The sequence below is a fragment of the uncultured Campylobacter sp. genome (assembly GCF_938045595.1).
Classification (GTDB): domain Bacteria; phylum Campylobacterota; class Campylobacteria; order Campylobacterales; family Campylobacteraceae; genus Campylobacter_B.
Map to the genome: position 1 here is coordinate 1 of NZ_CALIBB010000256.1, position 41,616 is coordinate 41,616.

Here is a 41,616-nt window from a genome sequence, read left to right on the forward strand (position 1 = left end):
ATAAAAATTTGATCCGTCTCGGTTTCTTTAAGGTTTGAGGGACTAACGTCATTTTTGCCAATACTTACGTCATCACTAACGTCAATACTTACGTCAAAATTTTCATTTGCTAAATCTGAAATACTAATTTCAAAAGCATTAGCTATTTTTTGTAAATTCTCTCTAGTGGGATTTTTACTTGCTTTTTTGCTTTCGTATAGTTGAATAGTAGATCTCCCAACTCCAGATATTTTGGCTAGTTCGTCTTGCGACCATTCCCTTTCTTTTCTTAAAAAACTAATCTTTTGAGCTAAATCCACAGGAACCCCTTGACAAACCTAATAAATTAGGTTATAATTCAAAATATACTTAGAAAAGATAATACCTATAAAAAGGTTAAGATTTTCTAAAAGTTCTTTGAAATTTTATTGTTAAGCGGATAAATCTATTTTAAAGGATACTGCATGCAAGAAGCACCGGATGTAAGTGAGATACTAGAGATCGTAAAGGTCATAGTTAAGCTCATAGATGAATACACCAAAGATGGCGGAATAAGCGACCAAGCGAGAATAATTAAGCTTTTGAAGGCTTATTATTGTCTTGATGTTTAGGAGAGTCTAACAACTCTCCGACTTTTTTATAAAGATTAACGACGGGTTCTATTGCGTTGTCAACATAACCTGCGATTTCCATTTTCTTAACGTTTAATATAATCTTGGTAAGTTCAAGTTGAATTTCTTCTTTAGTCATTTGTAAGTCCTTTGAATTAAATTTTGCTTGGTCGCGAAATAATAATATCAAAGGGCTTACAAATATCCGCTTAACAATAAGATTTTATAGTAAAAAGGAGCAAATATGCCAGGATATAGAGTAAAACCGGTCTCAAAGGCCGTGAAGCAAAAGCTAAAGTATGATCTAAAAGACTACTGTGCGATGCGAGGACTAAGCTTAAGCAGCTTTTACAAGGGCTATATAAGCCAAAAAGCTAAAAAGATACTAGAAAAAGACGGCATAAAGGTAGCCTAATGTGGGTAAATTCCAAACGTGCGGCTGAAATTTTAAGTATAAATTTAAGAAAACTACAAAGAAGAGTAGTTAAAGCCCAAGCTAGTGGGAAAAAATTTTGCACTATTAAACCTAATATATTAGGTTTCACCTACACAGATGGCATCGGTCGCGGTGGTAAAACCCTTCAAATTTGGATTGACGATAGCCTGATAAACAACGAAAGCAGCGAAATTTCGCGACAAAGCGAGAGCGTTTGCGACAATAAGCACGGCGGAGCAAATTTAAACGGCGCGGCTGCGGCAGATCCGTCCGCAGGTAGCAATGCGTTAAGCTCAAGCACCGAGCCGAGCTCGGGCGGCGCGACGCGAGATTTAAGCGGCGCAGAGCCGAACTCAAGCGATCCGAGCAGCGCGACAAGCCTCCCTGCTATCGCCGTTTGCTCGGATAAAAAACGCAAAGCCGCTTTTGAGAAATACGACGTAATCAAGGCATGGGAAGATGCAAAAGGCAAGATAAGTGAGGCCGCTTTTCTGGAGTATATCAACGCTAAAAAGATATGCTGCGTAAAGGTAACCGCAAATAAGCTCTACGACTGGCAACGTAAATTTAAAAAAGGAGGCCTTGATGCGCTAGTGGACGAGCGGGATAATAATAAAACCCTAAAGCTTGACGCGCTAGGTCTTGCGCCGCTTTGCGTGGAACTGATACTCGCATGCAGCGGTATGGGCAAGGTAGATATAACAAACATCTACAAGGCGCTAAATTACCACGCGGTAAAAAATTCTCTCATAAACTTCGAGGATTTTCAGGGCAAAAGAGACGAGATCGTAAGCTATGAGGTAGTAAACAGATACGTCAATAACTACCTAAACAAAAACAAGCTTGTAAAAAACATCATCCTTTACGGCGAAGATGGAGCGGTTGGCCGCGGCTTGCCGGCTCTTGGCATCAGCAACTACGCCGTAAGCACGATAAACGAAGTCGTAGAGATAGACGGCAGCCCGCTTGATCTAATCTGCAACGCTAGCGAGCTTTGTGAGCTGATTGGCTGGCAAAACGTCAGCACTATCTTTAAAGACAAAGACGAATTTCAAAACTATGTAAAAGAGTGGCAAAAGCGCTACACCATCATCGCTCTAATCGATACGTATAGCGGCGTAGCGACGTTTCATATCAGCGATAGCGAGAATTCCCTCTCTATCGCTAGAGCCGTCGCCAAATATATCGTGCGCTACGGCAAGCCAAAGGTAATCAAGGGCGATAACGGCAAAGCTTTCAAGAGCGAGTATATGCGCGAAGTCTTAGGCGCGCTTGAGATCGAGTATAAAGCCGTGCGTGCTTATAGCGGCTGGCTCAAGCCATACGTAGAGCGAAATTTTAGAGCCTTGCAGCATAGCTTTAGCGTAAATTTGGCGGGCTTCATCGGGCACAATATCTCGCAGCGCCAAGCTATAGAGTTTTTTCGCTCTAAAAAAGAGCGCCGTCTAAAAAGAGGCTACAAGACGAATTTAACAAGGCTCAAAAATCTAAGCGAGGTGCAAGAGCTAATGGATATGTATGCGGAAAAATTTCTAAACACCCGCTACCTTGAGCGCCTTGATACTACCTGCGCAGCTGCGTATAGCGCAAAGATAAACGACGCCGCATATATGGACGCTCTAAGCATCAGCGCGCGTCTTGGCGGACGAGAGCTTAAGCACGTGCATAAAAAGGGCATCAGCCTAGATGGTGTGAGGTTTTACAGCGTGGAGATGTACGGGCTTGAGCGCGTATGGGTCAGCAAAAACGTCAATAATATAAATGAGTGCTTTTTATGGAGCGAGGATAATAAATTTATCGGTGTCGCCTCTACGCTCGATTTGGATGAGGGAGTAAGCGCCGAGGAGGCCAAAAGCGCGCAAAAGCTATTTAATAAGCGCCTAAAAGAGACCAAAAAGCAGATGGACGCTGCATCGATCGCACACAGGGCGGATTTTGAGCAGATAGTGCGCATGGTAGAAGCTAAGCCCGCCGCGATGCCGAAGCCGCAAGCGGCAAATAACGAAAGCAGGCTAATAGATGCTGCGCTAAAGGGGGCTAAAAGCTTGAACTCTAACGCAGCTTTGAGCGATGAAATTTTGAGCGCGCAAGCTGCGCAGCGCAAAACAGAGCGCAAGATAAAGAGCTTCGAGGAAGTAGTCTGCGGATAAGGCGCTTTTAAAGGGCATAAAATGTCTTTTAAAAGCCCCTTTATGGGCAAAGGAGAAAATATGCAAGAGATTATATCTAAGCTAAACGAATTCTTAGAGGGCGGAAGCGTGAGTATGAGTGCGCTTGCACGGGCTTTGGGCATTAGCCCGGGAGCGATCAGTCAATTTCGAGCGGGCAAATACAAGGGCGATAATGCGGCGATTGCAGCCAAGATAGGCGCCTATATCGATGCGAGCGCAAAAAAAGCAAAAGAGTTTGCCGCCTCGCCCGCGCGAGATGAAATTTTTAACTCACGGGACTACAAGATGGCGAATTTCGTCATCTCCGAAGCCGTAGGCGAGCGCGAGATAGCTTTGCTTTACGGCACCGCAGGTAGCGGCAAGAGCACGATACTACGCGACTTTGCCGCAAAAAATCCTAACGCGGTGCTAATTGAAGCTACCTGCCACACCAACGCTAACGCTCTACTTGGCGAGCTATGCGAGGCGCTAAGGCTGGAAGCCGCGGGCAGCGCGAATGCCAAATTAAAAGCGATATCAAGCTTCCTAAAAACTGCCGATAAGGTGCTGCTAATCGACGAAGCCGAGCATCTGCCTCTAAGAGCGCTTGAGGATCTACGCAGAATTTACGATTTTTCGAGTACGCCGCTAATTCTAGCAGGCACGGAGATTTTGCTAAAGAATTTAGTGGGGCGCAACAAGGAGCTTAGGCAGCTATATAGCCGCATTTGCGGCAAATGGGCTATGCAGGGGCTCAGCAAAGAGGAGAGCGATGCTTTTTACGGCACAGGGATCTTCGCTCACGCCAAAGGCAACTTCCGCGCGTCCGAAAAGTTACACAAAAAGTCGGTCCGCCTAGCGGCTCTTAACGGCTGCGCCGTGGGCGAGGAGATCATAGCCCAAGCCTGCGGCATGGTAATTTTATAAGGAGGAATAAGAGATGAAAGCTTATGAGAGTATGAAACTAGGCGATCTAAAGGCCTGCAAAGACGAAATAATAATTGCGCGCTCATTCATTCTATTCAAGACCCCGCGGGGCTGGATCGCAAAGATGAGAAAGCGCGAGAGCATAGTGGTACCGATCCCGCACTTCCGCCGCGGATTTGGAACGATCTGGAGCTAAGGCTTTGATTTTAAATGGCGCCCTGCGCGGGCGTCTTATAAAGTCAAAATTTAAGGAGCGGATATGAAATTTCCAAAAGAGCTGCAAGCCAAACGCACCAAGTGCATCGTCTATACTCGCGTGATGGGCTACTTACGCCCGGTAGAGAGCTTCAATATCGGCAAAGTGGGCGAGCACAAAGAACGTGTGCTGTTTGAAGAGAAAAAAGATGTCGCTAGCACTAAGCAAGTGTGAAGGCGCAAGAGCTCGCCGAAATTTTAAAATTTTGCTTGCAAAATTTCTGAAACTTCAGGTGGGTGCAGGGAGCGTAGCTCCCGCTCGCAGGGCGGGCTTAGCTCGCCCGAGAAGTTAAAACAAAAGGAAAGGTGAAATGCAAAGAATTCAGGGCTACCGCACGGACAAGGTATGCGCCGAGCGGGTGAGGATGCTAAAGGGCGATGCGGACGTAGCTTACCGCGAGCTTGCGGCGATGCTAGGCATCAGCGTCGAGCGCGTCGCGATGATAGAGCGCACGGCGCTTGCGAAGCTTAGGCACCCGAAAAACCGCAAGAAGTGGATGGAGATATTTGAAACCATCGCCGAGCTTGAGCGCTGCGAAGCTCAAAGGCTCGGTAGCGGCTGGAGCCTGAAAGGAACGAAGAATTGAAGCTAAAGGATTTGATAAACCTAAGCGCGCAGGATTATAGCGCCGCAGCTCTGCGCGAATTACACGCAAAGATGAGCGCCGCCGTGCCTGATATGGTAAGCGTAGGTCTTCGCTCGGTGCGTCGCGACGAAATAAGAGGCGGGTTGCTCGTAAAGGGCTGGGCATTTTATGTGAGCTTTTGCTACGGGGATAAAAAGCCTTGTGCCGAAATCGCGAGCTTCGGTAGGCTTCACATCTGCGCCGATGAGACGACGGCAGAAAGCCCGTATATCGGGAAAATTTTAAAGTATTTACAAGGAGCGTAACGTTTATCAAGCTCTTTTAGCAAGAGCTTACATAAGCGCTAAAGCTTAAATTTTAAAGAAAGGAGAAAAGATGGACAAACGAACGGCAAGGCTTTGTTTTGTAAGCTCGCCGTATGCAAGCATCCCGTGCAAACATGAGCGAGATCGCGACTACTATGCTCGCAAGCTTGCCGAGCAGGCCTGCGCCATCGTGCGCGCCAACGGCTACGAGCCTATATCGCCCGTACTTGCATGGATGGGGGTGTATAGCGAGCTGGAGCGCGAGCGAATAATGAAAAACTGCGAGGAGCTCCTCTCGGTATGCAGCTACTACTACTTTTTTGCCTGCGAAGGCAGCGAAAATAGCAAAGGTATGGCATACGAGCGAGAGCTTGCAAGGCAGCTCGGCGTGAGGGAGCTGAAATTTAGTCTTTTCGATGAGTGAGAGGCATGCGGTGCGGATCGTAAGAAAAGGGAAATCAAGTCTTCCGATCTGCTTACGATACGGCTACGTCATAAAATATGGACTAGCTAAAAAACTTAAAATTTTAGAAAGGAAAAGATATGGAAGCAACAAAAAAGCTCATATGCCGCATGATAAATGAAGCAGAACTCAGCCACGGCTACGCTAGCGCTAGAGTAGAGCCGCCATACGATGATGATCCTGTGCTTGCAGTAGCACAGGCGGCAGCAGATGCCACCATAGAGACGGCCGGTAAAATCCTAAATAGTCTCAAAGCAGAGGAAGAAGAGACGATTAGTGAACTTGAAAAATTCGTGAAAGGCGAGATAGCGGAAATCGAGGCGGACGAGCGATATCATTACGAGCCTGCGGATGTCTTTTCGAATGCTCCGCTAGCACTCATTCAAATGCGAATGGACGGTTCAATACATGCCTATAAAAGCATGCTTGAAAAAATCAAAAATTTAAAAGAAGGAGAAAAAGATGCAGATAAATAATTTTGCAGATGTCGATAACGCGCTAAAGCGAGTGTGTGAGCTTGAGGTGGCTTTGACCGATATAAACGGAGAGATAACGCTAAAGTGCAACGAGATCAAGGACGCACAAAAAGCCCGGGTCGAGAAGCTCGATAGCGAAAAGAAATATATCGAAGCCCAAATCACGGCTTTCTGCGAGAGCAATAAGGCGGAGTTCGCCGAAAAGCGCAGTAAGGATTTCACCTTCGGTAAGATAGGCTATAAGCTCAGTAAAAGCGTAAGCTTGCCGCGCATCAAAGAAAAGGTCGAAAAGCTTATCAAAGCGCTAAAGAGCTATAAGCTTGATGATTGCATATCCTACGAGGAGACTATAAACAAAGAAGCGATCTGCGAGCTTGATGACGCAAGCCTCGTTAAACTCGGCTTAAAGCGCACGGTGAAAGACAACTTCCGCATCGAGACCAAGATAGAGAATTTGCAAAGCGCAAATGTCTAAAAATCCGCGCTTTTAAACTTTAACAAAAAGCCCTATCTAAGGGCTTTTGATTAAGGTTTTATGAAGCGAAATTTTGGTAAAATACTAAAATTTAAAAAGGAGTAAAAACTATGCAAAAAGCATGTTTTTCTATAAATACTTTAAGCGATTTATGCTCTTTACAAAAAAAACTCATAAGTGGCGAAAGCGTTATCGTAGATAAAATAGGGCAAATATCATATACTATCAAACTAAAAGGTGGTAGATTCGACAATTTTGACATAGGCCTTATAGATGCCGATATAGCCGAAATAGTTTTATCGTATCAAAATAATTTTTATAAAATAGTTTCCACTTTGGAAAAAAATTATAATGTTGAAAATATAGACAAGACTAAACTTTTAAAGTTTAAATTGGAACGTGGTAGCCTACAAATAGAGCTAAAAGACTTAATTGCAACTTTATTGGAGAGTATAAAAAATATGAGTGATCCATACAAAGTGATTGTAATCGTATTTATAACGCTAGCGATTTTAGGCGGATACTCCTACAGTGAGTATTTAACGCATATCGAAAATTTGGCTGAAATAAGCGCTGAAAGCGAAAATAGGCGTATCATAGCAGACCTAAAGTCTGATAAAAAATTACAAAATGCCGTTAATGAGCCGAAAAAGACCGTAGCTACCGTGCTTCGTGACGACGAAAGTGCCGTATTCAACGACGAAGAAGAGCCTATAACTCACGAAAAAGTAAAAAAATTCGAGTTTAAAGAGTTAACCGACACGACGACAACGGATGATCAAATCGGAGAATTTACTATTTTAGGATACGAAAAGACAAATAGCGGAGATAGAAAATTTAAAATAGACGTAAACGGCATAAAATGGGTTAGCGCGAACCTTATAAACGCAGATCAACGCATAAAGCTGGCCACTGCTATAGAAAGAGGCAATAATGTGAAGCTGAAGATACGCACTGTTAAAGAATACGGCAAAATAAAGGAAGTTGCTATTCTGGATGTTATGGGCGGAGAATAGTAAGATGAGCGATAATCTAATCAAAACTACCTGCAAGCGGCTGGGGCTTACCTATAAGCAGCTGGGAGAGCTGATAGGGTATTCCGAGAGCGCCGTCAAAAATGCGGCCGTCGGAAACGTAAGCGAACCTATGAGTTTTGCCATTTCTCAATACTTCAAAATTCAAGACTTGGAAGCAAAGCTCAAGACTTGTGAAGATTTTAAGAAAAATTTAAAAGACTTTTTAAACTCTTAAAAGTCTTTTAAAGTATTATTCTACGCATTAAAACTACTTTACAAAACCTAAATACTTGACATTAAGTCCTTTTTAGTATATAATTACGCCATAAAAGTCATTTAGTGGCTTATGGTCTAAGGTTTGTCGAAAGACTTCAATCGTTTAAAATTTTGCCAAAGGAGTAAAAGATGAAAAATTTAGTAGTCATTAACGACCAAAGCGTAGAGTTTGAAGTGATGGATAATGGGATATTCACCACTTCATTAAGTGTTGCAGCAGTTTTTGAGAAACGCCATGCCGATATTATAGCGAAAATATCCGAATTTCCAACTGATGATTTTAACGAACGGAATTTTTCGCTCGTTAAATATCAAGACCAAAAAGGCGAATTTCGTCCAATGTATAAAATGACCCGCGACGGATTTTCGCTTCTCGTTATGGGTTTTACGGGCGAGCGAGCTTATAAGTGGAAAATAGAGTTTATTGCCGCTTTTAATAAGATGGAGGCGATGATTAAGCGCGGCAACTCTCACTTAGACGCTATTATCGACAATATGGGCGTCCTAAACGAAAAGATAGATAAGCTTCAAGCCAAAAACTCCGCCCTTGCAGGCGAGCTGATCGAAGCTAGCCGCAAATACACCGCCGCACTTGAGCGCGAAAACGCCCTATTGCGTCGCGATGCCGAAGGAGCCGGGCAGCTGCTTAAGAAATCCACCAAGCTAAGCGAAGCGGAGAGAGATGAAGTAGCAAGGCTGTATGAAAGCGGGCTATCGCAGGCGCAGATATGCCGCAGGCTCGGTCGCAGTGATACGGCGGTACGAAACGCGATAAGATCTCGCAGTTTAGGCAGCGCGAGCGAACTTTTCGGAGGTGCGCTATGAGGGAGGTAAGTATTGCCTATATTGATGCGGCGGATAGGGCAAGGGATATGCTTTTATGCCTAGGCATCCTAATGCAGGGGCTAGGCTTAGTGTGCGAGAATTACGAGAGCCCGAGCGGGCTAAAAGAAGCGCTCTATCTTTTAAGCAGATCCTGCGACGACGCAAGCGATGATATGGCTCGAGCGAAAGCTGAGGGGCTATCGCCCGCTAAGGCATAAAATAACTTCATCGGGGCGAGAGATCGCCCCTGTTAAAAATTCCACCCGTTTTTGCTACAATCGCAGCGTCTTTAAACCGCAGGAGCGAAATCATGACCAAATCTCAAGAGATTTACCGAAAGCAGCTTCTAACCCGCATTCACACCGCCCCCTTATACAAGCAAATAAAGGCGGCGGATGCGTGGGAGGATTGGCTCGGCTTTCGTTTCGGCGTTTACAGCTGTAAGGAGCTAAGCATAAGCGAGCTTGAGCGCGCGCTTGATATTTTATGCGGCCGCGCAGAGGACGGGACGGACTTCAAGCCCGACGTACTGGGGAGAAATTTGATCTACAATGCAAGCGGTAAGCTCTGCAAGACGAAGCGAAGCGACAAAGACGCGAAGCCCGTCGTCAAAAAAATAAGCCCGTCGCAGTTTGCTCGCATAAGCGCGCTTGCCGCCCACCTTGGTATGGACGAGCGGGGACTTTTGGGCTTTACGATGCGACAATGTAGAATTTTGCTTGGCAGGAAGGAGCAGCTCGCCAAACTCAGCGCGGCAAATGCAAGCAAGCTAATCACCGGACTAAGCAAGATCGCGCAATTCCGCGCCAGCAAAGGGCAAGTATGATCTGCCCGAAGTGTGCCTACGAAAAAACCTGCGTCATAGCCACGATCAAAAGCACTACGGTGCAGCGTTGGCGCAAATGCCCCAAATGCGGCACCAGCTTCTGCACGATAGAAATTTTAAAAACCGATGAAGAGCTAAACAGATATGCAAAAGAGGCTCTGAAAGAAAAATTAGACCACCCCGAATAATCCCATAAAATCACAAAAACTCTACTTTACCGCCTTTTCTATTTCACGGATTAGATAGCTTTCTATATCTTTTTGCAACGAGGGCAGAAGCGCTCCGCTTTTATCTATCGGCAGAAACGGGCGGGCGGGGATATAGATGCCGCGCCCCCAGCCGTTATGCGAGCCGAATTGATGCGTTAGCCCGTAAGGAAATCCATCGCGCGAGCTATTATTGCTTATCGTTACGCTGGTTTCGCTCGGATCAACGCTCCAAAGCTCCGCCAAATGTCCGGTTACCCGCAATATTTTCTTGCTGCCGCCGGCGCCGAATTTCGCCAAAAATACGCGGTTACGCGCCCTTGCACCTTTAGGCGAGCCGCTTTTTCTCATATACGCTATGGCGGTATTTGCGCTAAGAGGCGCCCACGCCTGCCCAAATGGGCTGCGCTCTCGCTCGAAGCTTAGCTCTATCTGCAGCTTTACCTTTTCGCCGATACTTGATAGCTTGCTTTTCATCTGCGCTCCGCTTAGGCTATTCTGCAGCGCTGTAAGCTTTGCCTCTATCTCCTCCATGCCTGTGATTTTTATTGACATTTTTCCGCCTTGGTGGTATAATCGCCTTAATAAAGCCGCTTATGCAAGTAACGTTGGTAACTTGGCTAATTTATTAGCGGATGGCGGGTTCGACTCCCGCAAGCGGCTTTATTTTATTTCCTCTAAATCGTATGTCCTCAAATCTTTCCTATCTATCTTACCTAGAGTAACGATTAAATTAGATATTCCAAATTTCTTTATCGTGTAATCTAGTGTTATGACCGCTTTGTTAATCTTGCTCTTATCTTGCTCATCATCCCAAAAAATCAAAATATCTTTTTTGCTCTTTTTATCAAAAAAATATCTTTTAGTCTTATCTAAAATTTTAACCAACTCTTTAATTTCATCTATGCGAAGTGCCTGATCGTATTTGCTCTTGCGTTCGGGCGAAAAGTGCAAAATTTTCTCTTTATTTAAGACTATACCTATATCTGCTAGCTCGGTTTGCATCGTTTCGTTATAAAATTTCACTATATTCGGTTTTAGGGTTCCTACTTGAAAGGTATTTATAGGGCTCTTTATATTTTTCTTTATCAATAGTTCGCTTACGGCTTCAAGTAACGAGGCCTGCCAAACGTAAAGATCACGCTTATGCGAAAAGTCATTTAAATCATCTTTTACCGCCTTTTTAAGGCTCTTTGAATTCGCGCGGCTTTTGCTAAATTTCGCGAGCTTTTCCGTTAAAATTTCATCTAAATTATCCGTCTTACCGACGTTATATGCCCAGTCGGGGTGGATTTTAGTAGGCGGGATATCCTCCGCTATGCTCCAGCCCTCTCGCCGCAGATCGTCGTCATCTACCGCCTGCACCTTGCAGCGACAGTTCCAGCCGTTCGGCGGATAGCCCTTATCCCAAAACGGATGGTTTTTCGGCAGTATCAGCCCGTGCAGCGCGCGATGGCTTGCCCTGGTGCGATCATCCAGCACCGCGACATAACGAAAATACGGCAGATCCGAGCTCATTTGGCTCTGATAGCGCGCAGCGGCATAGGCTACTCGCATATTGGTGTTATAGATATTTCGCAGCCTGCGATCGCCCACGTAAATTTGCTTTTGCTCGCCCGTTTTGGGGTCAGTTACCGCTACGCCCCCTAGCCAGCCTTTGCGCGCCAGGGTATCTTTAATGCCGCGCTTCCATTCATCAAATCCTTGCCCCTTTTGTGCGGCAAGGGCTAGGCTATCTTGAATGTCTTTCAGTAGATCGAGCCGCGTGATTTTTGCGACCGTAAAGACGCGATGATGAGCCTCGTGCATAATCTCGTCATAGTCGAAATGAAGCTGCGGTCGTTTATCTTTGATATATTTTACGACCTGCTGCGGCGGGGCAAAAAAGCTAATATTCATGATCGTCCGCGCCTAAAATTTCAGCGTTTGCTATGACCCGAAATAGCTCCTCCTCCAGAGCATCAAGCTTAAAACCTAGCGGATTTTTTGCAAGTATCTCATAAGCCTGCTCGTAGGTTTGAGCTTTATCCACCACGCTGTTTACGTAGGCGCGAATTTGTCCACCCGAGCTGCTAAAATCGTGCTGCGCGGTTTGCCGCTCTATCTCTGTAAGATATTTAGCCTGTTTTGCCGCATTCGTGGAATTCTTTTCTGCGTCCGTCTGTGCGGCCGGTTTATCATCCGCATTTTTCGGCGTAGCTTTTGCGCTTGGCGGCAGGTCAAATTCCTTTGCCATATCTTCAGGGCTCATCTCGTATCCTAGTTCATGCAAAATTTGAAGCATCTGCGCGCGCTGGAGCAGATCCACATCCTTTTCGATTTGGATGTTTATATTTGCTTTTTTGCCGAGGCGCGCATATATCCGCTCTACCAGACGGGTTACGAATTTTACGTCCGCAGCGACTATCTCGGCGCGGTTTTGCTCGTGGGTTTTGCTCATTGCGTAGCTGCCGCTTTGCGCGGTATTTGCATTCGAGCTCAATATCGAGCCGTTGATTACCTTGGCGATCTCGGCATCACAATAGCGCACAAACTCCATAAAATCGGCTTGGCTTCCTCTACCCTCCAGTACCTTGACGATATCGCTAGGTCCTAGCACCGCATAACTGCCGCTTTTGATACTCTCAAGCGCTTCAGCCATTTGTGTGATGACGTTTTCGTCTCCACTTGAGCTATTGCCGATAAGAGGCGGCACGCCCAAAAACTCCACAAATTTGAGGTAGTGGCTCAGCACGAAATGCTTGGCAAACACGAGCCATAAAATTTTCAGCAGCGCCGGATCTTCCTGCCTCACTACGATGAAAAACGGCTCTTTGGCTTCAATATCGCGTGAGCCTATCCGTAGATATGGCTTGTTTTCCACAATATTGATATATATTCTATCTACTACGTCAAATTTTATGTTCGCGTCCTCGTCCGCATATACCTCCAGCACCGCAAGCCCGAAAAGCCTTGCTTGCAGACCCGCCTCGATAATCTGCTCGATATTTTCATTTTGATCCTCGCCTAGATCGTGGGTAAAAAATTTATTTTCTACCGAGCTTAGACGTTTTTCTATTTCAGCCCCTACGGCGCTATCCTTATCCATTATTAAAGAAAACGCAGGGAACAGATAGTTTTGCTGCTTAGTAAGCAGTGCAGCGCGGATCTTAGAGGGGCTTAGCTCTACATATCCTGCTACGTCGGTCTTGGAATAAGCCCCCTTGGGTCTTAGAAGCTTAATGAGCGATCTTAAATCTTGTTTTTTCATCCATCATCCTTAAATTTCATTTGCGTGCGCTTTAAACGCTTTTAACCTCTTAGGTGATAAATCGCACGTCCAAAAATATTTAAACGCTTTTAAACGGCTTTTAAAAGCGTTTAAACGGCATTGTTCTTATTAGCTTTGCAACATATTTTTTAAAATGTCGCGTTTGCGCTTTCGCTCTTTGATGATCCGGCTAGCCTTTGCATAATCAAACGCCGGCACCTTTGCGATGCGCCATGCCATCTCTAGCGCATCCAGCCCATCATCGTGCGCGCTTTTAGGGTAGGTATCAAGCTCGTCTATAAAAACGAGCGAGTTTTTATCACTTAAAATTACGCCATTATTTATGGGCGGAGTTAGGCTATCGATACGAAGCTGCTTGGGCACGCTGTTTTTAAGCTCTATGATAGGCAGATAAAGCCCCAGTTCGCGGGCTTTTTTATCGAGCATATCCTTAAAAAACTCCTGAAACTGAATAGTTTCGATCGCGATTTTCAGCGGACGGTTAAGTCGTAAAATTTCAAGCGCCGCTGCTATGATGCGATCCATCATAAGCTCGGGCTTTACTTTTGCCATCTTAACGCTTGCATAAAATTTGCCCTCATACGCCCCAAGCGTAGCTACGGCGAAATAATCGCCCTTGCTTTTTCCTAGGGCGGGGTCAATCCCCATATAATAGGCGTCGCAAAGAGGCATCTGCTCGAAAGTTTGATACCCGCTAAAGCTTGCCTCCTCTTTACTCAGCGGCTCGTTTTGATATTCGCTCATAAAGGCACTTTTGGAGCTTAGAAACTCCTGTTTTATGCGCTCTTTATCCAGCCTGCTGTCATCGAGCAGCAGCTCTTTCATATCCCACTTTTGCTCATCTACGTTTGCGGGAAAAGCGCGCACCAGCGGATAGGATAGAGTTTTGAAATCCGCTCTTGCTTCGATGCGAAAGAGCAGGCTATCGTAATGCAGCGTCGTGCCTACGACGACGATATTATAAGCGTTATCGCCGCGGGCAGGCAGTTTCATAATGGCCTTTTCAAACCACTCATAAAGTTTGTCGCGCTGGGCTTTTGTTTTTACGTTTTCGTCGTTTTCCAGATCGTCGCAAATGATAAGATCCGGACGAAATCCTCGCCAGTTTTCGCCGCGGATCTTTTTGCCTGCACCGTAAGCGGAAATTTTAAACGCCTGCTTACCGCTATAAAATACGATCTCCTCCTCCGTCCATTTATCGCCCTTGCTAATGCCAAAGTCTCTAATCAAAAGTTCGTTTTCCTCAAGCTCGTTTTTTATAAATTCGATCGTCTTTTTGGATAGATTTATCGTAGCGCTAATGATTACGCAGTTGCGCTTTCGCGCGGTTACCGCAGTATTAAAGAGTACCCAAAGCCTTGAAATCAGGGTAGTTTTGGCAGCTCCTCTGTAAGCCTTAAAAAGCAGATGCCTATTTTTCGTGCTTAGCTTCGCCTCATTTTTATAAAAATCCGCTCGAAATTTTGAGGTTTCAGGCAGACGTACGTGAGCGCCAAAATAGATCCGTACGCACTCTTTAAAGCTTGCGCGCGCAGCCTTTATCCTGCCGTTTCTTTGCGGATCGATGGCGCGTCTTAGGGATTTGAGCTTGATGCGCAGCGCTTCAATATCTTCATTTGCAATCATTGCTTGAGCACCCGGCGTAAAATTTCATCCGCATTCGCAGCTAAAAACTCTGTCACGGCATCGCATTTTTTCTTCGTGGCAAGATCAGCAATCTCATTTATCGCGCGGCTTGCGGCGTCTAGCATTTGAGCCTTTATATCCGTTTTAAGCGGGGCTTTAAGACTATAATAGGTTTGCGTATAATCTTTTAAAATTTCTAGTCTCTCTTGAGGCGGCAGCTCCTGCATCTGTGAAAACGCCCGCTCGAAGCTTTCTATCAGCGCAAGGATAAAACCTTGCTCGCTTTTGATGGTATTACTCTGCTCTCTGTTTTTTGCAAGTGCTAGCTCATCCCAGTCCTCGCCCGCGGCTTTTGCTCTAGCCTTGGCGGCATAGATACTTTGGCGACTTACGCCGCAAGCAGTAGCGATGTCGGTGATTGAGTAGCCTTTGATAAACATATCGCGTGCAGTTTTAACGTCCAAGGCTTACCTCCTTAAATTTGCGCGTCGTCTCACTTTGCTATGCGCGACGATTTTATTTTTATCTCGCATTTTAGCCCGAATTTTTTTCCGTTTCACTCTTGATAGCCCCTAAATAGAGTGATTTTAACGGCGTTTGTCCGTATAATACCGCCAAATTTCGAGACGGAGGCAGTATGAGACAAGGCATAAATAGCGTTTTAGAGCTAAATTTTAAGCAGAACGAAAAGGTAAAGGTTTCGCCGGTCGGCGAAGTGATAGGTCTTGACGGGCGAGCGTTTCGGATCGACGGCGCCGCACTGATAGCCTCCATAGAAAAAAACGCCCTTGATATCGCCCTTGATGAAAACCACAGCTTTGGCGCGGCTTTAGGGTGGTTTGATAAGGATAGTTTCGAGCTTAGAGATGGCGGGATTTACGCTAGCCTAAGCCTAAATAAAACGGGTGAGGAGCTTATCGGCTCGCGGGCGTATCGATACCTAAGCCCCGTTTTTGATATGGGAGAGAATAGACGGGTGATCGGGCTTGATAGCGTAGGGCTCGTAAATCGCCCAAATTTGCTAAATAATGCAATCAACTCAAAAGGAGAGGAAGAGATGGATAAAGAAATTTCGGAGCTTTCGGCAAAAATAGACGCCCTAGGCAAGCAAATAGAGGAGCTTAGCGCAAATTTTGCCGCTAGCAACAAAGCAGAGGCTGTAAACGCAAAGCAAGACGATGCCGCAGAAAGCGAAGCGAATGCAAAAGAAAACAACGCGATAGAGGAAAAGATCACGGCGCTAGACGGACAGGTGCAAAAGCTTAGCTCCCTTTTGGGCGCGTTTTTCGGCAAAAAGGAGCTTCAAAAAAATAGCGCGTCCTCCCTAAGCGACGAGCAGAAAAAGGTGGCCTCTCTTTTAGGGCTTAGCGAAGAGGAATATGCAAAGGGGATTAAATAATGGCAAATTTTGAAGAGACATCGATCGGCTTTAAGGCGGTCTTTCAAAAGACCTTCAACGATACCAAAAGCGAGGCGGATGTTCTTGCTATGCGCATAGACAGCAACGATCTAAGCGAGAAATATGTTTGGCTGGGTAACTTTCCGATGATGAAAGAGTGGGTCGGCGATAGAGATATCAAAAAGTTCAAGGATTATGGCTATGCGCTAGAAAATCAGCCTTTTGAAGCGAGCGTTACGGTGCCAAATACTCATCTTGAATATGACAAAGTCGGGCTCTATAAACCTGCGATCGAACAGATGGCGTTCAATGCAAAAAAATTCGGCGGCGCGCTAGTGGCGAAAATTCTAGCCAACGCAGCCGACTCCACAAAGGGCAAATGCTACGACGGCAAGGCGTTTTTTGCCGCCGACCATGCATCTGGTAGTGATACCTATGCAAATAGCGGCACCGGCGCGCTGGATACGGCGCATCTTTTAGCTGCGGAAGCCTATATGATCAGCATCAAAGGCGACACCGGGCAAGCCCTGGGCGTAAGTCCGACGCATCTAATCTGCGGTCCTAAAAACCTTGCCGCAGCAATTACTGCAGTAAATAAGGAGCATTTAACCGCAGGCGAAACAAACCCTACTTTTAAGCGCTATAGCTTGCTCGTTTTGCCGGAGATCGCGGGCACTGAGTGGTATTTGATGGATCTAGGCAAACCGGTTCGCCCTTTTGTGCTTCAAGTTGCGAAAGATGGCGTCTTTGAGAGCAGCGACGACCATAAATTTATGAAAGACGCTGCGCTATTCGGCTGCAAAAGCTTTATGAACGCAGGATACGCGTTATGGCAACTTGCCTATATGTCCACGGGAAAATAAGGAGATAAGATGCATTATTGTGCGGAGGATTTTTTAGAAGATGGACGAGGAATTTCTAAGCAGAGCGAGACAGAGTCTATTCAACAAGGCGGAAGTGAGCGAGGCTCTAGCGAAGCAAGCGATGGAGGAAGCCAGAGCGCTGAGCAAGAAAAAGGCGATTCCGAAACCCTCGCTAATGGATCTGGCGATGTTTCGACTCAAGCTACTACTGAAAATAGAGCCGACGCAGCTGGATCAGATACTGGCAAACGAGGCCCTAAGAGAAGCGGCAGCGATAAAAAATGATGACGGCAGCGGCGGGATAATCAAGAGCGGACAGCGCAAAAGCGAGCTTAATCAAATTTGATATTTCGTCGATTTTTAAGCCTGCAAGCGGGAGGGTAGAGCCCCGCTCTCAGGGCTCGCGAGAAATATTAGGTCCCAGCGGAAGTATCGCAAGGCTAGGCTAGGAGCGATAAGGGCGCGAATGAGGCGGGCTGGATTGTCCCGCCGCAGTGAAGCGCACGCAATCGCGACGACGCATAGCGAAGCGAGACGACGCGCAAATTTAAAATAAAGGAGAAAAATATGGCTAGCAGTAGCGATTACGTAACCCTCGGCGGCGGTAAACTCTATATTGACGTCTATAAAGAGGGCAAGCCTACGGGTAGATTTGAATATTTCGGACTAAGTTCCGACGTAAGCATAAAGACCGAGCTTGAGAAGCTAGAGCATACCAACACTGAGGGGGCAACGCAGGCGATAGATAAGACTATCGTAAAAAGCCAAAGTGCGAGTATGAGCTTTAAAAGCGATGAAATTTCGATAAAGAATTTAGCTAGAGCCTATTTTGGCGAAACGTCGCAAAGCGAAAAAACGGCTAACGTTAAAATTACCGACGCCAAAGCGGGCGAAATCGTCGATCTAGGAGCCGTAGGCGGCAATCTTAGCGCCACCGTAGGCGGAGGCGGCACCGCTCCAAAAAAGGATGAGGACTATAAGTATCACGCAAATAGCGGTATAGTCGAATTTCTAAAAGATATTTCCGGAGAGGTTACTTTGGCGCTGAGCGCCGGTATCCAAAAGGAGAAGATGAGCGCCTTTAAAAACAGCAAACTGGAGTGCGCGCTGATGTTTATCGGCGAGGCGGCGACGGGAAGCGCGATGAAAGCGACTTTTTATAAGTGCTCCTTAAGAGCGGACGGGGATTTTGCGCTCAAGGGCGATGATTGGCTCTCTATCAGCTTCAGCGTCGATATTCTCAAAGACGAAACCCGTGCGGCAGGGAACCAATTCTTTGAAATTTGCGCTCTTTAAGGATAGAATTATGCCTTTTTTGAACGCGAGAATTTTGGGTTACGCCTTGATCGCAGTCTGCATGCTAAGCGCAGCGTGGATTACGAAGCTGAAATTTGAAATTTCGTCTCTTAATAATGCCTATGCTTCAAAACAGGCGGAAGCTCAAAGCTGCGCGGCAAGCCTAAGCTTACAAAATGCAGCGATAAAGTCGCTGCAGATTAAAGCAAGCAGGCTGAATGAGGATAAAATCAAGAGCGTCTCAAAAATTTATATAAAGGACAAAGGCTGTGAGAGTGAGCTTAGAGCGTATAAAATGCTTTTTAATAGCGCTTTTTAGCGTCTTTATGCTTGCAGGCTGCGCTAAAGAGCCGCAGATAAAGCAGGTATTCATCCCTGTAAAATGTAACCTAAAAATGCCTCTGCGCCCCGCCGAAAGCTCGGATTTCGAGGCGCACAAGGCACTAATGGCATATTTTCTAAAGTGCGAACAGATCGCAAAAGATTGCACGCAGGGAGCGAATGAATGAGACCTGTTCTGCTCTATCTACTGCGCGCGGTGCTTTTGGTGATTTTCAATTTAGAGCTTTTTGCGCTACTTGAGCTTTTTATTCGCAATACGAATGCGCTATTTTTGGCATGGTCGTGCTGCATAGGCATTAGCGGGGCGCTTACGGCGTCTCCCGGGCGCTTGAGCCCACACGGCAAAGCATGAGAAATGGAGTATCTAGCTTATGTCTGTGCCGTCGGCGTCGCAGGCAGCATAGTAGCATGGTTTAGGCGGCCTTCCGTAACCGAAAAATCGCCGACGGTAGCGCTGCGCTCGTTTTTTACGAGGCTTTGCGACGGCTGTTTTAGCGCCTATATCATTTATGAGATCGCGTTTTTTTATACCAAGGATATGCGTCTTGCTCTCGCAATCTGCGGGATAGGAGCGTTTAAAGGAAGCGGGATTTTAGATTTAGCGACAAGCTTTTTTAAAGAGAAATTTACCCTAAGAGACGATGAGGAGCCAAAATGAAAGAGACGCTGGAGTATTTAAAATCCAAGCTAAATCTTACGGCGGTAGCGAATACGGCGCTTATAGATCAAAACGGCGATTATCTGATTTTTAGCGGCTTTGAGCGTATCAGCGCGAACGAAACTAGCCTGAAGTTTCAAATCGTTTTAGCGCGCAACACTTTAGATTGCGAAATTTACGGAATTTTAGATGAGATCATGGCACTTAGCGACAAGCTTTTAAAAGATGAAGCCGCAAGCCGCGCCGTCATTTTAAAAAGCGCCGAGACGCGTTTTATAAGCGAAAGCCTATACGCCTACATTTTTGATCTAAATTTCCCTATAAAACGAGTTAAATAGGAGTGAGAATGGATCTGTTTAAAAAAAAGACGTTGAAAAACGGCATTACGATTAGAGAATTATCCATCGGATTAATTTATAAAATTCAATCGGGCATCATCAAAAACGACGATATAGCCGAAATTTTAAAGCAGTGCTGCGATCTTAGCGCAGATAAGATTGAAAACCTAGGCTATAGCGCCGCAAATGAGCTTTATGAGGAAATTTTGCGCCTAACCTACGGCGATCTTACCGCAAGCGACGAGGGCGGTAAAAAAAAATAACCTTTTGGATCTGCTACCTGCTAAAGCACGGCTTGGCTAGAGCGTGGGAGCTTCCTTTTAGCTTTGCAAAAGAGGCGATAGAGGGCTTTTCGCAGATAGAGGCTCAAGGGCTAAAAGAAATTTCTGCAGCGGTTAGGATCGCGCGCTTCGCGGACGATCGGGCGTTTAAAAAATTTATAAGCGAGGGAAAAAGTGAAAAAAGCGGTATCGAAAGGCTTAAAGAATTTGCTAAAGCTTGATTTTTACGCGCACCGCGTAAAGCTTATCCCGCTTTTTTGCGACAGCTCGCGCACAAAGGGCTCGTCTTTAGGCGAAATCCTAACTTCGGCTCGCTTTTCGCGGCTAAATTTATCTATATTTTTAAATATAAAAGCTAACTCCGGGCGTCTTAAGCGCTTTTGTGCTTCGATTTTTGCGGTAATCTTTTGCGCCTTTTTGCGTGTGAAATACTCTTTTATATGCGCCGCTATCACAAGACACATTAAAAAGCCAAACAAGCCTTCGCCGTTTTTATCTGTAAAACCGAATAGATCCATTTGCTCGTCTCCTGAAAGCATATTATATCAAAATTTAAGGCAAAGCGCATGGCTGATTTGAAGATAAAAATAGGTGTCGAAGCGGACGCTAGCGGTGCCGAAAAGGTCAAAAAGGGGCTATCAGACGTAGAGGCTGCCGCGCAAAAGGCAAGCAAAAGCACGGGCGCGTTAAAAAGCGCGTTAGACGGGATCAAATCCGACGCGTTTGCGAATTTGACAATCTCGCTGCGAGGGCTCAGTTCGGTTATATCTAGCGCTACTCAGGGCGTTAGAGAGTTTATCGCCGCCGGGCTTGAAAATAACGTCACCGTAGAAAATTTAAACGCTAGATTAAGAAGCCTGATAAACGTCGCAGAAAAAAGCGGCAAGCTAGATCCTTTCGAGAAATGGAAGCTTAGCGGACAAAAGGCGAGCGCGGCTCTTGAGGAGCTTAAAAAGCTCGATAGCGAGCTTGATTTCAGCTCCAGCGATCTAGCCGCGATGTTTACGAGCTTTTATTCTACTGCTAGCTCAAATATGAGTCTAGAAAAGGCTCTCGCGCTATTTCGAAATATCTCATACGCCGCGCAAAGCTCAGGGGCTGATGTAAACTCCCTAAAAGCGACGCTAGATAGCGTGGGCGCAGGCATTATCCAAACAAATACCGACTTCGGGCGGTTTTTGAAATCCTTGGGACTTCAAACCGAAAGTCTAAAGGCTGCGATAGAAAACGGCTCGTTTTTCGACGTGATGAACGAAAAGCTTAAAATTTTCGGCGAACAAGCCTCCTTTAGCGCTCCGAAATTTGAAGCTTTGGTAAGCTCGTACAAGGCGGCTATGGCGGAGCTGCAAGGAGAGGCTACGAAGCCGCTATTTGAGGGGCTTAAAAATTCCTTTGCCGAAATAAACGAGTATCTTTCAAACGATACGACGCTTAGGCAGGCTTTAGCGAACTTCGGCGAGGGCATAAATGAGATCGCAAGCGGTATTTTCAACAAAGATACCTTCGAGGCTGCCGCTAATGCTGCGGCGCTGCTTGCAAACTCTATAGGCTCGCTCATTAAAGTAGCCTCCGCTTTAAGCGATATAGCTATGCCCGACTGGCTCGCTGGAGAAAAAGATGCGGGAGTTTTCTCTACCGCGACGCGAGGATTAGGAGAGCTTGCCGAGGCGCTTAACAATATATTTTATATCCCCGCAAATCTTAAATTTGACCTGCCTTCATATATGCTTAAAGCGACGCAAAATACCAATGATTTTCGCTCAAGCTTAGCAAATTTAGGCGTAGAACTAGAAAAGACGGGCAATGTATGGAACCTAGGCAAAAATGAAAATTTAAGCACGGAAGCTGTCGCAAAAGGGATAGCCGCCGCAGATGAAGCGCTTAGAGGGCTTAGAGCAAGCCTTGAGGGGCTAAAAGAGGTAAGGCTTGATAAGGTTGTAGAAGCGGACGCAAAAAATCAGATTGAACTGCAGATTAATCAAATAGAGAGACTTAAGCAGGGTCTTACCTCTATGGTGGATGCGCGCGAGGCTGCAAATAACGCGATTATAAACGATAATAAAAGGGTTTTAAACGAGTTTTTAAAGGATGCCGATGCGCGTATAAAAAGCCATGACCGCACTATCGCAACGCTGCTTGCAAAGGAGCAAAGTTACAACTCGCAGCTAGAAAAGATGGCGCAGCAGCGGGTGGGTATAGAGGAGAAATACGCCCACAGCCGTGAGAGCTTGGAATTTAGCGCTGCAGAAAAAATCCGCCTAGCCAATCAAGCCGGGATGAGCGAGGAAGCGAAATTTAACGACGATCGCCTAGCTCTATCCCGCTCGCTTAGCGCAGCAAAAGAGGCGCTCAACAATAAGGATTTAGAGAGCTTCAAGCGCTACGCCGATCAAGCCTCTAAGCTAAACGATAGCTTGGGCGCACAAAAGAGCTTAGGAAGCGGCAAAAACGCGCAAACTATCAATAGAGCCGCGGATTATAAGAATACGGTAAATGAAATTTTGGCGCTAAATCTAAGCGCCAATGAGATGCAAAAAAATGCCGATCTTGCCGCTCATGACGCCAAGATGGCAAATATTGCTGCTGAAAAGGCGGCGGTAGAGGCTAGCTTGCAGAGTGAAAAGGCACTCTACAACGAGCTGATTGCACTAAAACAGAGGGCTGCAGAGGGCAAGATAGATTTTAGCGCTGAGGGTTTTGAAGAGGTAAAAACCAAAATCGCCGAGCTTAAAGACGCAATGAACGGAGGGGCTAGCATAAAGATAACCGCAGACGATGCGGCAGCGCAGGAGGCGAAAAAAAGCCTGCAAGCTCCAAGCTCAAGCATCCATACGATCGATCCGGACGCCAAGGCGGCGCAAAAGACGATCGAGGCGCTTAAAAGGCCCACATCATCGGTTCATACGATCCACGTCAAAACCATAGGCGGAGGCAAGATAAAAGGCACGAATGCCGCAGCTTTCGCTAGCGGCGGAGCGGTGGAACTTTTTAGGCGATATAGCGGCAAGATCGCCGGACATGATACCGCAGGCAGGGATGATGTGCCTGCGCTACTAAGCAGGGGTGAGTTTATTCAAAACGTCAGAGCCGTGGACTACTACGGCGCTAAATTTTTTGCACGGCTAAACGCTAGAGCGATCCCAAAAGAGAAGTTAGCCCGCTTCGCTAGCGGCGGACTTGTATTAGCTCGCCAAAACAGCGAGTTTATGCAAAGAATAGATATGAGCGTAAGCTCCGCAGACGTTAGGAGGCTAGCCAATAGGCTCTCCGATAAATTTTATGAGATGATCGACAAAAAGCTTTTTAGAAACGGGCTTGACGCCGTTAGGTCATGGAATAAGCAATATCCGGGATTTTTTAGGATTAAGGGAAACGATTATTTTACAAACTTCCGCGCTCTTGCCGAGGATCTATTATCCAGAGCGAAGCAGGGTCTAAACATAGAGGGTTATGCCGCCGAGTTTATAAAGCCGAATGCCGCTGCTGCTAAAAACGTAAATTTAAACTTCAATCTAGGCGGGGCGAGCTACAAAGCTCAAACCGACGAAGATACCGCAGCAGCGCTTCAAAGGTATCTAAAAGGAGCCGGAGTATGAGATTAAAAGCCGTAGAAAACGTAAAACTCGACGAGCCTTTGTTTTTGCAAGACGAGTTTAGAAACTACTCGCTAACAGCGGCAAGCGAGACCGCTATAAGCGGAGCGGAGATAGTATTTTTAAGGGAGCGCAAAAACAGAGCCCTCGTATTTTCCAGTGATGAGATCGCATGGCAAAGCAAAGCCTGCATAGACGCCCTGATCGCTCTAGCCGAAAGCTCTGCCGATAGCGAGCTTGCGTTGCTAACTGATACGGGGCAAATCAGAGCAAGATTTGATTATACGGACGCTGCAGTAAGTGCCGAGCCGCTTTTTAAAAGCGCAGAGCCGCTCTTTTATCTGACACTTAAATTCAAAGAGGTTTAAAAATTTTGCGAAAAGTCAAATTTATAAAAAAGGAGGCCCAATTTAATGGCAACGAATATAAATTTTTATAAAAACGAGGAATGCACGCAGGCGGTATCTACGGGGGATCGCCCGTTTCCGGATCCTGCGATTTCGATTTTGGCCCCCTCGTCAAAAACCGACGAAGTAACGATCTATGCAAAAATTACGGATCTCGCCGCTACCTTTTATCCGCATATAACTCTAATCTATGAAAAGCGTAATATAGAGTATCTAGGTGCAAGCGTCGGAGGAACCGAGATGAAAATATTCGAAGTAAGCGGCGAGGGAAAAGACGCATTAGAGTTTAATTCCTTAAGCGGCGGTATGCCGACCGAGGGGGAATGTTACGCTTTTTCAGGCACGACAAACGCCTTGCGAGTAGATAAGGTAAATGGTAATAAAATAAGCTTTACGGGCGAGGATCTATCCTATATCAAAAAGGGGGAGCTCGCCTTTCTTTTGCTTCCTTTATTTGAAAGCGGACCTTCTGCGAGTAAGGCGGTGCATGCCGTCAAACTTATCAGGCGGGTAAGCTTTGCCGACGTTACGAAGCGGGTGGATTTCCGCTATTATTTAGCGGCGTATTGGAGCGACCGTGCATAAACTCAAATTAGGATATAAGGTAGAAATTTCGCAAACTCGTCCATGGACGAGATATTGCGATAGCTATACGGATAAGTATCTGAGTATGTTAATATTCGGAGCCATAAGGCCGAAGGGAGTAGCCGCTAATTTTTATCTAGCTACTAACGGCAATGCCCGTGGAAGTGCACAATATGACTTTAAGCTAGCCGTGATCAAAGCAAAAATTTATAATCTTAAAATTGAGGAAAATTTCATCTTAAAGCCCGCTCTGCACTCAAAAATTCTTGCTTTTTGCTGGAGGAATAGAGCCTACCGCCCCGCCGCTACGATTTATAAAAAGGTAGAGCGATGGTAGTAGAATACGGCTTTAAGGTCTTTGCCTTAAAAGGCGGCGTAAAAAGTGAGCTTCGCGGCATTAGCGAGCTTAGCATTTGTAGCGAGGAAGGCGAGCTGCAAGCGACAGCGTCTTTGAAAATCGCCGCTTCCTCTCTCTCTGCTCCGATAGATGAAATTATAATAAGCTGCTCGCATTTTGAGGATAGCCTTTTCGAGGTGAGCGAAGTTTTAAGCATAGATGCAAATTTTAAAAAGCTCGTCGCCAAAACCCCGCTTAAGTTACCCAAAGGGATATCAAGCTTAAAAGATTTAGCCCTTTTGGGGCAAAGGGTAAGCTTTCTTTGCGATGCACCGCAAGATACTCCGCTAGCAGGGCTTTCATATTCGGACGTTCAATCGCTAGCCTCGGCGCTAGAGGGCATAGGGCTTAGTTTTTGGGCGAACGATCGCGGAATTTTTATAAGCGATAGGTTCTATATCGCCCGAGACGGCGCGCCCGTAATGGAGTTTAACGAGGATAACGTAATTGATTTTAACCTTAGCCTTAGCGCTCCGCAAAATATCGATACGATAGTTTTTAACGACAAAAACGAGGATGTATATTCGCAGGCGGAGCTTACTGCGGTGATCGATCCCGATCCCCACCCGGTAACCCCGAGGGAGGTTGTAAGATATAAAGATGATGAAAACGGCGATGTGTATGTGATCTCTCCGCTTCGTGCGGTAGGTAAAATTTTCGCAACCCCTGCTTGGGAGGCGAAAGATATTAGCCTAAACGTGCCCGATGCCTCATTCTTTGCCGATTATCGCGCGGTGGAGGAGTTTGAGCTAAGTGAGGATATCTATGTAAAACTTACGGGCTTTATAAAAAAGCTAATCGCCGTGAGCCTTGACGGCACGCCGATATACTTTAGCGCCCAAACGACGCAGGAGCAGAAGGGCAATATATACAAAGATAACGTCCTTTGCTTTGACGGGCCTCTAAGCGGAACGCTAAAGGTAGCTTATGAAAGCAATATCTATCTTTTCGTATGCCCCCCGCGCGATCTACCCTCCGCTCTAAGCATAAAAGCGGAGTATAAAAATTTGCAAATAGATCATCTGCATAGATACGAGATCACCAAATACTACCCTAAAGGTTACACCCACACCTTTAGCTTGATGCGCGATTTTAACGTAGATAGCGCGCTTATTGCGCATGTCAGCTTTAAGCTCGGCGCGCAAAGCTTTAGCGCCAATCCGTTTGGGGAGGTAGAGATTAAATTTAATGATTATGGAGCTTATAAGCTAGAGCTATATTTAGACGGAAAGCTGGAAAAGACGATGAATATAGGCTATTTCGCAAACGAATTTAGCTGCGATTTTAATGAAATTAAAGAGAAGGATTGAAGATGGCTGACGTAGTATTATACAAAGATGCCGCCTGCGAAAAGGCGCTAAAAATGGATTCAGGAGATACGAATTCAGACTTTAGCCTAAGCTCTAGTATTTTTAGTCGCAAACGCAGCAACGGTACTTCAAGCCCTAGGGGTCGCTTTACGGTATGGGCTAAGGCAACAAACCCCGTCGCTAGGGTTTATTGTGCCATAGTAGCAGATAGATTTTCGACCATACTGAGCTTCGACGAAGACGCATGGCAGGGCAAGCTTTATATACCCGAGGGCGGGAAGCTGGGCGGGCAAGATATCGAAGCGATATTGAAGCTAATAAAGTATTCAAGCGCCCCGGATACTACCGATCCCACAAAAACGCTTCATAGCTTCAAAACCCCGCTATTTTTTGTGAATGATAGAGGCAAGGCATATCGCCTTGAGGCGGTAGATAGTGCGGGCAATCCTAGCTGGTCCAGCGAGAAACCCGATGAAAAAAGTAGCATATACCATCTAAAAGATATAGGAGATTGCTCCAGACCTACGCCCATAAATATGGAGCTTACGGATGATAGCGGCGGGATTTACGCACAAATGGGAATTTTACTAATGTGGGGCTAAGATGGAGTTTATAGCAGACGAAAGCAATGGCGGATATAGGGGACAGACCAAAGAGTGGATCAAGCTTGAACTTATTAATGGCACGGCTAGCAGGAAATACTATAAGGCGCTTGAAGGCTCGTATCTGGTGCCCCTAAGCGGTAAAAAGCCCGGACACAATAGAAAACCTGTGGGGCAGAGCTATGATACTTATGCCCTTGGCGATTATCGCATCTATCTCGACGATCAAAAATTTGTACCGTTTTATAATGATAATTCAATCATAGATTTTGTGTCGATTCAGGCGTATCCTGACCGAAAGCAACAATATCACGATACCTATGATGTAAGAGACGATGAGCTTTTGATATTCTGCGACGACGGCAAAAAGATTCGCGTAAAGGAGATGTTTCGCTTCGCTTTAAGCAGAGAGTTATATTTTGCAGTTCCTAATAGCGATGGAAGCAAAACAAAAACTACGCCCTTTTTGGATTTTGCAAACAAAAGAGGAAAAAGCGATTACTTCAAAACCGTAAAAAACATGCTGAACGAATATAGATTATTTTTCTGCCAAAACCCACAAGGCAAAAGCGAAAAATATATCAAAAACGCCTTCGGCTTTGAAAGAGCTAAGCGCGCGTTAAAAAAGAAATTTTTAGCCGCAGTTTCTCTGCACTCGGTTTGGAAGGGGGAGGATGTATTCAAAGGTCCTGCACTGCCCGGGTATACGACCGCGCTTAGCCTATTTATCAAAGAGGGAAATAGACTAAAAATGGAGGTATATTATATTGGATTAGACACGGAATATTACCCAGATAGTCGTCGGGTCCGTGAATATACCTATAAGGAGGAGATCTCCCTTAAAGACGAATTGACCGAGATAGTATTATGGGCGGATGATAGAGCCATAAATTATTACGAAAGATGGTGGGGTATAGGGATTTTTTCGCAAAGCAGAACCCCTAAAAGGAAGGCTATAAAGCCGCCCGAGTATTGGCACTTTGCTAGGTTGCAAGCCCCCGGTCAGTATAAAAAGATCCGCGAAAAGCTCTATGCGGACATCTTTTTAAACGAATTTAACGCCCTGGCATATGTCTATAATATGACCGGCGAACATCCGCAAGAAGGCGATTTAGAAGCATTGAAAAAGTGGTATTGGTATTCTTGGGAGGAGGAGAAATGACGCAGATCAAAGGGAGTGAGAAAAAAAGTGCCAGGGGAGCAGTGAAGTTTATATTTGACCGAAGTGATGAGCTGCACGGCCAAATAAAGCTCGATCTGGATCAGGACGAGCGCGTCATAGAGGCTTATACCCGCAGGTATTTTTTGGACCACGGCGCGCGCGTAAGCGAGGTTAGCTTGCGCGCTCCGCTTCAAAGCGTGCGCACAGGCGATATCATAAAGATAGATATGCCCCGTTATAGCGTGCCTGCAGCACCCGGGGAGGACAGATTTATCGTCACGGCGGTAGAGACTCGCGTCACGGCTAGCGGCGCATTCGTAAACATAACGGCAAAAAGGTGGGATTTTTAATGGGACTAAAGCAGACGATAAAAAATATGATACGCGCGCAGATAAAAAGCGACACGCCGAAGCAAGGTAGCGGATATAAGGTGCTAGTGCGCAAAACTGGCGAGGCGGTAAAAAAAGTCAAATTTATAAACAAATTTAGCTTTTGAGTTTTTCGCTCGTAGGGCGGGCTTAGCTCTGCTTCGCTACGCTCGCAAGAAACGCCGCTTCGGCTTCGCCTTGCGTCGCTACGCTCGTTTTGCTCGCCCGAGAAGTAAATTTAAGGAGGATTTATGGTCTTAGAAATTACAAGGTTTAAAGAAGTAGATGATATGACGCTGGGGCGCTTCGTATTGCGCGACGGCGAAAAGGAAGTGCTAAAGGGATATACCTGCGAGCCTGCGGGCCCTGATACTACACAAAGCGGTATGGATAGACGCATACCGCAAGGGCGCTATCAAATAGCCTGGCACGACAGCCCGAAATTTAGAGTTCGTCTGCCGCTTTTATGGAATGAGCTGGTGCCAAAAACTCGCTGCATCTTGATCCATTCGGGCAACAACGGGCGTAATACCGAGGGCTGCGTGCTACTGGGTTCATCTTTGGGCGCGCACGGAGTGAAAGACTCCTGTGCGGCTTTAAGCGCACTACTTGCCGCCGTAAAAGGGCAAGAATTCGCAGTGCAGGTTGTGAATCGAATAGGAGAATAGCAGTAGGTTTTTTTGCGTATTGTTGAAGCAGTTAAAGGCCTTTTAAACGGCCTTTACCCGTCTATACGCATATTCTAAAGCTCTGCGGCTATTTCGTCTTTGATGATCTCTTTGATCTTGTCAAATTTACGGCTTTTGACGTAGCTTTCGATCAAAAACTCAAGGTAGGGAGGAAACGACGTAGTGGATCCCCAGCCGCGCACCGTCGGGTATGGGATTTTAGAAATTTCGGCGAACTCTTTTTTATTTAGACCCGCAGCATCCAGCATTTTTTGAAATTTTTCTTTATCCATTTTACATTACCTATATTATATTTTTCGGAATTGTAGCAAAAAAATACAAGGAAATCAAGGTTTTGTATTTTTAAGATACATCATTAAGAAGTTTTTAAGTATTGATACGATACAATTATGCCATAAAAAGAGATTGAAACGATACAATCTCAAGAGATGCGGCGAGACCCAATAAAAAAAACATCTCGCCGCACAAGTTGCTCCCAAAGGAGCCTTTATTATACCATAAAGGATAAAAAATGAAAAGCTACTACAACAAAGGCGAGGCAAACGCGATCCTCTCCGGCATCGCAAGATGGCGAAACGGCATACACGGTGCCATAGACACCACTGGAACTTTCCCGTCAAACACTACGCTAGAGCGAATCGAAGTATTCATCAATACTATCCTCTCCGCAGAGGACAGAGAGGCTATAAGACTAAACGATACCGACAAAAAGGTTTTTTCATGGTTCGTGCACAACCTAAAGAGCGCTGAAAAGCGGGCGGAGTATCAACGCATGCTAGATATAGACGTTGATATCAACGAACTTGAACGCGTTATAAAGGGTAAATAATGGAAAATCTAGCTTTATTGTCGGATGAAAAATTGCTTGAGCTCATCACCCAAGCAAAGGCTATCATAGAGGGCCGCAAAGCAGACAAGCAGTTCATTGTCGAGACGTTTGAGAGCATAGACCCTAGAAAAAACGGTCACGCATATATGGCTCGCCTCAGCTTTGCAGATGGCAAGATCAGCAGAGAATTCATCGATTGCAACGGCAAGAACTGGGACAGCAAACACAAATATTACGATACCTCTTTCACCTTCAGGGCAAAAGAAGGCGACAAATTTGAGGCACGGCTTGATGACGGCAGCTGGAAAAGCGATAGCAAGGTTTGGTATATGGTCGTCAAAAATGAAAGCGGCGAGCTGGTATTGCAACGTTTTAGCTCGCTCAAGGCGCTACAGGAGGCGTGATATGACCCTCGCAACTATAGCCCGAGACTATCTCGAAGCTCTCGGGCAGATAAATTTTGAACAGGGCCGCAAGCAAAAGTTCGCGTTCTCACATACGAAATATCTGCCGAAAGATGCCGCCTGCATCAAGAAAGTGGATATTCAAAAGTGGCTGGCGGGGCTTGAGGAAGGTCTAGCCCCGAGCACTATCAAGCGCGTCGTGCTGTGCTGGCGCAGAGCCTGCGCACAAGCAGTAGAAGCCGGGAAACTTGCGAAAAACCCGTTTGTGGACGTAAAATATCCGAAGATTCCGCGCAGCAAAACAGATCCATTCTCGGCGGAGGAGGTAGATCTGATGCTTTCAAAGGCCAGCGGGCGGCTTGAGAGCTTTCTTGCTTTTGCGTTCTATACGGGAGCTAGATGCTGCGAAATTTTGGCTCTGCGCTGGGATGATATAGATATGGAAGCTATGAGTATATCGATCAGCAAGAGCCTCACGGACGGGCTTATCAAACCTCGCACCAAAACCGGAGAGGATAGGATCGTGCCTATATTTACGCCGCTGCTGCCATACATCGCCCGGCTTAAAGAGGATCGGGATTGCGAGTGGGTCTTTTCGGAAAGGGGAGATCATCTTTTCGGCTCTACGTCGCTTTTCGGCAACGGCAGGTGGCGTAAATTTCTAGCTGAATGCGATATCCCATACCGAAGCGCCAGACATACCCGCCACACATTCGCAACCCACATGGTCGAGCGTGCGGTAAGGGGCGAAATCCCACTGAAATGGGTATCTCAAATACTGGGTCATGCGAGCCTAGACATGACGATCAAGGTATATGCGCGGTTTCTACAAAACGAACATATGAAAATCGATCGCTCGATAAATCTATACTAAATTCTTTTTTAAACTCAAATATATTAAACTTTTAAAGGTATTTAAAAAGCCGTTTTAAAATAAAAATTTACGTTTCAAATCAAAGTGGAAAACCGCCGAATTTACTCCACTTTGATTTTAAGCGTAAATTCACTTTGATTTGAAAAGCGGTTTTACACTTTTCTCGCAATAAAAAATACACAGCGTTCGCACAAAGAGCACAAATCGCCATCACACTCGCGAGCAAAAACGGCTTATTCGCTCCTACTGCACCCACGATAAACGAAATAGCCCCGGCAATAGCAAACTGCGCAGTCCCCAGTACCGCCGAAGCTGCGCCCGAGTTGCCGTCCTTATACAGCGCCATCGCAAGCGTCGTGGCGTTAGGCGCGACAAAGCCGAGCGATGAAAGCAATACGAAAAGCGAAGCCTCAAAGCAGATGAAGGGAAGGCCAAGCATAGCGCATGCGAGCAAAATCAGGCTCGTCACAAGCATCGCTATTAGGCCGAAATTTAATAAAGCTGTGGGTTCGCGATTTTGCACGAGTTTGGCATTTAGTGCCGAAACGAGGGTCATTCCAAGAGCGTTGATGCCAAATATTACGCCAAAGGCATGCTCGCCCAGCCCATAATAGCCCAAAAATATGAAGCTAGAGCCCGTGATATAAGCGAAAAGCGCGCTCATCGCAACTGCAAATCCTAGCGTATAGCGCATAAATTCTTTATTTCGCAAGATTATGCCGTATTCGCCAAGCACGCCTTTTACGCTAAGTGTAGCAGTCCTGTCTATCTGAGCGCTCTCGTCGAGTCCGAAAAATATAAATGCAAAAAGCAAAATTCCAAGCGCAAACAAAATCGCAAAAATCGCTTGCCATGAGAAAAAATCTAGCACAAATCCACCTAGAGTTGGTGCTAGCATCGGAGCTAGCGAGCCTACGACCATCATCAGCGCAAACATCGCCGCAGCCTCGTTCAGCTCGAATTTATCATTAATAACGGCTCGCGCAAGTACCACTCCCGCGCACCCGCCCAAAGCTTGTAAAAATCTAAAGAATATAAACGCGTAAACGCTATCAAAGCTCACGCAAGCAAGCGACGCACATATAAAAAGCAAAATACCCGCGTATAACGGCTTTTTACGACCAAATTTATCGCTTAGCGGCCCATAAACGAGCTGTCCTAGCGCAAAAGCGATGAAAAAACTCGCAACCGATAGCTGAGTGTAAAACTCGCTCGTAGCAAAGCTTGCCTTTACCTTTTCCAGCGCGGGCAGATACATATCGGTAGACAAGGGCGCCAGAGCCGACATATAGGCGAGTATAATCACCAGCTTAAATTTGGCGAATTTACTTTGTTTGACCATCGTTTTCCTCAATTATTTTTAGGCAGAGCTCAAATGTGCGCACGAACGCGTTTAGATCCTTAAATTTTTGCGGCAAGAGCCTGGCGACAAAATATATTGGACGTAGCGCAAGTACCGTAGTCCACGCACTTTGCACTACGTCCTGCCCGCCTCTTGAGGCGTAGGTGCGAATGCCAGAGCACACCGAGCCTTCGCTCAGCCCTTCACGGCACAGATCATAGACAAACAGCAAAAAATCTCGCATTTTAGCTTTTTGCAGATCACCGCGCTCGCCGCGATTTTCAAAATCTATAAATTTCATCTCGCCGTTTTTTACTAAGACGTCGCGCAGTGCGGGTCTGCCGTGTATGAAGCCGCGCGAATGTAGATGTGCTAACGCCGCAGCGTAGCCCTGAATGAGCGCCACGCAAGATGCCTCATCCGAGCTTTTTAGCACCTCGTCCACCGGCGTGCCGCCGTCTTTGAGTACGAAAAAGTTCTCGTCTCGCAGCACCAGCTGCGGCACAGGCGCGCCGGCTGCATACAAACTCTCGCATTTTAGCGCTTCGTAATCGAAAGCGGCTTTCGGATTAGCTTTGAATATTTTCGTAAGTAATCCACCGCGGATGCGCAGCTCCGGCTGCTTGAGCCAGTATTTCTCGCCCTCGAAACTAAAGCTCGTGACGCGCTCGCCAGGATGATTTTTTAGAATTTCATTTACGTATTCTTTAAAATTTTGCATTCAATAAATTTAGCGAATTTTTTTTAGAAAGAGCTAAATTTGCGAGTTTTATTTCATTAAGTTCCATATATCCGCATAAAATTTATTACGTAAATTCGGCGGGGATAAATTTTAAAATTATCAGGTAGAATTTTTATTGCAGTCTTGGAATTTTGTAGCGCAGGAAGCAGCAAAAGCGCATAATTTTAGAATTTTACAAAAACTAAGATTTGCGTCAAAAAATTTTAAAACTAGAAGTGGCGACCCCTACGAGATTCGAACTCGTTTTACCGCCGTGAAAGGGCGATGTCCTAACCGTTAGACGAAGGGGCCACTTAATCTGGTATTAAGATTAAAGGCGGTATTCTACTCAAGACGCACTTAAACCCAACTTAAATTAAGGATTATTTATGAAATGCTCTTTTCTGGCGCCGCTTGCACTTTCGCTTCTGCTCGCAGGCTGCGCTACCACCGCGCTCAAGCCCGCTTCTACGCAAGCTGTAAATTTCACCGTCATTTCGCCACTTACTCGCACCAGCGACGCGGGCTTTATGCGCAAATTTAAAAACCAAACCGAGGTTCAAATTTATGCAAGCGGCATCAGCGTGCTGAGCCTGGTTTTAAAAGGCGATAAAATTTGCATGAACGGCGCGTGCGACGACGAGCTCGTTTTCAATAAAAAATTCTTCGGCGCCGAGCACTACCGCGGGCTTCTCGGCCAAATCCTAGACGGCAAGCCGATCTTTGGCGGCAGCGACGCGGGCGAGCGCCGTTGCCTAGCGCAAAGCCTGCAAGATGGCTCTATCGATTATAAGGTTTGCCGCGGCAAAGACGGCGGCGGAAGATCCATAAGCTTCGCCGACGTAAAGCGCGGCGTAAAGATTAAAATCCGCGAGCTGCCATAAAATTTTGCGCGGCGGGTGTTTGTAGCGCGCAAAACGCTATTCCGCAGGCGGCGCTAACGAGTAAAATTCTACGCATCTTACGTTTGTAAGCGCGGGAATACTGCTCTCTAGCAGCCGCACAAAACACGGCGCGAGCGGTCAAAATTCCATTACTCGGCGGGATAGCTACCCGGGCTTTGCAAACGGCGCGGTTTTATTGGCGCTCTGCGCCGGCTCTTCGCGGCGAAATTTACTAAGCAGCGCGTATGTGCGAAAGAAAAAGCGCGCATTTAAATTTAAAAATTCGCGCGCAGCTCGGGTTTATGAAATTTCGGCGCACGCAGCGTAAAATAAAATTTAGGAGGCAGAATGAAGCGGATCGGAGCGCACGTGAGTGCTAGCGGCGGGGTTTCTAACGCGCCGTTAAACGCCGCAAAGATCGGGGCGGACGCGTTTGCGATGTTCGTCAAAAATCAGCGCAGATGGGACGCGCCGCCGCTTAGCGCGGAGGAGATCGTCGCGTTTAAGGACGCGTTAAAGCAAAGCGGCATCCGCGCGGAGCATGTCTTGGTGCACGACAGCTACCTCATAAATTTGGGCCATCCGCGCGAGGCAGAGCGCGAAAAGTCCCTAAACGCCTTCGTGGGCGAGATACGCCGCTGCGAGGCGCTCGGGCTTAAGCTTTTGAACTTTCATCCAGGCTCGCATCTAAATGAAATTTCAGCTCAAGTGTGCCTGGATAATATCGCAGGATCGCTAAATTTCGCCATCGCAAACACCGCAAGTGTCAAGCTCGTGCTCGAAAACACCGCCGGCCAGGGCTCCAATCTCGGCTATGATTTCGCTCAGCTCGCTTACGTGATCGGCAAAATTTCAAACAAAGATCGCATCGGCGTCTGCATAGACACCTGTCACGCGTTCGCCGCAGGATACGACCTCCGCAGCCCGCAGGCCTACGAGCGCACGATGAGCGAGTTTGACCGCGCGATCGGCTATAAATTTTTAAGCGGCATGCACCTAAACGACACGAAAAACGAGCTTGGCGTGCGCAAAGATCGGCACGAGAGCCTCGGACGCGGATTTTTGGGGCTTGGGGCATTTGAAAACATCATGAACGACCCGAACATCGACGAGATCCCGCTGATTTTAGAAACCATCGACGATAGCCTCTGGGCGGAGGAGATCGCGCTTTTGCGCAGTATGCAAGGACGCCGCAAAGCCTAATCGGGCGCCTTTTGCGCCACGTAGAATTTATCTCATTCCGCTTCAAAGTGGCGTGGAGCGACAAGAGCCTTATGTCGTGCAAATTTAACATCGTGGGATTTATCACTTAAATTTTAACAAGCAAAAATAATGAGGAACTTCGCGCTAAAAATTCTGCGCCGTAAAAAGTCGCGAAATTCTACGACGAAAACACAGCACCAGAGCAAAAGAGCAAAATTTTTATAGAAAAACGCAGCGCCCTGGCAGAAATGAAAAATTTTATGCTGCGTAATTAAAATTTTCAAGCAAGATTTTTAAAGCGATGCGGCGGCAAATTTTAAAATTCTATCGCTACGATATTTCAAGGCTCAGCGCCAGATTCGAAGCTCTAGGAATTAAAATTCTAAATTCCATATCAAAAAATTGGCGCGGAGCTTTATACGCGCGACTGCGTAAATTCCAATCTTGCAATTCTACTTTCGTCCGATCCGTGCAGAGGCGAAGCGCATAAGATTTCATAAATTCTAACTTAAAATTTTGCTGCGTGCCAATCTATGCTTTTTGGCACGTATTTTATTTATGACAAATTTGCGTCTTTTTTTCGCGCTTTGCTTGCGCCAAAATCTATGCAGGATCCGTGTAAATTTACGTTAAATTCTGCCGCATATCGCCCGATTAATTTAAAATTTTATCGTTGAGCTTAGTAGCCTACCGCCACGATTTAAATTTAAAGGCGGCGGGATTTTAATCCGCAGCCGACGCGTATTGTACCGGCCGCAACTCGGCGCGCTATTTTAGTAGCTCATACATATCGCAGGATTTTTGCCAAAGCTCTTTAAACTCGGGCAGATTCATAAAAAGAGAATTTTTATTTTTGCCTAGATCGCAAGCTTTTTTAAAGTATTGCGCGGCTTTGCTTTTATCGTTAGAGTTGTAGTTAAATAGCGCAAAATTATAGCAACTCGCTAGCTCGTCCGCTATATCGCAACCTTTTTTATCATAAACCGCCGCCTTCATTAAATTTATTTTTACACCGTCTCCTTTACGGTACATCTCTGCCAACATACTGCATGATAGCGCTGATAGCTTTTGCCCTAGATTGCAAGCTTTGTCATGGTAGATTATCGCTTTTGATATATCTTTCTCAACCCCATCTCCGTCACTATACATTGATCCCAATAGTCCACAATAAGTAGCGTCTCCCGCATCGCATCTTTTTTCATGATATTCGATGCCTTTTTTAGGATTTTCTTGCATCATTCTGATCGACATTACAAGGCAACCTGGCTCATATCCGCCGTCGCAGGTTTTTTCAAGCAGCTTAAGTGTTTTAGTATTGTCTTCGTATTGTAAAGCGGCTCTAAGGCAAGACTCCATATTGCCGTCATTGCACTCTTTTTCCGCAGTCGCAAGATCAGGCGTGCCGAACGCAAAGCAAGCGGCGAGCGCCAACGCAAATAGCAATTTTTTCATTTAGTATCCTTTCCGGGTAAAATTTGGCTAATTCTACCCCCCCCTAAGAAATTGATTAAATTTATCGCGAATTTTAATAAGGTAGCGAGAATTCCGACCGCAGATCCACCAAGCCCGCTCAAAATTTAAATTTTACCTGAATTGGGCTATAATCCCTTTTTTGAAATTTAACCTTGGATAAAGATTTGAAAATAGCGTTTTTTGACTCGGGTATCGGCGGGCTAAGCGTGCTCGCCGAGGCTCTGCGGCGGTTTAGCGGGGCGGAGTTTTTGTATTTTGCCGACGAGGATCACGTCCCCTACGGCACGAAAAGCAGGGCCGAGATCGTGCGGCTGAGCCTCGATGCGGTCGGGTTTTTGGTCGCGCACGGCGCGGACGCGGTCGTCGTAGCTTGCAACACCGCCACGAGCGCGGCTATCTCGGAGCTTCGCGGCGCATTTAGCGTGCCCGTCATCGGCATGGAGCCCGCCGTCAAGCTCGCTGCGGACAGCTTCGGCGCGCGCCCGACGCTGCTCATCGCCACGCCGCTAACGATCGCGGGTGAGAAGCTCGCGCGCCTCGTGGGGCGGCTGGAGTGCGAGACGTGGAGCCTGCCGCTGCCTCGCCTCGTGGAGTTTGCACAGGATTTGGAGTTTGACTCGCCTGCGGTTCGGGCGTATCTGCGGGAGGAACTAGCTAAATTTGAGCTTGAGCGCCTCGGTTCGCTCGTGCTTGGTTGCACGCATTTTAACTATTTCAAGGACGTTTTGCACGAAATTTTACCGCCTCACGTACGCATCATCGACGGCATCGACGGCACGCTAAACCGCCTTGCAAGCGAGCTGGGCGGAGGGTTAAAGCTTGCGTGCGGCGAGGATTTGCCCTCGCGGGCGACTAAATTTAACACGGGCGGCGATATAAAATTTAACGCAAATTCGCAAACGGGCGAGCTGGACGCAATCCTCGAACGCGACGGTAAGCTGGCGGTCAATGCCCGCGGCGTAGAGCAGTGCGACGAAGACAAATGCCGCATGTCGCCACGCGCCGTAGCTGCGAATTCGCAGCTCAAGCTTTATTCTCGAGGCGGCGCGGATTTGTCCTTAGAATTTGAGCCGCGAAGCGAAGAGGCGGGTATTTCGCGAGTGAATTATCCAAACGGCAACAGCGTGGAGTATTTTTACTCGAGCAGGGCGCTAGATGCGGCGCAACTACACAAGGTGGAGATATTTTTAAAGCGGCTCGATGCGATGCGAGCAATCGACTAGGCTACGCGCCTGTGAGCCGCAGCGCGGGTTAAAATTTTATCGCAGCGCAAATCGCGCTACGTAAATTAAAATTCTAGCGCATCGCAGATCGTTTCGTGAAAGTTAAAATTTTGATGCGCTATAAATCGCAGCGCAGACTCAAAATTTCGCCGTTTTGTAAATCGTACCGCATAGGTTAAAATTTCGCCGTGCGAAAATTTAACTCGGCTCGGCGATTTAGAAGCGGCTTCGCAACAACATGCGAGCAATAGCGCCTAGCCGTCGTCCGGCGCGCGAAAGTTAAAATTTTACGGGGCAAATGCTGCCTTCCGCCGCCTGGCACGTAAATTTAAAATTTAACGCACAACGCCGCCGTACGACTTGAAGCAGCATAGCGCGAGAAAGACGCCGTCGCTTCTTTAAATTTAATAGCGTAAGTCAGATTGCTGTATGTGAGGAATTCCTCGCGCCGCACGAACTGTCGCCGCGGATTTGAAATTTTAAATTTAGACTGGGGCGCGGATAAAGTGCGCGCGAGGTTAAAATTTAGTGCGCCTCGCAAAGTGCCACCGAGTTAAATTTAGTCTAGCCACGCGGCGTAAATTTTAAAATGATTAAATTTCAAGGCGCCGCGAAGCCCGCAAGTCTTTTCCGCGGCAGCCAAAAGCTCGCAGGCTTTGGAATTTTAAAATTCGAAATTCTAAAATCTGTAAAGCAAGATTTCGGGCCGTATCATTTCGCAGGCGAGATTTTTACCACAAAATTCAGCGCCACGCAGGATTATTTTGTCTTATACGGATTTGTTCCAGAAAAGAACTTTTTACTTTCATTAAATTCATAAGCTTCTTTAGCATTTTTACAGTTTTTATAGGCGTTGCTACCCTCCTTTAACTTATCAAAATCGCATTGCTTGAAAACTTTTTCTGCCTCATCGGGATGGTTCTCATAATATTCCAAAGATTTAACCTCCGTATTATCACAACCAACTAATAAAGCAGCTAACACCCCCCCCCCAGAGGAACATTTTAGGATTTTTCATTTCATTCTCCTTGTTTGAAATTTATCGGTATTTTACTATCCGTTTACTTTAAAAATTTTAAATTGCGGGCGCACGCGCCGTTTTAACGCGGCTCGTTAAAATTCAGCTTTTAAAATTTGCTCGCGCTTTTTGAAATTTCGTTTTAAAATTTTACTAGCGCGACGGAATTTTACAGAGTGAAATTCCGCGAGGCGGATTAGAATTTCGCCCAGTAGAATTCCGCATCGCTGCGGAATTTAAAATTTAAAAGCAAATTTAAAATTTGCGGGAGCTACTCCTCTATCTTTTTACCTGCGAACCGCACGAGAGCCCACGTAACGGCAAGCCCCATCGGCAGCGCGATCCAGACGCTAAGTCCTAGCGCTACGGGCAGATAGCCCGCCACCACGGCGACCGCGCCGACGGATAGAGCGTAAGGCATCTGCGTCTTTACGTGCTCGATATGATCGCAGCCCGCGCCCATCGACGAAAGGATCGTGGTATCCGAAATCGGCGAGCAATGATCGCCGAAAATCGCGCCGGTTAGCACGCCTGAGATATTTACGATCATATAGGCGTGAAGCGCATCGCCCGAAAGCCCGTAGTGAAGTCCCACGGCGTTTGCCAAAGGTATGGCAAGCGGCATTAAAATTCCCATCGTGCCGTAGCTCGTGCCCGTCGAAAAGCTAATGAACGAGCCCAGCACGAAAATCGCTACCGGAAGCAAGAATTTCGGCGTGTTTTGGCTCAGCATATCGACTAGATAGCGCGACGTGCCGAGCTCCTTGATGACAGAGCTGAGCGACCAGGCAAGCAGCAAGATCACGATCGTGACGATCATCGTCTTCCACCCCTTGATCCACGTAGAGATCGCCTCTCTGACGTCAAAAATTTTGCGGTAAACGCTCATAAATATAGACACGACCGTAGCAAGAAGCGCCGCTTGAAAAAGCGCGACCGACGAGTTCGCGTTGCCGAACGTCGCCTGAAGCGTCGCAAAGCTTAGCGGAGCGGCTTTTGCGGCTGCGAGAGCATCGCCTTCAAGCTTGCTTAGCCCGCTAAAATAAAAGCTCGCAAACGCGCCGCAGATTAACACTATAAGCGGGATAACGGCGTTTGAAGCTTGCGGCTTGATCCCCTCTTTGGGCTCTAGCGTTTTATCTTCGAGCTCGGCGATGTTAGAATTTTTAGAGTGGATTTCGCCGCTCGCCGCTCGCCTTTCGGCAGAGAGCATCGGCCCGAAATCTCTACGCATGAACGCCACGTAAACCACGAAAGCGAGCATGAAAAGATTGTAGAAGCGATACGGCATGGTTTGCACGAAGATCGAGAAGGCGTTTACGTTTTGCACGCCGATCTGATCATATCCCGCTCTTATCAGAGAGACCTCAAGACCTACCCAGGTAGAAATTAGCGCGATACCCGCAATCGGCGCGGCGGTGGCGTCGATGATGAAAGCGAGCTTTTCGCGGCTAACTCTAAATTTATCGGTGATCGGCCTCATGACGGGGCCTACGATCAGGGCGTTTGCGTAGTCGTCGAAAAATACGAAAAGACCCATAACCCATGTTGAAATTTGCGCCGAGATGCCAGTTTTGGCACGCTTGCTAATCCAGAGCGCCACGGCTTTCGTGCCGCCCGTCCTGCTAATCAGCGCGACCACGCCGCCGATACAAAGCACCTGCAAAAGTACGCCCGCGTTGCCTTTGCTAGCCATCGAGCCCACCACGCGCGAGACCAGATCCGTAAAGCTGCCCACAAGCGCAGAGATTGGATTATCACCCACGACTGCAAGCATATAGGTACCGCTAAAAACGCCGATGAAAAGCGATAAAATCACCTCTTTGGTGATAAAGGCAAGCGCGATCGCCACGACGGGCGGCACTAGCGTCCAGATGCCGAAAAGCTCGGCATTATGCTGCCTGGTCGCGTCATCCACCGCAAACGCGGCAACCGATAAAAACATTAGTAATATAATTTTTTTCATTTTCTCGCCTTAAAATTTAATGCTTCTCGATAAAAAGCCCAGCCCAGCTCTGCTGCGTCGCCATCGCCTCTACGACGTTGATATTTACTCGGTGCGGCATCGCTAGGCAGCTTAGCACGATCTGCGCGATATCCTCGGGTAGGATCGCATCGACCCCCTCATACACGGCTGCGGCGCGCGCTACGTCGCCCTTAAAGCGCACCTCGCTAAACTCGCTCTTACAGATTCCCGGCGCGATCTCCGTCACGCGGATGCCCGTGCCGCGCAGGTCGTTGCGGATATTGCGGCTAAACTGCTTGATAAACGCCTTGCTCGCGCCGTAAACGTGGCTGCCCGGATAGGGCCACGCGCCCGCAGTCGAGCCGAGATTGAAGATATAGCCGCTTTTGCGCGCGATCATTAACGGCAGCACCGCCTTGGTCGAATACAGCACGCCTTTGATATTCGTATCGACCATCGTCTCCAAATCCTCAACGGGCGTCTGCGCGATCCCCTCAAGCCCGAGCGCGAGGCCCGCATTATTTACGAGCACCTCGACGTCTTTAAAATTTTCAGGCAGCGCACTCACGGCGTCAAACACCGCAGCTTTATCGCGAATATCCGCGGCGATAATGTGCGTGTTGCCTAGCTCGCCGGCTAGCTTTTGTAGCCGATCTTTGCGGCGCCCGAGTGCTATGAT

58 protein-coding genes and 2 tRNA genes are annotated in these 41,616 nt (G+C 46.8%); 44 read left to right on the forward strand and 16 right to left on the reverse strand.

From position 1 onward, the window contains the following. Together Q0340_RS10015 and Q0340_RS10020 are read right to left on the reverse strand one after the other, a co-directional pair. The coding region (locus tag Q0340_RS10015) for a helix-turn-helix transcriptional regulator (protein WP_298083187.1) at window positions 1–299 on the reverse strand (299 nt) is incomplete at its 3' end. Window positions 300–552: 253 nt separating this feature from the next. Next, on the reverse strand, window positions 553–729 hold the full coding sequence (locus tag Q0340_RS10020) for a hypothetical protein (protein ID WP_297895308.1): 177 nt from the start codon (window positions 727–729) through the stop codon (window positions 553–555). Window positions 730–834: 105 nt separating this feature from the next. Between Q0340_RS10020 and Q0340_RS10025 the strand changes: the two genes are divergently transcribed. From Q0340_RS10025 to Q0340_RS10100, 16 genes are all read left to right on the forward strand, one after another. Then, the gene (locus Q0340_RS10025; protein ID WP_297895305.1) at window positions 835–1,005 is read left to right on the forward strand and encodes a hypothetical protein; all 171 of its coding nucleotides are present in this window, start codon (window positions 835–837) and stop codon (window positions 1,003–1,005) included. Beyond that, window positions 1,005–3,176, forward strand: coding sequence for a transposase family protein (locus Q0340_RS10030; RefSeq protein ID WP_298083188.1), 2,172 nt, complete (start codon window positions 1,005–1,007; stop codon window positions 3,174–3,176). The genes Q0340_RS10025 and Q0340_RS10030 overlap by 1 nt, the downstream gene beginning before the upstream one ends. A gap of 60 nt (window positions 3,177–3,236) precedes the next feature. Continuing rightward, window positions 3,237–4,103, forward strand: a complete 867-nt coding sequence (locus Q0340_RS10035; protein WP_298083189.1) for an AAA family ATPase — start codon at window positions 3,237–3,239, stop codon at window positions 4,101–4,103. 13 nt (window positions 4,104–4,116) lie between these two features. After that, on the forward strand, window positions 4,117–4,299 hold the full coding sequence (locus Q0340_RS10040) for a hypothetical protein (protein WP_298083190.1): 183 nt from the start codon (window positions 4,117–4,119) through the stop codon (window positions 4,297–4,299). A gap of 63 nt (window positions 4,300–4,362) precedes the next feature. Further along, a complete protein-coding gene (gene nrdD, locus Q0340_RS10045) occupies window positions 4,363–4,533 on the forward strand; it encodes an anaerobic ribonucleoside-triphosphate reductase (RefSeq protein WP_298083191.1) in 171 nt (56 codons plus the stop codon). Between the two features lie 136 nt (window positions 4,534–4,669). Next, window positions 4,670–4,945 (forward strand): sigma factor-like helix-turn-helix DNA-binding protein, encoded by a 276-nt coding sequence (locus Q0340_RS10050; RefSeq protein ID WP_297905310.1) that lies wholly within the window; start codon window positions 4,670–4,672, stop codon window positions 4,943–4,945. Continuing rightward, window positions 4,942–5,250 (forward strand): hypothetical protein, encoded by a 309-nt coding sequence (locus Q0340_RS10055; RefSeq protein ID WP_298083192.1) that lies wholly within the window; start codon window positions 4,942–4,944, stop codon window positions 5,248–5,250. The genes Q0340_RS10050 and Q0340_RS10055 overlap by 4 nt, the downstream gene beginning before the upstream one ends. A 70-nt stretch (window positions 5,251–5,320) precedes the next feature. Beyond that, window positions 5,321–5,674: a hypothetical protein gene (locus Q0340_RS10060; RefSeq protein WP_297916040.1), complete on the forward strand. Its 354-nt coding sequence runs from the start codon at window positions 5,321–5,323 to the stop codon at window positions 5,672–5,674. Window positions 5,675–5,793: 119 nt separating this feature from the next. Beyond that, window positions 5,794–6,189 carry a hypothetical protein gene (locus Q0340_RS10065; RefSeq protein ID WP_298083193.1) on the forward strand — a complete coding sequence of 132 codons (396 nt, stop codon included), beginning with the start codon at window positions 5,794–5,796 and terminating at the stop codon, window positions 6,187–6,189. Beyond that, complete coding sequence (locus Q0340_RS10070; RefSeq protein ID WP_298083194.1) at window positions 6,176–6,664, forward strand: host-nuclease inhibitor Gam family protein; 489 nt, start codon at window positions 6,176–6,178, stop codon at window positions 6,662–6,664. Before Q0340_RS10065 ends, Q0340_RS10070 begins: the two co-directional genes overlap by 14 nt. 110 nt (window positions 6,665–6,774) lie before the next feature. Continuing rightward, window positions 6,775–7,680, forward strand: coding sequence for a hypothetical protein (locus Q0340_RS10075; protein WP_298083195.1), 906 nt, complete (start codon window positions 6,775–6,777; stop codon window positions 7,678–7,680). 4 nt (window positions 7,681–7,684) lie between these two features. After that, the gene (locus tag Q0340_RS10080) at window positions 7,685–7,915 is read left to right on the forward strand and encodes a transcriptional regulator (RefSeq protein ID WP_297895526.1); all 231 of its coding nucleotides are present in this window, start codon (window positions 7,685–7,687) and stop codon (window positions 7,913–7,915) included. 170 nt (window positions 7,916–8,085) lie between these two features. Beyond that, window positions 8,086–8,781, forward strand: a complete 696-nt coding sequence (locus tag Q0340_RS10085; protein WP_297895524.1) for a Rha family transcriptional regulator — start codon at window positions 8,086–8,088, stop codon at window positions 8,779–8,781. Next, on the forward strand, window positions 8,778–8,999 hold the full coding sequence (locus tag Q0340_RS10090) for a hypothetical protein (RefSeq protein ID WP_298083196.1): 222 nt from the start codon (window positions 8,778–8,780) through the stop codon (window positions 8,997–8,999). The genes Q0340_RS10085 and Q0340_RS10090 overlap by 4 nt, the downstream gene beginning before the upstream one ends. A 92-nt stretch (window positions 9,000–9,091) precedes the next feature. Further along, entirely contained in the window at window positions 9,092–9,607 is a 516-nt protein-coding gene (locus Q0340_RS10095; protein WP_298083197.1) for a phage protein GemA/Gp16 family protein, read from the forward strand. Further along, window positions 9,604–9,795: a hypothetical protein gene (locus tag Q0340_RS10100; protein ID WP_297895735.1), complete on the forward strand. Its 192-nt coding sequence runs from the start codon at window positions 9,604–9,606 to the stop codon at window positions 9,793–9,795. The genes Q0340_RS10095 and Q0340_RS10100 overlap by 4 nt, the downstream gene beginning before the upstream one ends. Window positions 9,796–9,816: 21 nt before the next feature. On the opposite strand, the gene Q0340_RS10105 is transcribed toward Q0340_RS10100, so the two are convergent. Beyond that, complete coding sequence (locus Q0340_RS10105; protein ID WP_298083198.1) at window positions 9,817–10,368, reverse strand: phage virion morphogenesis protein; 552 nt, start codon at window positions 10,366–10,368, stop codon at window positions 9,817–9,819. Between the two features lie 34 nt (window positions 10,369–10,402). On the opposite strand from Q0340_RS10105, the gene Q0340_RS10110 reads away from it, so the two are divergent. Then, window positions 10,403–10,476 (forward strand) — tRNA-OTHER (locus Q0340_RS10110). Here the strand turns inward: Q0340_RS10110 and Q0340_RS10115 are convergent. The 4 genes from Q0340_RS10115 to Q0340_RS10130 all read right to left on the reverse strand — a co-directional run bounded on the left by Q0340_RS10115 (window position 10,477) and on the right by Q0340_RS10130 (window position 15,174). After that, on the reverse strand, window positions 10,477–11,712 hold the full coding sequence (locus tag Q0340_RS10115) for a phage minor head protein (protein ID WP_298083199.1): 1,236 nt from the start codon (window positions 11,710–11,712) through the stop codon (window positions 10,477–10,479). Then, entirely contained in the window at window positions 11,702–13,063 is a 1,362-nt protein-coding gene (locus tag Q0340_RS10120; RefSeq protein ID WP_298083200.1) for a DUF935 family protein, read from the reverse strand. The genes Q0340_RS10115 and Q0340_RS10120 overlap by 11 nt, the downstream gene beginning before the upstream one ends. A 129-nt stretch (window positions 13,064–13,192) precedes the next feature. Continuing rightward, window positions 13,193–14,710 carry a phage terminase large subunit gene (terL, locus tag Q0340_RS10125; protein WP_298083201.1) on the reverse strand — a complete coding sequence of 506 codons (1,518 nt, stop codon included), beginning with the start codon at window positions 14,708–14,710 and terminating at the stop codon, window positions 13,193–13,195. Beyond that, a complete protein-coding gene (locus Q0340_RS10130; protein WP_298083202.1) occupies window positions 14,707–15,174 on the reverse strand; it encodes a DUF1804 family protein in 468 nt (155 codons plus the stop codon). The genes terL and Q0340_RS10130 overlap by 4 nt, the downstream gene beginning before the upstream one ends. Before the next feature lie 173 nt (window positions 15,175–15,347). On the opposite strand from Q0340_RS10130, the gene Q0340_RS10135 reads away from it, so the two are divergent. The 11 genes from Q0340_RS10135 (at window position 15,348) to Q0340_RS10185 (ending at window position 20,108) form a co-directional block, all read left to right on the forward strand. Continuing rightward, the gene (locus Q0340_RS10135; RefSeq protein WP_298083203.1) at window positions 15,348–16,109 is read left to right on the forward strand and encodes a phage protease; all 762 of its coding nucleotides are present in this window, start codon (window positions 15,348–15,350) and stop codon (window positions 16,107–16,109) included. Then, complete coding sequence (locus tag Q0340_RS10140) at window positions 16,109–16,972, forward strand: Mu-like prophage major head subunit gpT family protein (RefSeq protein ID WP_297893794.1); 864 nt, start codon at window positions 16,109–16,111, stop codon at window positions 16,970–16,972. Before Q0340_RS10135 ends, Q0340_RS10140 begins: the two co-directional genes overlap by 1 nt. Window positions 16,973–17,012: 40 nt before the next feature. Next, window positions 17,013–17,318 carry a hypothetical protein gene (locus Q0340_RS10145; protein ID WP_297893796.1) on the forward strand — a complete coding sequence of 102 codons (306 nt, stop codon included), beginning with the start codon at window positions 17,013–17,015 and terminating at the stop codon, window positions 17,316–17,318. A 221-nt stretch (window positions 17,319–17,539) separates the two neighbouring features. Continuing rightward, window positions 17,540–18,268: a hypothetical protein gene (locus tag Q0340_RS10150; protein ID WP_298083204.1), complete on the forward strand. Its 729-nt coding sequence runs from the start codon at window positions 17,540–17,542 to the stop codon at window positions 18,266–18,268. Window positions 18,269–18,278: 10 nt separating this feature from the next. Beyond that, window positions 18,279–18,587, forward strand: coding sequence for a hypothetical protein (locus Q0340_RS10155; protein WP_298083205.1), 309 nt, complete (start codon window positions 18,279–18,281; stop codon window positions 18,585–18,587). A gap of 7 nt (window positions 18,588–18,594) precedes the next feature. Beyond that, the gene (locus tag Q0340_RS10160) at window positions 18,595–18,777 is read left to right on the forward strand and encodes a hypothetical protein (RefSeq protein ID WP_298083206.1); all 183 of its coding nucleotides are present in this window, start codon (window positions 18,595–18,597) and stop codon (window positions 18,775–18,777) included. Further along, the gene (locus tag Q0340_RS10165) at window positions 18,774–18,962 is read left to right on the forward strand and encodes a hypothetical protein (RefSeq protein WP_297959750.1); all 189 of its coding nucleotides are present in this window, start codon (window positions 18,774–18,776) and stop codon (window positions 18,960–18,962) included. Before Q0340_RS10160 ends, Q0340_RS10165 begins: the two co-directional genes overlap by 4 nt. 3 nt (window positions 18,963–18,965) lie before the next feature. Continuing rightward, window positions 18,966–19,268, forward strand: a complete 303-nt coding sequence (locus Q0340_RS10170; RefSeq protein WP_298083207.1) for a hypothetical protein — start codon at window positions 18,966–18,968, stop codon at window positions 19,266–19,268. Beyond that, window positions 19,265–19,606 carry a hypothetical protein gene (locus Q0340_RS10175; RefSeq protein WP_298083208.1) on the forward strand — a complete coding sequence of 114 codons (342 nt, stop codon included), beginning with the start codon at window positions 19,265–19,267 and terminating at the stop codon, window positions 19,604–19,606. Before Q0340_RS10170 ends, Q0340_RS10175 begins: the two co-directional genes overlap by 4 nt. An 8-nt stretch (window positions 19,607–19,614) precedes the next feature. Then, the gene (locus Q0340_RS10180; protein ID WP_297959745.1) at window positions 19,615–19,869 is read left to right on the forward strand and encodes a hypothetical protein; all 255 of its coding nucleotides are present in this window, start codon (window positions 19,615–19,617) and stop codon (window positions 19,867–19,869) included. Window positions 19,870–19,901: 32 nt separating this feature from the next. Further along, complete coding sequence (locus tag Q0340_RS10185) at window positions 19,902–20,108, forward strand: hypothetical protein (RefSeq protein ID WP_298083209.1); 207 nt, start codon at window positions 19,902–19,904, stop codon at window positions 20,106–20,108. A gap of 3 nt (window positions 20,109–20,111) precedes the next feature. Here the strand turns inward: Q0340_RS10185 and Q0340_RS10190 are convergent, their stop codons facing one another. Further along, window positions 20,112–20,405, reverse strand: coding sequence for a hypothetical protein (locus Q0340_RS10190; protein ID WP_298083210.1), 294 nt, complete (start codon window positions 20,403–20,405; stop codon window positions 20,112–20,114). A gap of 48 nt (window positions 20,406–20,453) precedes the next feature. Between Q0340_RS10190 and Q0340_RS10195 the strand changes: the two genes are divergently transcribed. The 10 genes from Q0340_RS10195 to Q0340_RS10240 all read left to right on the forward strand — a co-directional run bounded on the left by Q0340_RS10195 (window position 20,454) and on the right by Q0340_RS10240 (window position 28,979). Next, entirely contained in the window at window positions 20,454–23,483 is a 3,030-nt protein-coding gene (locus Q0340_RS10195) for a hypothetical protein (protein WP_298083211.1), read from the forward strand. Beyond that, a complete protein-coding gene (locus Q0340_RS10200; protein WP_298083212.1) occupies window positions 23,480–23,848 on the forward strand; it encodes a hypothetical protein in 369 nt (122 codons plus the stop codon). Before Q0340_RS10195 ends, Q0340_RS10200 begins: the two co-directional genes overlap by 4 nt. A 45-nt stretch (window positions 23,849–23,893) precedes the next feature. Continuing rightward, a complete protein-coding gene (locus Q0340_RS10205; RefSeq protein ID WP_298083213.1) occupies window positions 23,894–24,472 on the forward strand; it encodes a hypothetical protein in 579 nt (192 codons plus the stop codon). Further along, a complete protein-coding gene (locus Q0340_RS10210) occupies window positions 24,465–24,809 on the forward strand; it encodes a hypothetical protein (RefSeq protein WP_298061736.1) in 345 nt (114 codons plus the stop codon). The genes Q0340_RS10205 and Q0340_RS10210 overlap by 8 nt, the downstream gene beginning before the upstream one ends. Continuing rightward, window positions 24,803–26,179: a hypothetical protein gene (locus Q0340_RS10215; protein ID WP_298083214.1), complete on the forward strand. Its 1,377-nt coding sequence runs from the start codon at window positions 24,803–24,805 to the stop codon at window positions 26,177–26,179. Before Q0340_RS10210 ends, Q0340_RS10215 begins: the two co-directional genes overlap by 7 nt. A 2-nt stretch (window positions 26,180–26,181) precedes the next feature. Beyond that, window positions 26,182–26,781 (forward strand): hypothetical protein, encoded by a 600-nt coding sequence (locus Q0340_RS10220; RefSeq protein WP_297959330.1) that lies wholly within the window; start codon window positions 26,182–26,184, stop codon window positions 26,779–26,781. A 1-nt stretch (window position 26,782) separates the two neighbouring features. Continuing rightward, the gene (locus tag Q0340_RS10225) at window positions 26,783–27,943 is read left to right on the forward strand and encodes a hypothetical protein (protein WP_298083215.1); all 1,161 of its coding nucleotides are present in this window, start codon (window positions 26,783–26,785) and stop codon (window positions 27,941–27,943) included. Further along, window positions 27,940–28,293, forward strand: coding sequence for a hypothetical protein (locus Q0340_RS10230; RefSeq protein WP_298083216.1), 354 nt, complete (start codon window positions 27,940–27,942; stop codon window positions 28,291–28,293). Before Q0340_RS10225 ends, Q0340_RS10230 begins: the two co-directional genes overlap by 4 nt. After that, the gene (locus Q0340_RS10235) at window positions 28,281–28,439 is read left to right on the forward strand and encodes a hypothetical protein (protein ID WP_297959723.1); all 159 of its coding nucleotides are present in this window, start codon (window positions 28,281–28,283) and stop codon (window positions 28,437–28,439) included. The genes Q0340_RS10230 and Q0340_RS10235 overlap by 13 nt, the downstream gene beginning before the upstream one ends. Window positions 28,440–28,562: 123 nt before the next feature. Next, the gene (locus tag Q0340_RS10240) at window positions 28,563–28,979 is read left to right on the forward strand and encodes a DUF5675 family protein (protein ID WP_298083217.1); all 417 of its coding nucleotides are present in this window, start codon (window positions 28,563–28,565) and stop codon (window positions 28,977–28,979) included. A 74-nt stretch (window positions 28,980–29,053) separates the two neighbouring features. On the opposite strand, the gene Q0340_RS10245 is transcribed toward Q0340_RS10240, so the two are convergent. Beyond that, complete coding sequence (locus Q0340_RS10245) at window positions 29,054–29,272, reverse strand: XRE family transcriptional regulator (protein ID WP_298061722.1); 219 nt, start codon at window positions 29,270–29,272, stop codon at window positions 29,054–29,056. Between the two features lie 239 nt (window positions 29,273–29,511). Between Q0340_RS10245 and Q0340_RS10250 the strand changes: the two genes are divergently transcribed. Genes Q0340_RS10250 through Q0340_RS10260 form a run of 3 tightly spaced genes read left to right on the forward strand, consistent with a single transcriptional unit; the run spans window position 29,512 to window position 31,107 of the window. Then, complete coding sequence (locus Q0340_RS10250; protein WP_298083218.1) at window positions 29,512–29,829, forward strand: hypothetical protein; 318 nt, start codon at window positions 29,512–29,514, stop codon at window positions 29,827–29,829. Then, window positions 29,829–30,233 (forward strand): hypothetical protein, encoded by a 405-nt coding sequence (locus Q0340_RS10255; RefSeq protein ID WP_298083219.1) that lies wholly within the window; start codon window positions 29,829–29,831, stop codon window positions 30,231–30,233. The genes Q0340_RS10250 and Q0340_RS10255 overlap by 1 nt, the downstream gene beginning before the upstream one ends. Window position 30,234: 1 nt before the next feature. Beyond that, on the forward strand, window positions 30,235–31,107 hold the full coding sequence (locus tag Q0340_RS10260; protein WP_298083220.1) for a site-specific integrase: 873 nt from the start codon (window positions 30,235–30,237) through the stop codon (window positions 31,105–31,107). A 79-nt stretch (window positions 31,108–31,186) separates the two neighbouring features. Here the strand turns inward: Q0340_RS10260 and Q0340_RS10265 are convergent, their stop codons facing one another. The 3 genes from Q0340_RS10265 to Q0340_RS10275 all read right to left on the reverse strand — a co-directional run bounded on the left by Q0340_RS10265 (window position 31,187) and on the right by Q0340_RS10275 (window position 33,482). Continuing rightward, window positions 31,187–32,449 carry a multidrug effflux MFS transporter gene (locus Q0340_RS10265; RefSeq protein WP_298083221.1) on the reverse strand — a complete coding sequence of 421 codons (1,263 nt, stop codon included), beginning with the start codon at window positions 32,447–32,449 and terminating at the stop codon, window positions 31,187–31,189. Continuing rightward, the gene (locus tag Q0340_RS10270; RefSeq protein ID WP_298083222.1) at window positions 32,433–33,170 is read right to left on the reverse strand and encodes a spore coat protein; all 738 of its coding nucleotides are present in this window, start codon (window positions 33,168–33,170) and stop codon (window positions 32,433–32,435) included. The genes Q0340_RS10265 and Q0340_RS10270 overlap by 17 nt, the downstream gene beginning before the upstream one ends. 237 nt (window positions 33,171–33,407) lie before the next feature. Further along, window positions 33,408–33,482, reverse strand: a tRNA-Glu gene (locus tag Q0340_RS10275). Window positions 33,483–33,559: 77 nt separating this feature from the next. Between Q0340_RS10275 and Q0340_RS10280 the strand changes: the two genes are divergently transcribed. Together Q0340_RS10280 and nfo are read left to right on the forward strand one after the other, a co-directional pair. Then, entirely contained in the window at window positions 33,560–34,054 is a 495-nt protein-coding gene (locus tag Q0340_RS10280; RefSeq protein WP_298083223.1) for a hypothetical protein, read from the forward strand. 348 nt (window positions 34,055–34,402) lie between these two features. Further along, window positions 34,403–35,257, forward strand: a complete 855-nt coding sequence (gene nfo, locus Q0340_RS10285) for a deoxyribonuclease IV (protein ID WP_298083224.1) — start codon at window positions 34,403–34,405, stop codon at window positions 35,255–35,257. Window positions 35,258–36,025: 768 nt separating this feature from the next. Here the strand turns inward: nfo and Q0340_RS10290 are convergent. Next, window positions 36,026–36,709 (reverse strand): tetratricopeptide repeat protein, encoded by a 684-nt coding sequence (locus Q0340_RS10290; protein ID WP_298083225.1) that lies wholly within the window; start codon window positions 36,707–36,709, stop codon window positions 36,026–36,028. Between the two features lie 185 nt (window positions 36,710–36,894). Between Q0340_RS10290 and murI the strand changes: the two genes are divergently transcribed. Next, complete coding sequence (gene murI, locus Q0340_RS10295) at window positions 36,895–37,953, forward strand: glutamate racemase (RefSeq protein WP_298083226.1); 1,059 nt, start codon at window positions 36,895–36,897, stop codon at window positions 37,951–37,953. A gap of 759 nt (window positions 37,954–38,712) precedes the next feature. Here murI and Q0340_RS10300 read toward each other — a convergent pair. From Q0340_RS10300 to Q0340_RS10310, 3 genes are all read right to left on the reverse strand, one after another. Beyond that, window positions 38,713–38,937: an EexN family lipoprotein gene (locus tag Q0340_RS10300; protein ID WP_298083227.1), complete on the reverse strand. Its 225-nt coding sequence runs from the start codon at window positions 38,935–38,937 to the stop codon at window positions 38,713–38,715. 305 nt (window positions 38,938–39,242) lie between these two features. Next, the gene (locus Q0340_RS10305; RefSeq protein ID WP_298083228.1) at window positions 39,243–40,937 is read right to left on the reverse strand and encodes a Na+/H+ antiporter NhaC family protein; all 1,695 of its coding nucleotides are present in this window, start codon (window positions 40,935–40,937) and stop codon (window positions 39,243–39,245) included. 16 nt (window positions 40,938–40,953) lie between these two features. Further along, window positions 40,954–41,616: SDR family NAD(P)-dependent oxidoreductase (locus Q0340_RS10310; RefSeq protein ID WP_298083229.1), on the reverse strand; the 663-nt coding region annotated here is incomplete at its 5' end.

Coding starts and splice junctions, on each gene's coding strand:
- Q0340_RS10020 (WP_297895308.1), bottom strand. CDS start 729: ATGACTAAAGAAGAAATTCAACTTGAACTTACCAAGATTATATTAAAC.
- Q0340_RS10025 (WP_297895305.1), top strand. CDS start 835: ATGCCAGGATATAGAGTAAAACCGGTCTCAAAGGCCGTGAAGCAAAAG.
- Q0340_RS10030 (WP_298083188.1), top strand. CDS start 1,005: ATGTGGGTAAATTCCAAACGTGCGGCTGAAATTTTAAGTATAAATTTA.
- Q0340_RS10035 (WP_298083189.1), top strand. CDS start 3,237: ATGCAAGAGATTATATCTAAGCTAAACGAATTCTTAGAGGGCGGAAGC.
- Q0340_RS10040 (WP_298083190.1), top strand. CDS start 4,117: ATGAAAGCTTATGAGAGTATGAAACTAGGCGATCTAAAGGCCTGCAAA.
- nrdD (WP_298083191.1), top strand. CDS start 4,363: ATGAAATTTCCAAAAGAGCTGCAAGCCAAACGCACCAAGTGCATCGTC.
- Q0340_RS10050 (WP_297905310.1), top strand. CDS start 4,670: ATGCAAAGAATTCAGGGCTACCGCACGGACAAGGTATGCGCCGAGCGG.
- Q0340_RS10060 (WP_297916040.1), top strand. CDS start 5,321: ATGGACAAACGAACGGCAAGGCTTTGTTTTGTAAGCTCGCCGTATGCA.
- Q0340_RS10065 (WP_298083193.1), top strand. CDS start 5,794: ATGGAAGCAACAAAAAAGCTCATATGCCGCATGATAAATGAAGCAGAA.
- Q0340_RS10070 (WP_298083194.1), top strand. CDS start 6,176: ATGCAGATAAATAATTTTGCAGATGTCGATAACGCGCTAAAGCGAGTG.
- Q0340_RS10075 (WP_298083195.1), top strand. CDS start 6,775: ATGCAAAAAGCATGTTTTTCTATAAATACTTTAAGCGATTTATGCTCT.
- Q0340_RS10080 (WP_297895526.1), top strand. CDS start 7,685: ATGAGCGATAATCTAATCAAAACTACCTGCAAGCGGCTGGGGCTTACC.
- Q0340_RS10085 (WP_297895524.1), top strand. CDS start 8,086: ATGAAAAATTTAGTAGTCATTAACGACCAAAGCGTAGAGTTTGAAGTG.
- Q0340_RS10090 (WP_298083196.1), top strand. CDS start 8,778: ATGAGGGAGGTAAGTATTGCCTATATTGATGCGGCGGATAGGGCAAGG.
- Q0340_RS10095 (WP_298083197.1), top strand. CDS start 9,092: ATGACCAAATCTCAAGAGATTTACCGAAAGCAGCTTCTAACCCGCATT.
- Q0340_RS10100 (WP_297895735.1), top strand. CDS start 9,604: ATGATCTGCCCGAAGTGTGCCTACGAAAAAACCTGCGTCATAGCCACG.
- Q0340_RS10105 (WP_298083198.1), bottom strand. CDS start 10,368: ATGTCAATAAAAATCACAGGCATGGAGGAGATAGAGGCAAAGCTTACA.
- Q0340_RS10115 (WP_298083199.1), bottom strand. CDS start 11,712: ATGAATATTAGCTTTTTTGCCCCGCCGCAGCAGGTCGTAAAATATATC.
- Q0340_RS10120 (WP_298083200.1), bottom strand. CDS start 13,063: ATGAAAAAACAAGATTTAAGATCGCTCATTAAGCTTCTAAGACCCAAG.
- terL (WP_298083201.1), bottom strand. CDS start 14,710: ATGATTGCAAATGAAGATATTGAAGCGCTGCGCATCAAGCTCAAATCC.
- Q0340_RS10135 (WP_298083203.1), top strand. CDS start 15,348: ATGAGACAAGGCATAAATAGCGTTTTAGAGCTAAATTTTAAGCAGAAC.
- Q0340_RS10140 (WP_297893794.1), top strand. CDS start 16,109: ATGGCAAATTTTGAAGAGACATCGATCGGCTTTAAGGCGGTCTTTCAA.
- Q0340_RS10145 (WP_297893796.1), top strand. CDS start 17,013: ATGGACGAGGAATTTCTAAGCAGAGCGAGACAGAGTCTATTCAACAAG.
- Q0340_RS10150 (WP_298083204.1), top strand. CDS start 17,540: ATGGCTAGCAGTAGCGATTACGTAACCCTCGGCGGCGGTAAACTCTAT.
- Q0340_RS10155 (WP_298083205.1), top strand. CDS start 18,279: ATGCCTTTTTTGAACGCGAGAATTTTGGGTTACGCCTTGATCGCAGTC.
- Q0340_RS10160 (WP_298083206.1), top strand. CDS start 18,595: ATGCTTGCAGGCTGCGCTAAAGAGCCGCAGATAAAGCAGGTATTCATC.
- Q0340_RS10165 (WP_297959750.1), top strand. CDS start 18,774: ATGAGACCTGTTCTGCTCTATCTACTGCGCGCGGTGCTTTTGGTGATT.
- Q0340_RS10170 (WP_298083207.1), top strand. CDS start 18,966: ATGGAGTATCTAGCTTATGTCTGTGCCGTCGGCGTCGCAGGCAGCATA.
- Q0340_RS10175 (WP_298083208.1), top strand. CDS start 19,265: ATGAAAGAGACGCTGGAGTATTTAAAATCCAAGCTAAATCTTACGGCG.
- Q0340_RS10180 (WP_297959745.1), top strand. CDS start 19,615: ATGGATCTGTTTAAAAAAAAGACGTTGAAAAACGGCATTACGATTAGA.
- Q0340_RS10190 (WP_298083210.1), bottom strand. CDS start 20,405: ATGGATCTATTCGGTTTTACAGATAAAAACGGCGAAGGCTTGTTTGGC.
- Q0340_RS10195 (WP_298083211.1), top strand. CDS start 20,454: ATGGCTGATTTGAAGATAAAAATAGGTGTCGAAGCGGACGCTAGCGGT.
- Q0340_RS10200 (WP_298083212.1), top strand. CDS start 23,480: ATGAGATTAAAAGCCGTAGAAAACGTAAAACTCGACGAGCCTTTGTTT.
- Q0340_RS10205 (WP_298083213.1), top strand. CDS start 23,894: ATGGCAACGAATATAAATTTTTATAAAAACGAGGAATGCACGCAGGCG.
- Q0340_RS10215 (WP_298083214.1), top strand. CDS start 24,803: ATGGTAGTAGAATACGGCTTTAAGGTCTTTGCCTTAAAAGGCGGCGTA.
- Q0340_RS10220 (WP_297959330.1), top strand. CDS start 26,182: ATGGCTGACGTAGTATTATACAAAGATGCCGCCTGCGAAAAGGCGCTA.
- Q0340_RS10225 (WP_298083215.1), top strand. CDS start 26,783: ATGGAGTTTATAGCAGACGAAAGCAATGGCGGATATAGGGGACAGACC.
- Q0340_RS10230 (WP_298083216.1), top strand. CDS start 27,940: ATGACGCAGATCAAAGGGAGTGAGAAAAAAAGTGCCAGGGGAGCAGTG.
- Q0340_RS10240 (WP_298083217.1), top strand. CDS start 28,563: ATGGTCTTAGAAATTACAAGGTTTAAAGAAGTAGATGATATGACGCTG.
- Q0340_RS10245 (WP_298061722.1), bottom strand. CDS start 29,272: ATGGATAAAGAAAAATTTCAAAAAATGCTGGATGCTGCGGGTCTAAAT.
- Q0340_RS10250 (WP_298083218.1), top strand. CDS start 29,512: ATGAAAAGCTACTACAACAAAGGCGAGGCAAACGCGATCCTCTCCGGC.
- Q0340_RS10255 (WP_298083219.1), top strand. CDS start 29,829: ATGGAAAATCTAGCTTTATTGTCGGATGAAAAATTGCTTGAGCTCATC.
- Q0340_RS10260 (WP_298083220.1), top strand. CDS start 30,235: ATGACCCTCGCAACTATAGCCCGAGACTATCTCGAAGCTCTCGGGCAG.
- Q0340_RS10265 (WP_298083221.1), bottom strand. CDS start 32,449: ATGGTCAAACAAAGTAAATTCGCCAAATTTAAGCTGGTGATTATACTC.
- Q0340_RS10270 (WP_298083222.1), bottom strand. CDS start 33,170: ATGCAAAATTTTAAAGAATACGTAAATGAAATTCTAAAAAATCATCCT.
- Q0340_RS10280 (WP_298083223.1), top strand. CDS start 33,560: ATGAAATGCTCTTTTCTGGCGCCGCTTGCACTTTCGCTTCTGCTCGCA.
- nfo (WP_298083224.1), top strand. CDS start 34,403: ATGAAGCGGATCGGAGCGCACGTGAGTGCTAGCGGCGGGGTTTCTAAC.
- Q0340_RS10290 (WP_298083225.1), bottom strand. CDS start 36,709: ATGAAAAAATTGCTATTTGCGTTGGCGCTCGCCGCTTGCTTTGCGTTC.
- Q0340_RS10305 (WP_298083228.1), bottom strand. CDS start 40,937: ATGAAAAAAATTATATTACTAATGTTTTTATCGGTTGCCGCGTTTGCG.